Annotated in this window: 51 protein-coding genes and 2 riboswitches (2 of these 53 cut by a window edge); of the genes, 26 read left to right on the top strand and 25 right to left on the bottom strand. The window is 66.8% G+C overall.

The genetic code is table 11. The annotated features are described in order from the left end of the window. From ACJ7Z0_RS06635 to ACJ7Z0_RS06625, 3 genes are all read left to right on the top strand, one after another. Positions 1–641, top strand: the 3' portion of a protein-coding gene (locus ACJ7Z0_RS06635; protein WP_434789198.1) for an alpha/beta hydrolase. It extends 31 nt beyond the left edge of the window; the window shows 641 of its 672 coding nt (coding positions 32–672); its start codon lies off the left edge, out of view; the stop codon is at positions 639–641. Positions 642–768: 127 nt separating this feature from the next. Further along, positions 769–1,716 carry a DUF3014 domain-containing protein gene (locus ACJ7Z0_RS06630; protein ID WP_434789197.1) on the top strand — a complete coding sequence of 316 codons (948 nt, stop codon included), beginning with the start codon at positions 769–771 and terminating at the stop codon, positions 1,714–1,716. A gap of 100 nt (positions 1,717–1,816) precedes the next feature. Beyond that, entirely contained in the window at positions 1,817–2,065 is a 249-nt protein-coding gene (locus ACJ7Z0_RS06625) for a hypothetical protein (RefSeq protein WP_434789196.1), read from the top strand. Between the two features lie 72 nt (positions 2,066–2,137). On the opposite strand, the gene gcvP is transcribed toward ACJ7Z0_RS06625, so the two are convergent. The 8 genes from gcvP to denD all read right to left on the bottom strand — a co-directional run bounded on the left by gcvP (position 2,138) and on the right by denD (position 11,655). Then, positions 2,138–5,044: an aminomethyl-transferring glycine dehydrogenase gene (gene gcvP / locus ACJ7Z0_RS06620; RefSeq protein WP_434789195.1), complete on the bottom strand. Its 2,907-nt coding sequence runs from the start codon at positions 5,042–5,044 to the stop codon at positions 2,138–2,140. Positions 5,045–5,093: 49 nt separating this feature from the next. Then, positions 5,094–5,465 carry a glycine cleavage system protein GcvH gene (gene gcvH, locus ACJ7Z0_RS06615; RefSeq protein ID WP_354400160.1) on the bottom strand — a complete coding sequence of 124 codons (372 nt, stop codon included), beginning with the start codon at positions 5,463–5,465 and terminating at the stop codon, positions 5,094–5,096. Positions 5,466–5,505: 40 nt separating this feature from the next. Further along, complete coding sequence (gene gcvT, locus ACJ7Z0_RS06610) at positions 5,506–6,681, bottom strand: glycine cleavage system aminomethyltransferase GcvT (protein ID WP_434789194.1); 1,176 nt, start codon at positions 6,679–6,681, stop codon at positions 5,506–5,508. Between the two features lie 45 nt (positions 6,682–6,726). Continuing rightward, positions 6,727–6,846, bottom strand: a riboswitch (glycine riboswitch). Between the two features lie 12 nt (positions 6,847–6,858). After that, a riboswitch (glycine riboswitch) is annotated at positions 6,859–6,949 on the bottom strand. A 49-nt stretch (positions 6,950–6,998) separates the two neighbouring features. Further along, positions 6,999–7,550, bottom strand: a complete 552-nt coding sequence (locus ACJ7Z0_RS06605; protein ID WP_434789193.1) for a hypothetical protein — start codon at positions 7,548–7,550, stop codon at positions 6,999–7,001. 155 nt (positions 7,551–7,705) lie between these two features. After that, complete coding sequence (locus tag ACJ7Z0_RS06600) at positions 7,706–8,998, bottom strand: TRAP transporter large permease (RefSeq protein WP_434789192.1); 1,293 nt, start codon at positions 8,996–8,998, stop codon at positions 7,706–7,708. Positions 8,999–9,008: 10 nt separating this feature from the next. After that, positions 9,009–9,521: a TRAP transporter small permease gene (locus ACJ7Z0_RS06595; protein WP_434789191.1), complete on the bottom strand. Its 513-nt coding sequence runs from the start codon at positions 9,519–9,521 to the stop codon at positions 9,009–9,011. Positions 9,522–9,618: 97 nt separating this feature from the next. Then, positions 9,619–10,593 (bottom strand): TRAP transporter substrate-binding protein, encoded by a 975-nt coding sequence (locus ACJ7Z0_RS06590; protein ID WP_434789190.1) that lies wholly within the window; start codon positions 10,591–10,593, stop codon positions 9,619–9,621. A 45-nt stretch (positions 10,594–10,638) separates the two neighbouring features. Then, positions 10,639–11,655 carry a D-erythronate dehydrogenase gene (gene denD / locus ACJ7Z0_RS06585; RefSeq protein WP_434789189.1) on the bottom strand — a complete coding sequence of 339 codons (1,017 nt, stop codon included), beginning with the start codon at positions 11,653–11,655 and terminating at the stop codon, positions 10,639–10,641. A gap of 99 nt (positions 11,656–11,754) precedes the next feature. Between denD and ACJ7Z0_RS06580 the strand changes: the two genes are divergently transcribed. The 7 genes from ACJ7Z0_RS06580 (at position 11,755) to ACJ7Z0_RS06550 (ending at position 21,182) form a co-directional block, all read left to right on the top strand. After that, the gene (locus ACJ7Z0_RS06580; RefSeq protein ID WP_434789188.1) at positions 11,755–12,660 is read left to right on the top strand and encodes a LysR family transcriptional regulator; all 906 of its coding nucleotides are present in this window, start codon (positions 11,755–11,757) and stop codon (positions 12,658–12,660) included. 91 nt (positions 12,661–12,751) lie between these two features. After that, on the top strand, positions 12,752–13,567 hold the full coding sequence (locus ACJ7Z0_RS06575; RefSeq protein WP_434789187.1) for a putative hydro-lyase: 816 nt from the start codon (positions 12,752–12,754) through the stop codon (positions 13,565–13,567). A gap of 14 nt (positions 13,568–13,581) precedes the next feature. Continuing rightward, on the top strand, positions 13,582–14,547 hold the full coding sequence (locus ACJ7Z0_RS06570; protein WP_434789186.1) for a TRAP transporter substrate-binding protein: 966 nt from the start codon (positions 13,582–13,584) through the stop codon (positions 14,545–14,547). 25 nt (positions 14,548–14,572) lie between these two features. Continuing rightward, entirely contained in the window at positions 14,573–15,160 is a 588-nt protein-coding gene (locus ACJ7Z0_RS06565) for a TRAP transporter small permease (RefSeq protein WP_434792621.1), read from the top strand. 12 nt (positions 15,161–15,172) lie between these two features. Then, positions 15,173–16,483, top strand: a complete 1,311-nt coding sequence (locus ACJ7Z0_RS06560; protein ID WP_434789185.1) for a TRAP transporter large permease — start codon at positions 15,173–15,175, stop codon at positions 16,481–16,483. 41 nt (positions 16,484–16,524) lie between these two features. Beyond that, positions 16,525–17,508, top strand: coding sequence for a TRAP transporter substrate-binding protein (locus ACJ7Z0_RS06555; RefSeq protein WP_434789184.1), 984 nt, complete (start codon positions 16,525–16,527; stop codon positions 17,506–17,508). A gap of 14 nt (positions 17,509–17,522) precedes the next feature. Beyond that, positions 17,523–21,182 (top strand): hydantoinase B/oxoprolinase family protein, encoded by a 3,660-nt coding sequence (locus ACJ7Z0_RS06550; RefSeq protein ID WP_434789183.1) that lies wholly within the window; start codon positions 17,523–17,525, stop codon positions 21,180–21,182. A 3-nt stretch (positions 21,183–21,185) separates the two neighbouring features. Here ACJ7Z0_RS06550 and ACJ7Z0_RS06545 read toward each other — a convergent pair whose 3' ends face one another. The 4 genes from ACJ7Z0_RS06545 to ACJ7Z0_RS06530 form a co-directional block, all read right to left on the bottom strand. After that, positions 21,186–21,944, bottom strand: coding sequence for an anti-sigma factor (locus ACJ7Z0_RS06545; protein ID WP_434789182.1), 759 nt, complete (start codon positions 21,942–21,944; stop codon positions 21,186–21,188). After that, entirely contained in the window at positions 21,941–22,555 is a 615-nt protein-coding gene (locus tag ACJ7Z0_RS06540) for an RNA polymerase sigma factor (RefSeq protein WP_434789181.1), read from the bottom strand. The genes ACJ7Z0_RS06545 and ACJ7Z0_RS06540 overlap by 4 nt, the downstream gene beginning before the upstream one ends. 64 nt (positions 22,556–22,619) lie before the next feature. Further along, positions 22,620–23,102 carry a tetratricopeptide repeat protein gene (locus tag ACJ7Z0_RS06535; protein WP_434789180.1) on the bottom strand — a complete coding sequence of 161 codons (483 nt, stop codon included), beginning with the start codon at positions 23,100–23,102 and terminating at the stop codon, positions 22,620–22,622. Between the two features lie 173 nt (positions 23,103–23,275). Further along, positions 23,276–24,973, bottom strand: coding sequence for an electron transfer flavoprotein-ubiquinone oxidoreductase (locus ACJ7Z0_RS06530; RefSeq protein WP_434789179.1), 1,698 nt, complete (start codon positions 24,971–24,973; stop codon positions 23,276–23,278). Between the two features lie 116 nt (positions 24,974–25,089). Here ACJ7Z0_RS06530 and ACJ7Z0_RS06525 point away from each other — a divergent pair, with 116 nt between their 5' ends. The 3 genes from ACJ7Z0_RS06525 (at position 25,090) to ACJ7Z0_RS06515 (ending at position 26,876) form a co-directional block, all read left to right on the top strand. Next, the gene (locus tag ACJ7Z0_RS06525) at positions 25,090–25,872 is read left to right on the top strand and encodes an SDR family oxidoreductase (RefSeq protein WP_434789178.1); all 783 of its coding nucleotides are present in this window, start codon (positions 25,090–25,092) and stop codon (positions 25,870–25,872) included. 24 nt (positions 25,873–25,896) lie between these two features. Further along, the gene (locus tag ACJ7Z0_RS06520) at positions 25,897–26,319 is read left to right on the top strand and encodes an acyl-CoA thioesterase (RefSeq protein WP_434789177.1); all 423 of its coding nucleotides are present in this window, start codon (positions 25,897–25,899) and stop codon (positions 26,317–26,319) included. 68 nt (positions 26,320–26,387) lie between these two features. Beyond that, on the top strand, positions 26,388–26,876 hold the full coding sequence (locus ACJ7Z0_RS06515) for a T6SS immunity protein Tdi1 domain-containing protein (RefSeq protein WP_434789176.1): 489 nt from the start codon (positions 26,388–26,390) through the stop codon (positions 26,874–26,876). 2 nt (positions 26,877–26,878) lie between these two features. Here ACJ7Z0_RS06515 and ACJ7Z0_RS06510 read toward each other — a convergent pair whose 3' ends face one another. Together ACJ7Z0_RS06510 and ACJ7Z0_RS06505 are read right to left on the bottom strand one after the other, a co-directional pair. Continuing rightward, on the bottom strand, positions 26,879–28,144 hold the full coding sequence (locus tag ACJ7Z0_RS06510; protein WP_434792620.1) for a sensor histidine kinase: 1,266 nt from the start codon (positions 28,142–28,144) through the stop codon (positions 26,879–26,881). A gap of 82 nt (positions 28,145–28,226) precedes the next feature. Continuing rightward, on the bottom strand, positions 28,227–28,901 hold the full coding sequence (locus ACJ7Z0_RS06505; RefSeq protein WP_434789175.1) for a response regulator: 675 nt from the start codon (positions 28,899–28,901) through the stop codon (positions 28,227–28,229). A 163-nt stretch (positions 28,902–29,064) separates the two neighbouring features. Here ACJ7Z0_RS06505 and ACJ7Z0_RS06500 point away from each other — a divergent pair, with 163 nt between their 5' ends. The 3 genes from ACJ7Z0_RS06500 to ACJ7Z0_RS06490 are packed head-to-tail and all read left to right on the top strand — an operon-like array spanning position 29,065 to position 32,155. Beyond that, positions 29,065–29,790 (top strand): phosphatase PAP2 family protein, encoded by a 726-nt coding sequence (locus ACJ7Z0_RS06500; protein ID WP_434792619.1) that lies wholly within the window; start codon positions 29,065–29,067, stop codon positions 29,788–29,790. Next, positions 29,777–30,346 (top strand): phosphatase PAP2 family protein, encoded by a 570-nt coding sequence (locus tag ACJ7Z0_RS06495; RefSeq protein ID WP_434789174.1) that lies wholly within the window; start codon positions 29,777–29,779, stop codon positions 30,344–30,346. The genes ACJ7Z0_RS06500 and ACJ7Z0_RS06495 overlap by 14 nt, the downstream gene beginning before the upstream one ends. Positions 30,347–30,403: 57 nt before the next feature. Then, on the top strand, positions 30,404–32,155 hold the full coding sequence (locus tag ACJ7Z0_RS06490; protein ID WP_434789173.1) for a phosphoethanolamine transferase: 1,752 nt from the start codon (positions 30,404–30,406) through the stop codon (positions 32,153–32,155). 29 nt (positions 32,156–32,184) lie between these two features. On the opposite strand, the gene ACJ7Z0_RS06485 is transcribed toward ACJ7Z0_RS06490, so the two are convergent. The 7 genes from ACJ7Z0_RS06485 to eat form a co-directional block, all read right to left on the bottom strand. Continuing rightward, entirely contained in the window at positions 32,185–32,763 is a 579-nt protein-coding gene (locus ACJ7Z0_RS06485; RefSeq protein WP_434789172.1) for a peroxidase-related enzyme, read from the bottom strand. 77 nt (positions 32,764–32,840) lie between these two features. Beyond that, positions 32,841–34,103, bottom strand: a complete 1,263-nt coding sequence (locus ACJ7Z0_RS06480) for an HAD family hydrolase (protein ID WP_434789171.1) — start codon at positions 34,101–34,103, stop codon at positions 32,841–32,843. Positions 34,104–34,208: 105 nt separating this feature from the next. Next, the gene (locus ACJ7Z0_RS06475; protein WP_434789170.1) at positions 34,209–35,462 is read right to left on the bottom strand and encodes a type II toxin-antitoxin system HipA family toxin; all 1,254 of its coding nucleotides are present in this window, start codon (positions 35,460–35,462) and stop codon (positions 34,209–34,211) included. Further along, the gene (locus ACJ7Z0_RS06470; protein WP_434789169.1) at positions 35,452–35,796 is read right to left on the bottom strand and encodes a helix-turn-helix domain-containing protein; all 345 of its coding nucleotides are present in this window, start codon (positions 35,794–35,796) and stop codon (positions 35,452–35,454) included. The genes ACJ7Z0_RS06475 and ACJ7Z0_RS06470 overlap by 11 nt, the downstream gene beginning before the upstream one ends. 48 nt (positions 35,797–35,844) lie before the next feature. Next, positions 35,845–36,657: an ethanolamine ammonia-lyase subunit EutC gene (gene eutC, locus ACJ7Z0_RS06465; protein WP_434789168.1), complete on the bottom strand. Its 813-nt coding sequence runs from the start codon at positions 36,655–36,657 to the stop codon at positions 35,845–35,847. Beyond that, positions 36,654–38,048 carry an ethanolamine ammonia-lyase subunit EutB gene (locus ACJ7Z0_RS06460; protein ID WP_434789167.1) on the bottom strand — a complete coding sequence of 465 codons (1,395 nt, stop codon included), beginning with the start codon at positions 38,046–38,048 and terminating at the stop codon, positions 36,654–36,656. Before ACJ7Z0_RS06460 ends, eutC begins: the two co-directional genes overlap by 4 nt. Before the next feature lie 7 nt (positions 38,049–38,055). Next, positions 38,056–39,477, bottom strand: coding sequence for an ethanolamine permease (gene eat / locus ACJ7Z0_RS06455; RefSeq protein ID WP_434789166.1), 1,422 nt, complete (start codon positions 39,475–39,477; stop codon positions 38,056–38,058). Positions 39,478–39,581: 104 nt separating this feature from the next. Between eat and ACJ7Z0_RS06450 the strand changes: the two genes are divergently transcribed. Further along, positions 39,582–40,007, top strand: coding sequence for an FKBP-type peptidyl-prolyl cis-trans isomerase (locus ACJ7Z0_RS06450; protein ID WP_434789165.1), 426 nt, complete (start codon positions 39,582–39,584; stop codon positions 40,005–40,007). 24 nt (positions 40,008–40,031) lie between these two features. Here ACJ7Z0_RS06450 and ACJ7Z0_RS06445 read toward each other — a convergent pair whose 3' ends face one another. The 3 genes from ACJ7Z0_RS06445 to ACJ7Z0_RS06435 all read right to left on the bottom strand — a co-directional run bounded on the left by ACJ7Z0_RS06445 (position 40,032) and on the right by ACJ7Z0_RS06435 (position 44,366). Then, entirely contained in the window at positions 40,032–41,630 is a 1,599-nt protein-coding gene (locus tag ACJ7Z0_RS06445) for an OpgD/OpgG family glucan biosynthesis protein (protein ID WP_434789164.1), read from the bottom strand. A 252-nt stretch (positions 41,631–41,882) separates the two neighbouring features. After that, the gene (locus ACJ7Z0_RS06440; RefSeq protein WP_434789163.1) at positions 41,883–42,728 is read right to left on the bottom strand and encodes a class I SAM-dependent methyltransferase; all 846 of its coding nucleotides are present in this window, start codon (positions 42,726–42,728) and stop codon (positions 41,883–41,885) included. A 129-nt stretch (positions 42,729–42,857) separates the two neighbouring features. Further along, positions 42,858–44,366: a CoA-acylating methylmalonate-semialdehyde dehydrogenase gene (locus ACJ7Z0_RS06435; protein ID WP_431130440.1), complete on the bottom strand. Its 1,509-nt coding sequence runs from the start codon at positions 44,364–44,366 to the stop codon at positions 42,858–42,860. A gap of 104 nt (positions 44,367–44,470) precedes the next feature. On the opposite strand from ACJ7Z0_RS06435, the gene ACJ7Z0_RS06430 reads away from it, so the two are divergent. Both ACJ7Z0_RS06430 and ACJ7Z0_RS06425 read left to right on the top strand, forming a co-directional pair. Continuing rightward, a complete protein-coding gene (locus ACJ7Z0_RS06430) occupies positions 44,471–45,415 on the top strand; it encodes a LysR family transcriptional regulator (protein ID WP_431130443.1) in 945 nt (314 codons plus the stop codon). A gap of 57 nt (positions 45,416–45,472) precedes the next feature. Further along, the gene (locus ACJ7Z0_RS06425; protein ID WP_434789162.1) at positions 45,473–46,033 is read left to right on the top strand and encodes an NADPH-dependent FMN reductase; all 561 of its coding nucleotides are present in this window, start codon (positions 45,473–45,475) and stop codon (positions 46,031–46,033) included. Positions 46,034–46,046: 13 nt separating this feature from the next. On the opposite strand, the gene ACJ7Z0_RS06420 is transcribed toward ACJ7Z0_RS06425, so the two are convergent. Beyond that, complete coding sequence (locus ACJ7Z0_RS06420) at positions 46,047–46,958, bottom strand: LysR family transcriptional regulator (RefSeq protein WP_434789161.1); 912 nt, start codon at positions 46,956–46,958, stop codon at positions 46,047–46,049. A 141-nt stretch (positions 46,959–47,099) separates the two neighbouring features. Between ACJ7Z0_RS06420 and ACJ7Z0_RS06415 the strand changes: the two genes are divergently transcribed. The 7 genes in view from ACJ7Z0_RS06415 to ACJ7Z0_RS06385 are tightly spaced (at most 53 nt apart) and all read left to right on the top strand, a layout consistent with a single transcriptional unit that may run on beyond the window. After that, positions 47,100–47,516: a YjfI family protein gene (locus ACJ7Z0_RS06415; RefSeq protein ID WP_093017781.1), complete on the top strand. Its 417-nt coding sequence runs from the start codon at positions 47,100–47,102 to the stop codon at positions 47,514–47,516. A 12-nt stretch (positions 47,517–47,528) separates the two neighbouring features. Then, the gene (locus tag ACJ7Z0_RS06410; RefSeq protein WP_434789160.1) at positions 47,529–48,242 is read left to right on the top strand and encodes a PspA/IM30 family protein; all 714 of its coding nucleotides are present in this window, start codon (positions 47,529–47,531) and stop codon (positions 48,240–48,242) included. Further along, positions 48,239–48,601, top strand: a complete 363-nt coding sequence (locus ACJ7Z0_RS06405) for a hypothetical protein (RefSeq protein ID WP_434789159.1) — start codon at positions 48,239–48,241, stop codon at positions 48,599–48,601. The genes ACJ7Z0_RS06410 and ACJ7Z0_RS06405 overlap by 4 nt, the downstream gene beginning before the upstream one ends. A 29-nt stretch (positions 48,602–48,630) precedes the next feature. Next, positions 48,631–49,275: a ubiquinone biosynthesis protein gene (locus ACJ7Z0_RS06400; protein WP_434789158.1), complete on the top strand. Its 645-nt coding sequence runs from the start codon at positions 48,631–48,633 to the stop codon at positions 49,273–49,275. 52 nt (positions 49,276–49,327) lie between these two features. Further along, positions 49,328–51,496, top strand: a complete 2,169-nt coding sequence (locus tag ACJ7Z0_RS06395) for a flotillin family protein (RefSeq protein ID WP_434789157.1) — start codon at positions 49,328–49,330, stop codon at positions 51,494–51,496. A gap of 53 nt (positions 51,497–51,549) precedes the next feature. After that, on the top strand, positions 51,550–52,053 hold the full coding sequence (locus ACJ7Z0_RS06390; RefSeq protein ID WP_431130465.1) for a TFIIB-type zinc ribbon-containing protein: 504 nt from the start codon (positions 51,550–51,552) through the stop codon (positions 52,051–52,053). Between the two features lie 12 nt (positions 52,054–52,065). Next, on the top strand, positions 52,066–55,675 hold the 5' portion of the coding sequence (locus ACJ7Z0_RS06385) for a DNA repair ATPase (RefSeq protein ID WP_434789156.1). 1,640 nt of this gene lie beyond the right edge of the window; only the first 3,610 of its 5,250 coding nucleotides appear in the window; it begins with the start codon at positions 52,066–52,068; the stop codon falls past the right edge of the window.

Here is a 55,675-nt window from a genome sequence, read left to right as displayed (position 1 = left end):
TGGCGCACGGCGCCCAGGCCGATGTCCGCGAGCCGTGGCTGCTGGTGCTCATGCATGGCGTGGGCAGCAACGAGCAGGACCTGTTCGGCCTCGCGCGGCTCATGCCGCCGCAGTTTCACGTGCTGAGCCTGCGCGCGCCGTATGTGCTCTCGCCCGATGCGTATGCGTGGTTCGAGTTCCAGGTGCTGGCCGATGGAGAGCGGCGCATCAACGAGGAGCAGGAGCGCGAAAGCCGCTTCCTGGTCGGCGAGATGATCGCCTCGGCAGCGCAGCAGCTGGGCGTGCCGCCGGAGCGCGTGGTGGTCGGCGGCTTCAGCCAGGGCGGCATCATGGCGCTGTCGCTGCTGCTGACCCAGCCCGGCAAAGTGCGCGCCGCAATGGTGTGGCACAGCCGGCTGCTGCCGCAGGTGGTGCCGCACATTGCACCGCCAGAGGTTTTCGAGGGCAAGGCGCTGTGGGTGAGCCACGGAAGCGCGGACAACGTGATTCCGCCGAGCGCCGCGGCGGCCTCGCGCGAGCTGGCCCGCGGCCTTCCGCTGGCGCTGTCGGGGGGCGATTTTCCGGGCGGGCACGAGATCCGGCCGGCCGAGCTGCAGGGCTCGCTGGCGTGGCTGCAATCGCTTACAGCGAGCGCACCGTAGCGGCTGAACTTTTCGCGCGGTTGGCGCGTCACAGGGCGTTACGAGGACGCGGCCGTGGTGCGGGCTCTGTTGGTGCAACATAGCAGTTCGTCTCCCACTGCAATCCTCTCAAAAGGAAACTGCCCACATGTCCGACAGAGACACACCCGAAATCCGCGAAGTGCCCGAGCTGCGCGACGCACCCACGTACAAGCCGCGCCGCGAATCGTCGACCGGCACCCTCATCGTCATCGTGCTGCTCGCGCTTGCGGCCGCATTCCTCGGCTGGCGCTGGTACCAGCAGCAGCAACCACTGCATGTGGAGCCGGTAGCACCCGTTGCCACCGCGCCGAATGACGGGCCTGCGCCCGCACCGGCGCCTCCGCCACTGCCCGAATCGCTGGAGCCGCAGAACCCGATCGATGCGATCGCGCTGCCCGCCTCGGGGCTGCCCACGGTCGCGGATTCCGATACCCGCGTGATGAAGGCGCTGGTCGACCTGATGGGCAGCAAGAACGTGGCCGACTTCCTGCAGTTCGAGGGCATCGTGCGCCGCACCGTGGCCACGGTCGACAACATGCCGCGAGAGCACTCGCCCGCGAGCACATGGCCCGTGCAGCCCACCCGGCAGCGCTTCACCACCGCCGGCAAGGGCGAAGCGCAGACCATCGCGCCCGCGAATGCCGCGCGCTACACGCCCATCGTGCAGCTTGCCGAGTCGATCAATCCGGCCAAGGCGGCCAAGACTTACGCCCAGCTATATCCGCTGTTTCAGAAATCGTATGAGGAGCTCGGCTTTCCCGGGCGCTATTTCAATGACCGGCTCATCGCCGTGATCGACCATCTGCTGCAGGCGCCGGAGCCCGACGGCCCGGTGCAGGTTCGCCTCGTCGAGGTGAAAGGCAAGGTGTCGTCGCAGCGGCCGTGGGTGCGCTACGAGTACGCCGATCCGCAACTCGAGTCGCTCTCGTCCGGCCAGAAGATCATGGTGCGCATGGGGCTGGAGAACGAGCGCAGGCTGAAGGCCAGCCTGCGCGGCTTCCGCGAGCAGATCGCCACCGGCGAGATGTTGAAGAAGAAGCAGCAGCAGCGCTGACCCGGCGGTGTGCCGCCGTGTAGGCGCGGGCCGATTGCGTGCGGCGCCGATGGCGTGGATGATCTGCCTCGGCGATTTGCAAGATTGCGAGGACACCCGTATGAACCTGATGAGCGTCGACCTCTACCAGAGTGCCACCGATCCAATGAAATTCCTGGCGCTTCCCGCGGGCATCGATCCCGCCGAGCTCATGGGTCCGATGACCTTCGACCAGGACTACGCCCAGGTTGTCAAATACCGCGAGGGATTCGAATTCGACCCGTCCGAAAGTTACGCCGGCGTCAATGCCGCGAAGATCGCGGCGGACATCCTGACCGTGAAATGGGCGATGTATCGCCGCGAGGACTAGGCGTAGAACGGCACCGCAGCACGGCGGCGCCGAGCCGCCGTCCTCCTGCGCCCGGCCGTTCGCGCCCGGCCTTCAGGCCTCTTCGGTTTCCGTGTAGTCGCTTACCGGCACGCAGCTGCAGAACAGGTTGCGGTCGCCGTAGACGTTGTCGACACGGCCGATGGGCGGCCAGTACTTGGCGTGCTTGAGCTCAGCCAGCGGGAAGGCGCCCAGCTCGCGTGAATAGGGATGCGGCCATTCCGTACCAAGCAGGCTGGCGGCGGTGTGCGGCGCGTGCTTCAGCGGGTTGTCGTCCTTCGGCCAGACGCCTTCTTCCACCCGGCGGATCTCGCCGCGGATGGCGATCATCGCGTCGATGAAGCGGTCGAGTTCGGCCAGCGGCTCGCTCTCGGTCGGCTCGACCATCAGCGTGCCGGGCACCGGGAAGCTCAGCGTCGGCGCGTGGAAGCCGTAGTCGATCAGGCGCTTGGCCACGTCTTCGGCGGTGACGCCGCTCGTGTCCTTGAGCGGGCGCAGGTCGAGGATGCACTCGTGCGCGACGTGGCCGTTGGGGCTCGCGTACAGCGTGGGATAGTGGTCCTTGAGGCGCGCGCTGATGTAGTTGGCACTCAGGATCGCGATTTCGGTCGCAGCTTGCAGGCCCTTGGCGCCCATCATGCGGCAGTACATCCAGCTGATCGGCAGCACGGCCGCATTGCCGAGCGGCGCCGCGGAAACCGCGCCCACGCCGTTCGATGCAATGCCGCCCGTCGCATGGCCCGGCAGGTAGGGCACGAGGTCTTCCACCACGCACACCGGGCCCACGCCCGGGCCGCCGCCGCCGTGCGGAATGCAGAAGGTCTTGTGCAGGTTCAGGTGGCTCACGTCGCCACCGAACTCGCCCGGCGCGGCCACGCCGACCAGCGCATTCATGTTGGCACCGTCCACGTACACGCGGCCGCCGTGTTCATGCACGAGTTCGCAGAGCTCCTTCACGCGGGTCTCGAACACGCCGTGCGTGCTCGGGTAGGTGATCATCACCGCCGCCAGCTTGTCGCTGTGCTTCTCGCATGCGAACTTCAGGTCTTCCATGTCGACGTTGCCCTGCGCGTCGCAGGCCGTCACCACCACCTGCAGGCCCACCATCTGCGCGCTTGCGGGGTTGGTGCCGTGCGCCGACGAGGGAATGAGGCAGATGTTGCGGTGCCCCTGGCCATTGGCTTCGTGGAAGGACTTGATGGCCAGCAGGCCCGCGTATTCGCCCTGCGAGCCCGCGTTGGGCTGTAGGCTGATGCCTGCGTAGCCGGTGGCTTCGCACAGCCAGGCGCGCAGCTGCGCATCGAGCTGGGCATAGCCCACCAGCTGCTCGGCCGGCGCAAAGGGATGGATGTTGGCGAACTCCGGCCAGGTGATCGGGATCATCTCGCTGGTCGCGTTGAGCTTCATCGTGCAGCTGCCGAGCGGGATCATGCTGCGGTCAAGGGCCAGGTCCTTGTCCGACAGGCTGCGGATGTAGCGCAGCATCGCGGTTTCGCTCTTGTGGGTGTTGAACACCGGGTGCGTCAGAAAGGCGCTGGTGCGGCGCAGGTCTTCGGGCAGGCGCGGCGCGGTGTTGGCCAGGTCGTCGAAGCGGGGCATCGGCGTACCGGTGGGAACGAACAGCGCCCAGAGCGTCTCGATGTCGGCGCGCGTGGTGGTTTCGTCGAGTGAAATGCCCAGGTGCTGCTGCAGCCGCTGGCGCAGGTTGACGCCCGCGGCCTGCGCGCGCTCGATGATCTTCGGCGTGTCTTCGCCGGTGCGGATGGTCAGCGAATCGAAAGCCGTGGCGTTGACCGGCTCGCGGCCCATCTGCGCCAGGCCCTGCGCGAGGATGGCCGTGAGCGCGGCCACGCGCTGCGCGATGCGCGTGAGGCCGTCGGGGCCGTGGTACACGGCGTACATGCTGGCCACCACGGCCGGCAGCACTTGCGCGGTACAGATGTTGGAGGTGGCCTTCTCGCGGCGGATGTGCTGCTCGCGCGTCTGCAGCGCAAGGCGGTAGGCGGGCTGGCCGTGGGTGTCGACGCTCACGCCGACCAGCCGGCCCGGCAGCGATCGCTTGAACTCGTCGCGGCAGGCCAGGTAGGCGGCGTGCGGGCCGCCGTTGCACAGCGGCATGCCGAAGCGCTGCGTGGTGCCGCAGACGATGTCGGCGTCCCATTCGCCGGGTGGCGCAAGCAGCGTCAGCGCCAGCAGGTCGGCGGCCACGCAGAAGGCCGCGTCGCACTGGTGCGCATGGCCCGCGAGCGGGCGCAGGTCGTGCACGTGGCCGGTGGTGGCGGGGTACTGCGCGAGCACGCCGAAGAACTCACCGCTCACCATCAGGTGTGGCAGCGTCTCGGACACGGTGCTGACCTTGACCTCGATGCCCAGCGGCGCGGCGCGCGTCTTGATGACCTCGATGGTCTGCGGATGGCAGTCGCCCGACACCAGGAACACATTGCTCTTGCTTTTCACGCTGCGCCTGGCGAGCGTCATGGCCTCGGCCGCGGCCGTGGCTTCGTCGAGCATCGAGGCGTTGGCGATGGCCATGCCCGTGAGGTCGCACACCATGGTCTGGAAATTGAGCAAGGCTTCCATGCGGCCCTGCGAAATCTCGGCCTGGTACGGCGTGTAGGCCGTGTACCAGGCGGGGTTCTCGAGCACGTTGCGCAAGATCACGCCCGGCGTGTGCGTGCCGTAGTAGCCCTGGCCGATGAAGCTCTTGAACACCTTGTTCTTTGCCGCGATGGCCTTCAGCTCGGCCAGCGCATCGGCTTCCGTGATGGGGGCCGGCAGGCGCATCGGCTTGGCGCGGCGGATGGCCGCGGGCACGATGCCGTCGATGAGTTCCGCCCGCGTTTCCGAACCGATCACCGGCAGCATGCGCGCCTCGTCCGCTGCATCGATGCCGATGTGGCGGGCGAGGAACTCTTCGGCGTTCTCCAGTTGTTGCAAAGAGGGAAGGGCGGGAATCGGCATGGCGGTGAAGGCTCGGAGATGAGGAAAGGCGGCTTGCGAACTCGGCGGATCAGGATTCGGCGGCAAACTTGTCGTAGCTGGCGGCGTCCAGCAGCGCGTCGAGCTGCGCGGGTTCGCTGAGCTTGACCTTGAAGAACCAGCCGGTGGCCAGCGGATCGGTGTTGGCGAGCGAGGGATCGGCGCGCAGGGCTTCGTTCACTTCGGTGATCTCGCCCGAGACGGGCATGAACACATCGGCCGCGGCCTTGACCGATTCGACGACACCGGCCACTTCACCCTGGGCAAAGGTCTTGCCGACTTCGGGCAGGTCGACGAACACCACGTCGCCCAGCGCATCCTGCGCATGCACGGTGATGCCGACAGTGGCTGCGCCGCCTTCGGCCGAGACCCATTCGTGGTCCTTGGTGTACTTGATGCTCATGAAAAACTCCTCGTGGAAAAAATGATCGGGGATGCCGAGCCTAGCCGCGGTAGTAGCGGGTGGGCACGAAAGGCAGGGTCGAGACTTCCATCGGAACCGGCTTGCCGCGCACGATGGCCTGCACGCGCGTACCGGGTTCCGAAAATGCGGTGGCCACGTAGCCCATGGCGATCGGGCGGTCGGCCGTGGGGCCGAGCAGGCCGCTCGTGACAAAGCCGATGTCGTGGCCTTCGAACGATTGCAGCACCGTACCGTCGCGCACCGGAATGCGCTCCAGTGCCACGAGGCCGACGCGCCGGCGCTTCAGCGTGTCGTGGTCGGTCCGGCCCGCGGCGCCGGCCATGGCGGCGGCGAGCTGGGCCAGGACCTTGGCCGCGCCCGGAAAGCCGCCTTCGCGCACGCCACCCGTGCGGCGTACCTTCTGGATGGCCCAGTTCAGCGAGGCCTCGACCGGCGTGGTGGTGGTGTCGATGTCGTTGCCGTAGAGGCAGAGCCCGGCTTCCAGGCGCAGCGAATTGCGCGCACCCAGGCCGACGGGCTTGACCTCGGGCTGGGCCAGCAGCAGGCGGGCGAGCGCGTCGGCATCCTTGCCGGCCACCGAAATCTCGAAGCCGTCTTCGCCGGTGTAGCCGCTGCGGGTGGCAAAGGCGGGAATGCCGCCGATCTGCACTGCGCCGCCGGTCATGAAGACGAAGCGCTCGACGCCGGGCGACAGCCGCGCCAGCACCGCGGCCGCCTGTGGTCCCTGCAGCGCGAGCAGCGCGTGGTCGGGCATGGGCTGCACATCGCAGCGCGCGCCGATCTTCTGCTGGATGTGGGCCAGGTCGGCCACCTTGCAGGCGCCATTGACGATCACGAAGATCGAGCCGTGCCCTTCGTTGAAGAACATCAGGTCGTCGAGGATGCCGCCTTCGTCGTTCAGCAGCAGGCCATAGCGCTGCTTGCCGGGCGCCAGGTCGATCACGTCGACCGGCATCAGGGTTTCGAAGGCGGCCGCGGCGTCCGGGCCCACCAGGCGCAGCTGGCCCATGTGCGAGATGTCGAACAACCCGGCGGCGTCGCGCGTGTGCTTGTGCTCGGCCATGAGGCCGGCGGGGTACTGCACCGGCATCGAATAGCCGGCAAACGGCACCATGCGTGCGCTCAGCTCCACGTGCAGGTCGTGGAGCGGCGTCTTGAGAAGTTGGGCGTCGGATGATGAAGCGGAAGCGGCCACGGGGCACTCCAAAGGGGCAGTCGAATTCCATGGCGCAAGCCATGGGCCACCCCTGCTGTCCGCTTTACCTGAGAGATTCGCCCCACGATCGAGGTTTGCTCCTTCGGTGGGCTGCCTGCCGCATCGCGTCGATGCAGGCGACAGCCTCTCTCCAGCAAGGAAACGCCGGCATCCGCCAGCGCTGTGTCAGTCCTTTTGCCTGAGCGTTCGGGAAACCCCTGCGCCTTCGGCGGCCTCGCATGGCGAAGCTCTCTCCTGACCATGGCGAGTGTAGTGGATCGCGGCGCCCCGGTCCGGCGGCCGGGGGGTGGACGGGCTCAGTGCACGGTCTCGGAGGAGAGCGGAAGTAACCTCTCGATACGCTCGCGCAGCGATTCAGCGCGTTCCGCCCCGGCGCTTTTCTCGACCTCCGAGAGCATCAGCGCGGCAATCGTCAGCATGGCGTCGCGGTCGCGGGCTTCGCGCAGCGCGTCGCGCATCTGCATCGCAAACCTGGGGTCGCGCCGCACGAACATGCGTTCGCAGATGTCGAACAGGAACATGCGCGTGGTGGCCAGGGAGCGCTTGCCGTCGAAATGGTCGGCGGCGGTCGCGGCCTGGGCCGGCTCGGCCGCGCTGTCCATGGCCGCCGCCGGGGCGGCTGGCGCGGGAGTGGGCGCGGGGGCGGCCTGTGGATAGTGCAGGTAGCCGCGGCTCATCAAGGCCTGCAATGCCTGCTCGGCTTCGCTGCGGTTGGCGAACAGGGGGCTGAAATCGGTCAGCGAACGCCGGCCGTCGGCCATCAGCAGCAATGCGCGTTCGCGCTGGCTGAGCGTGCGTTGGCCGCTTTGGAGTTCGTCGCGTGCCTTGTCGGTCTTGGTGGGAAACATGGCGCAACAGCTTTCGGGGATCGAAGGCTGCAGCATCGTTGCAAGAGGTGACATTTTCGTGAAAACGTTTGCCTTACAGGGGCATCGGTCTCATGACACGTCACTTTTTCCGGACCGGTTTTCGTTGTGGAAATCGATCCAGCCGGCTCCCCCCGCTACTTGAACCCGAGCGCCCGCGGCAGCCAGGTACTGAGCGTCGGCACGAAGGTCAGGATCATCAGCACGGCGCCGTGCGCCCACAGGAAGGGCACCAGCTCCTTCACCAGCGCCGACATAGGCACCTTCGACACGTTGCAGGTCACGAACAGCAGCCCGCCCACCGGCGGCGTGATCATGCCGAGCGTGAGGTTGAAGATCACGATCATCGCGAAGTGCACCGGGTCGACCCCGAGTTTCATTGCCACCGGCGCGAGAATCGGCGCCAGCACCATCACGCCGGGCAGCGGCTCGATGAAGATGCCGAACAGTAGCAGGAACACGTTGACGATGATCAGGAACATCCATGGCGAGAGGTTCATGCTCACGAGCCATTCCGCCATTTGCTGCGGCACGCCCTCGATGGTCAGAATCCAGGCGAACGAGGCCGAGAGCCCGATGATGATCAGCACCGAGGCCGACAGCAGGGCCGAACGCGCGAGGATGTCGGGCAGCATCTTCCATTCGAGCGTGCGGTAGACGAACTTGCCGCACACCAGCGCGTAGAACACCGCCACCACCGAGGCCTCGGTGGGCGTGAACCAGCCGGCGCGCATGCCGCCCAAAATGACCACCGGCAGCAGGATGGCGGGAATCGCCTTCCAGGTCGTGATGAGAATCTCGCGCAGCGGCGGCGTCTCGCCATCGCCCTTGTAGTTGCGCTTCTTCGAGACGTAGAAGTTCACGATGCACATCGCCACCGCGATCAGCAGGCCCGGCAGCAGGCCGGCCACGAACAGCTGGCCGACCGAAACGGTTTCGTCCTGCAGCGCGTAGATGATCATGATGATCGAGGGCGGAATGATCGGCCCGACGATCGCGGTCGAGGCCGTCAACGCTGCCGCGTAGGAGCGGTCATAGCCGGCCTTGTCCATCATCTTGATGAGCATCGACCCCGGTCCCGCCGCATCGGCCAGCGCCGAGCCCGAGATGCCCGAGAAGAAGGTGAGCGACACCACGTTGGTGTAGCCGAGTCCTCCGCGCCGGTGGCCGACGAACTGGCCCGCGAAGCGCAGCAGCACTTCGGTGAGCGAGCCGCCGCTCATCAACTCGGCTGCAAGGATGAAGAATGGCACGGCCATCAGCGGAAAGCTGTCGATGCCGGTGAAGGTTTCCTTCAGCAGCACCATCAGCGGGTAGTTCTCCGCAAGAATGAGTGTGGCGGCAGTCGAAAGGCCTAGCGCAAAGGCCACGGGCACGCCGATGGCCAGGAAAATGCAGGCGGAGACGATCAGAACGATGCTGGCATCCATGGTCGTTTCCTTACAGCGACGCCGAGGCGTTGGCGTCGAAGTGGGCGTCGGAAGCGAACTCCCTGCGCATCACATAACCCCGCACCACCAGCAGCCAGTGCACGATCAACAGCAGGCCGCCGAACAGCATGGCGCTGTAGATATAGGCGAACGGAATCTGCGTCACTGCCGTGAGCTGGAACATCGTGCGTTCCATGTACAGCCAGCCGTACCAGACCATGAAGCCGAAGAAGGCGAACAGCAGCCCGGCAACGACGATGCGCAGCGCAACGGCTGCGCTGCGCGGCAGCGCGTCCTGCAGGTTCTCGACCGCGATATGGCCGCCGTAGCGCAGCACCGGCCCGGCGCCGATGAAGGTGAGCCAGATCATCATGTGCCGCGACACCTCTTCGGCCCATTCGAGCGACTGGTTCGTGAGATAGCGCAGCCCCACGTTGGTGAAGATGATGACCGACATGGCGGCCAGCAAAAGGATCAGCGCCCAGCGGTTGGCGGCAAGAAAGTAGCGCTCGAAGACTTGCACTGTGTTGTTCTCTGTTCTGTCGTCTTGGAAAAAAAAGAAGCGCCCGGCGCACTGAAGCGGGCCGGGCGCGGTCGTCGGAAGAAGCTGGCGCGCAGGCTTACTGGACGTCCGTGATCTTCTTGATGTTATCGGCTCCGAACTCCTTGGCGTAGCCCGCATAGGCCGGCTTCAGGGCTTCGCGGAACGCGGCGCCGTCGACGGTCTTCACGACCTTCATGCCGTCTTTCTCGAGCTGGGCGATGCCGTTGTTCTCGTCGTCGTTGACCTTCTTGCGCTGGGCGATGGAAGCCTTTTTCGCGGCATCGACGAAGACCTTCTTGTCGGCGTCCGAGAGCTTGTTCCACACCTTGGGCGAGAGCAGCAGCAGGGCGGGCGAATACACGTGTCCCGTGAGCGACAGGTGCTTTTGCACCTGCGAGAACTTCGAAGCCAGGATCACCGGGATCGGGTTTTCCTGGCCGTCGACCGTGCCTTGCTGGAGCGCGCCGAAGAGTTCGGGGAAGGCCATGGGCGTCGGCAGGATGCCGAAGGTGCGGTAGCCGTCCATGTGCACCTTGTTTTCCATGGTGCGCATCTTCAGGCCGGCCGCATCGCTGGGCTTGACGATGTCGCGCTTGCTGTTCGTCATGTGGCGGAAGCCGTTCTCGGTCCAGGCCAGCGCGATGATGCCCTTGCTCGGGAACTTGGTCAGGATGTTCTGGCCGATGGGGCCGTCCATCACCTTGCGCGCATGGTCGTAGTCGCGAAACAGGAAGGGGATGTCGACGATCTTGACCTCGGGCACGAAATTGCCCACGGGGCCGGTCGAGGTGTTCACCAGATCCTGCGTGCCGAGCTGGACGGCCTCGATCTGTTCGCGCTCGCCGCCAAGCGCCGAGTTGGCGAAGTGCTGGCATTTGTAGCGGCCTTGCGTGCCCTTCTCGACTTCGTCGCAGAACACCGCGGAGCCCACGCCGTAGTGCGACTCCTTGGAGGTCGCGTAGCCGATCTTCAGCACCGTCGGTTGTTGTGCAAGGGCGGAAGTGCCCAGGGCAAGCGAAAGGCAGGCGGCGGCGATGTGGCCGAGTTTCATGGTGTCTCCGGGGGGTGTGGTCAGGAATGCGTCAGGCGCATGCGACTATGCCGCAATCGGGAGCTTCACCGCGTCGGGATTTTCACGGACGTATTCGCGAATAACCGTCTCGAAATCGGCATCTGCCGAAAGTCCCAGGCGTCTGGCGCGCGCGGTTTCGATGCGGCCGGGCCAGGTTTTCACGATGCGCTGGATGACCGGATCGGGCGTGCGGTCGAGCAGGTCGGTGGCGGCCTTGCCGGCCACGCGCTCGAGCGCGGCGGCCATCTCTCCCACCGTGGTGGAAAGCGAGGGCAGGTTGAGAGCCGTGCGCGGGCCCCATTCGGCGTCGCCGGCTTCCGCCGCGCGGAGGATGCCTTCGACGGTGCGCGCCGGCGACGCGATGGCCACGGGCGTTTCGTCGGGCACCGGGCAGGCGGCGCGAATGCCCGCGAGCGGCTCGCGGACCATGCCGCTGAAAAAGCCCGATGCGGCGCCGTTGGGCCGGCCGGGACGCACGCTCACCGTCATCAGGCGCACGCTGCGGCCGCGGATGAAGCCCTTGCGCGTGTAGTCGGCCACCAGCTGCTCGCCAATGAATTTCTGGATGCCGTAGCTGGTCTGCGGCGTCGGCAGCGTGTGGTCTTCGATCACCGGCGGCAAGGGCTGATCGGGCGAATCGCCGAACACGGCCAGCGAGCTGGCAAACACCACCACCGGCCGAGTGCCCATGGCGCGCGCCTTCTCGAGCAGGGCATGCGTGGCGGCAAAGTTGCTGCGCATGCCCAAGTCGAAGTCGGCCTCGCATTCGCCGCTGACCGCGGCGGCCAGATGGAAGATGGCGTCGGCTTCGCGCCAGAGCGCCGCATCGGGCGATGCCAGTTGTTCGTTCAGGTCGCCGAGCGCGCTGGCAATGCGCGCGTCGGCCGCAAGATCGGCCGGCGGCTGGGCGCGGTCGACCAGCGTGATGCGCGAAATGGCCCGGGCCGGTGCACCCGCGAGCGAAAGCTGCCCCTGCTTCAGCAGCGTGCGGGCAAGGCGTGCGCCCACAAAGCCGGCCCCGCCCGTGATGACGATCTGCATGGTCTTGTCTCCTTCTGCAACGAGCATAGCGCAGCACAAAGCCCGGCAGAGGCGACACTCGCGGCTCGCGCACTCAAGGAGCCGGACGACCGGAAAACGATGAACCTGCGATTCGTTGAAGCCTTTCACTGGGCCGTGGCGCTCAAGAGCGTTACTCGCGCGGCCGAGAAGCTGCACATCACGCAGTCGGCGCTCTCCAGCCGCATTGCCGCGCTCGAGCGCGAGCTGGGCGTGCTGCTGCTCGACCGGCGCGACAAGCAATTCCGCCTCACCGTGGCGGGGCAGCGCTTTCACGCCTTTGCGCAGAAGCTGCTCGAAATGCAGATGCACATCAAGGCCGAGATGGGGTCGGGTGCGGTGCGGGAAGCCGTGCTGCGCGTGGGCGCCATCGAATCGGTGGTGCACAGCTGGCTCACCGGCTGGCTCAAGCACATGCAGGCGACGCATCCGGACTTCGAGCTGGAGCTCACCGTCGAAACCACGCCCGTGCTGGTCGACCAGCTCCAGCGCGGCAAGCAGGACCTGGTCTTTGCCGCACTGCCGGCCATCGGCGACGGCGTGCGCACCCGCGCCGTGCCACCGATGCCTATGTGCTTCGTCGGCCACCGCGACCTGCACCTGAAGCGGCGCTACCGCCTGCCGGACCTGCTCTCGCTCGACCTGCTGACCTTCCAGCGCGGTTCGCAGCCGCACGTGGCGCTGCTCGAGCTGTTTCGCGAAGCCGGCAGCCCGCCGCCGCGCGTGCATGCGATCTCGTCGATCTCGGCGATGGCGCAGCTGGTGGAGGCGGGCTTCGGCGTGGCCACGCTGCCGCGTGCGGTGGTCGAGCCGCTGGCACGGCGCCTGCCGCTGCGCGTGCTGCCCTGCGACGACACGCTGGAGCCCTTGCCCATCTACGCGAGCTACCGCGACGACCCGTCGTCCCCGTTGCCGGAGGCCGCGCTGAGCTCCGCCGTGGTGCATGCGTCGCACCGCCCAGGGTCATCAAAAAAATCGATGAGTTGAGAAAGAAACTTTGCGTTGGCGTTTGTGAGCGCGGATTCCCACAATCCGGCGCATCACATCAAAGCGATGCATCGGGCATCGAGAACGCCAAATGTCGAACTCTCCATCCTTCGAAGAACAGCCTGGCCCCGGCAGTAGTGCGCAGGCCGTGCGCCAGGCGTGCCGCAGCGGTGCGCTCCGCACCCACACCAGCGGGCTCGCGAGTGCCCACGTGCAGGGCAATCTCGTGATCCTGCCGCGGGCGTACGCCGCCGATTTCTTGCGCTTCTGCCAGGCCAACCCCAAGCCGTGTCCGCTGCTCGGCGTGTCGGAGGCCGGTGACCCGGCACTGCCGGCGCTTGGCGAAGACATCGACATCCGCACCGACCTGCCGCGCTACCGCGTGTGGCGTGACGGAGAACTGGTGGACGAGCCCACCGATGTTCGCGTCCTGTGGAACGACGACCTGGTGAGCTTCGTCATCGGCTGCTCCTTCACCTTCGAACATGCGCTGATGGCCGAGGGCATCGCCCTGCGCCATGTGGAGCAAGGCCGCAACGTGGCGATGTACCGCACCTCGGTGGCCACCACGCCCGCCGGTCCTTTCCATGGGCCGATGGTGGTGTCGATGCGCCCGCTGCGCGCGGCCGATGCGATTCGCGCGGTGCAGATCACCTCGCGCTTTCCGGCCGTGCACGGGGCGCCGGTGCACATCGGCGATCCGGCGCTGATCGGCATCCGCTCGCTCGCCGATCCCGACTACGGCGACGCGGTCGAGGTCATGCCCGGCGAGCTGCCCGTGTTCTGGGCCTGCGGCGTCACGCCCCAGGCGGTCATCGCGCAGGCCCGCCCCTCGTTCTGCATCACTCACGCTCCGGGCGCGATGCTCATCACCGATCTTTTCAACCACCAACTCGCCAGCTTCTGAACTAGGAACCCCCAATGAAAAAACTCATGCTCATCCTGGCCGCGGTCGCGGCTGCAGGCACCGCCTCCGCCCAGGTCAAATGGGATCTTCCGTCCGGCTACGGCGTCAACACGTTCCCGGTGCAGAACCTGCAGCAGTTCGCAGAAGGCGTGGAGAAGGCCACCGGCGGAAAGCTCAAGATCGCGGTTCACGCCAATGCCTCGCTCTTCAAGGCGAACGAAATCAAGCGCGCCGTGCAGTCGGCCCAGGTGCCGGCCGGGGAACTCCTCCTGTCGGGCGCCGCGAACGAAGCGCCGGTCTTCGGCGTCGACTCCATTCCGTTCCTGGCCACGAGCTATGCCGAGTCGAAACGGCTGGACGAGGCTTCCCGGCCGCTGCTGGTGAAGACGCTGGCCGCGCAGGGCGTCAAGCTGCTCTACACGGTGCCGTGGCCGCCGCAGAGCCTGTACTCCAGCAAGCCGGTATCGACCCTCAAGGATCTCAACCGCACCAAGATGCGTGCCTACAACCCGGCCACCTCGTACATCGCGACGGCCGTGGGTGCGCAGCCGGTGACGATCCAACTGGCCGAGCTGCCGGCCGCGCTGGCCACCGGCGGGGTGGACAACTTCCTCACGTCCAGCGCGAGCGGCGTGGACAGCAAGTTGTACGAGAGCATCAAGTACTTCTATGGCGTGGCTGCCTGGCTGCCGCGCAATGCCGTGGTGGTCAACCAGAAGGCATTCGAGGCCCTGGACAAGCCGACGCAGGACGCAGTGCTGCAACAGGCCGCGGCTTCCGAGCAGCGCGGCTGGAAGCTCAGCGAGCAGAAGAACGAGGAGTACATCAAGGAGCTTGCCGCCCGGGGCATGACCGTCGACGTCGGCGCCGAAGGCTTGAAGAAGGAGCTCAAGGTCATCGGCGACCGCATGACGGCCGACTGGATCAAGCTGGCCGGTGCCGATGGCCAGGCGGTCATCGACGCCTACTCCCGGAAGTGAGCGCCCCATGTCGCTGACCGCCGATATGGCCACCCCCTTGGACGGCATCGCCACCACCCCGACGGCGACGCCGCATGCGCTGCGGCGCGTGCTCGACCGCACCTACCTGATGGCTGGCGCATTGGGCGCGGGCTGTATTGCGCTCATCTGCATCCTGATGGTTGTCCAGACCCTGGGGCGGCAGTTCGGCTTTCAGACCGGTGCCATCACCGACGTGGTGTCGTGGCTGTGCGCCGCCGCTGCCTTCATGACGATGGCCCATGCCTTCAAGCACGGCGACTTCGTCCGGGTCACGCTGGTGCTGGAAAAGCTCTCCGCGTCCAACCGGCGCCGCTTCGAACTGGTCTGCCTCGCGGTTGCTTGCGTCGCGATGGGATACCTCGCCTGGTGGGCCTGCCGATTCACGTTCGAGAGCTGGCAGTTCAACGAGCTGGCGCAGGGGCTCTGGGCGATACCGATCTGGATTCCCCAGATGAGCTTTGCCATCGGTTCGGTTCTGTTCCTGGTGGCGCTGGTCGACGAACTGCTGATCGTTGTCCGTGGCGGCATTCCGACCTACGTGCGACTGGTGGAAGAACGCCACGCCCAGGGCGACTTCTCTTCGGATCTCTGAAAGGTCAAGATCATGGACATCCTTACCGTCGGCGCCATTCTCCTGCTGCTGATGCTTCTCATGCTGTCCGGCGGTGTCTGGATTGCCATGACGCTGGCGATCTGCGGCTGGGTCGGCCAGGCCTTCTTCACGACCAGCCAGCCCGGCCTGAACCTGTTCTCGGCCTTCTGGGAAAGCAACGCCAGCTGGGAGCTGGCGGCGTTGCCGCTGTTCATCTGGATGGGCGAGATACTGTTTCGCACCAAGCTCAGCCAGGAGATGTTCACCGGCCTGGCACCCTGGCTCGGCCGAATCCCCGGACGGCTGTTCCACACCACGATCCTGGGCTGCGGCATCTTCGGCTCGGTGTCCGGCTCATCCGCCGCGACTTGCGCGACGATCGCCAAAGTTTCCCTGCCCGAGCTGAAGAAGCGCGGCTACGACGAGAACATCGCCATCGGCTCACTGGCCACGGCGGGCACGCTGGGCATTCTGATCCCGCCGTCGATCACCATGGTGGTCTACGCAGTGGCTGCCGATGCATCGATCATCCGCATCTTCCTGGCGGGCTTTCTGCCCGGCCTGGTGCTGATGTTCCTGTTCTGCGCCTACATCGCCTGGTGGGCGCTGCGCAACAAGGCACTGATGCCCGCGGAAGAGCCGCCGACCAGCCTGCGTGAAAAGCTGCGCCTCTCCAAGAACCTGATCCCCTGCGCATTGCTGATCGTTTTCATCTGCTGGTCGCTGGTGGCGGGCTGGGCCACGGCCACCGAGTGTGCTGCCTACGGCGTGGTCGGCGCACTGGCCCTGGCAGCCTGGAGCCGCTCGCTCACATGGACCAACTTCAAGGAAGGCCTCTTCGGATCGGCACGCACGAGCTGCATGATCATGTTCATCCTCGCGGGTGCGGCCTTCCTGACCAAGACCATGGCCTTCACCGGCATCCCGCGCGAGCTGGCCGAGTGGGTCAATTCGATGCACCTGTCGCCCTACGCGTTGATTGCCTGCCTGGTGCTGGTGTACCTGGTGCTCGGCACGGCGCTGGATGGCATCAGCATGATCGTGCTGACCGCCGCCGTGGTGCTGCCCATGATCCAGAAGGCCGGCTTCGATCTCATCTGGTTCGGCATCTTCGTGATCCTGCTGGTGGAGATTGCCGAAGTCACGCCACCCGTGGGCTTCAATCTCTTCGTGCTGCAGAACATGACCGGCAAGGACAGCAACCGCATCGCACGGGCCGCGATCCCGTTCTTCCTTTGCCTGGTGGTCTGCATCGGGTTGATCACCGTGTTCCCGCAGATCGTGACGATCGTGCCCGACCTGGTGATGGGGCCGGCGAAGTGACGCACCTGCAACGCCACCCGCTGCGCTTTTAGGGGAACCGCATGAAGCACATCTGGATCGCGGCTGCGTTCGCAGCCGCGTCGGGACAGCCTTGCCTGGCGCAAACCGCCGTCCAATGGCAGCTGGCCACCGGCTACCGCGCCGAATCGTTCCACACGCAGAACATCGAGCGCATGGCGGCCGACCTGGCGCGTGCCAGCGCAGGCCGCCTGCGCATCGAAGTGAAGCCGAACAACGCGCTGGTGAAGCTGGCGGACATCCGGCAGGCGGTGCAGGACGGCAAGGTGCAGGCCGGCGAGACCATCATGACCAGCATGGTGAAGGAGATCCCGATCGCCGGGGCCGACGCCATTCCGTTCGTGGTGGGCAGCTACGCCGACGCACGGCGCATGTGGACGCTGCAGCGGCCGCTGATCGACCAGCACTTCGCGGCGCGTGGCCTCCAGGCGCTCTATGCCGTTCCGTGGCCGCCGCAGGGGCTCTACACCGACACGCCGGTGCGTACGGCGGCCGACTTTCGCGGCGCGCGCATGCGCACCTACAACCAGACCACCGAACGCATTGCCGAGCTGCTCGGCGCAACGCCGGTCGACGTGCCGATGGTCGAGGTCAACCAGGCGCTCGCCACCGGCCGCATCACCAGCATGATCACCTCGGCGGTCACCGGCGTGGAGAACCAGGTGTGGGGCCGCGCGAAGTACTACTACGAGATCAATGCCTGGTATCCGAAGAACATCGTTTTCGTCAACCGGAAGGCCTTCGAGGCGCTTGCACCCGATCTGCAGCAGATGCTGCTGGCCGCCGGGCAGGAAGCCGAGACGCGCGGATGGGCCCTGAGCCAGGCTGCCGCCGCCGACGCCACCAACGAATTGCGCAGCCGAGGCCTCCAGGTCGGTCGCGTTCCGCCGGATTTCGAGGCCGACCTCAAGCGCATGGGCGAGAAGTTCTCGCTCGAATGGGTGCGCTCGGTCGGCAACGAGGCCAACCGCATCTTTGTTCCCTACTACGTCGACAGCAAACGCTGAGCGACCACCTCATCATGCAAGACCAACCCACCCCCCTCGGCAACCGCTGGCAATTCTGGATCGACCGCGGAGGCACCTTCACCGACCTGGTCGGCCGCGACCCCGAGGGCGAGCTGCACACGCTCAAGCTGCTGTCCGAGAACCCCGAGCAATACAAGGATGCCGCCGTCGAAGGCATCCGCCGCCTGCTGAAGCTCAAGCCGGGCGAGCCCGTCACTCCCGAGCGTGTCGAGTGCGTGAAGATGGGCACCACGGTGGCCACAAACGCGCTGCTGGAGCGCAAGGGCGAGCCCACGGTGCTGGTCACAACAGCGGGATTTCGCGATGCGCTGCGCATCGCCACGCAGGCGCGGCCGCGGCTGTTCGACCGCCGCATCGTGCTGCCCGAGCTGCTCTACGAACGCGTGATCGAGGCCGGCGAGCGCATGGACGCGCAAGGCGGCGTCGTGCAGCCGCTGGACGAGGGCGCCTTGCGCACTGCGCTGCAAGAGGCCTTCGATGCCGGCCTGCGCGCCTGCGCGATCGTCTTCATGCATGGCTGGCGCTACACCGCGCACGAGCTCGCGGCCGAGCGCATCGCACGGGCCGTCGGCTTCACGCAGGTGTCTGTGTCGCACAAGACCAGTCCGCTCATGAAGCTGGTGCCGCGCGGCGACACCACGGTGGTCGATGCCTACCTGAGCCCGATCCTGCGGCGCTACGTGGAACAGGTGTCGCGGCAGATGCCGGGCGTGCCGCTGTTCTTCATGCAGAGTTCGGGCGGGCTCACGCAGGCCGACCGCTTCCAGGGCAAGGACGCGATTCTTTCCGGCCCGGCGGGCGGCATCGTCGGCATGGTGCGCACCGCGCTGGACGCCGGGCATGCGCGCGTGATCGGCTTCGACATGGGCGGCACCTCCACCGACGTGTCGCACTATGCCGGCGAGTTCGAGCGCTCCTTCGAGACCCAGGTGGCCGGCGTGCGCATGCGCGCGCCGATGATGAGCATCCACACGGTGGCCGCGGGCGGCGGCTCGGTCATCGCCTTCGACGGCGCGCGGCTGCGCGTGGGGCCGGAGTCGGCCGGGGCCAACCCGGGGCCGGCCAGCTACCGGCGCGGCGGTCCGCTCACCACCACCGATGCGAACGTGCTGCTCGGCAAGATCCAGCCTTCGCACTTTCCACGTGTGTTCGGTCCGAGCGCCGATGAGCCGCTCGACCTGGCAGCGGCACGAAGCGGCTTCGACGCCATGGCGCGCCGCATGTCGGAAGCGACCGGCCGCCGCGTGAGCGCGGAAGAAGTGGCGAGCGGCGCGCTGCGCATCGCAGTCGCCAGCATGGCCAACGCCATCAAGCGCATTTCGGTGGCGCGCGGCTACGACGTCACGCAGTACACGCTGCAGTGCTTCGGCGGCGCGGGCGGCCAGCACGCCTGCCTGGTGGCCGATGCGCTGGGCATGGGCAGCATCTACCTGCATCCGCTGGCGGGCGTACTCTCGGCCTTCGGCATGGGGCTGGCCGATCAGCTGGCGATGCGCGAGCTGGCGCTGGAGCGCAGGCTCGATGCAGAAGGGCTGGCCGCGGCGCGCGATGCCGCGGGCACCCTTGCCGCGCAGGCGAAGGGCGAGCTGCGCGAGCAGGGCGTGGCGGATGCGGTCATCGCCTTGGTGCACCGCGTGCAGCTTCGCTACGAAGGCACCGACACCGCGCTGGCCTGCACGCTGCCCATGGCGGGCACGGTCAACGAGGCCATCGCCGCGATGCGCGACGAATTCGAAACCGGCTACCGGCGCCGCTTCGCCTTCCTGATGGCCGAGCGCGCACTCGTGATCGAAGCGGTGACGGTGGAGGCCGTGGGGGCCGGCGAACGTGGCGCGCCACCGGCCGTGCAGGCCGAGGTTGCCTTCAATTCACCCGAACCGCTGGCGGCCGTACGGATGTATTGCGAGGCCGACGAAAAAGCCGCCGGCTGGCGCGACGCCGCGCTGTTCGACGAGGCGGCCCTCAAGCCCGGTGCAACCATCGACGGCCCCGCCATCCTCGCGGGCCGCAATGCGACCACGGTGATCGAGCCCGGCTGGCAGGCGCGCGCCACCGCTGCCGGCATCGAGCTGCACCGGGTGCGCCCGCGCGTGGCCACGCAGGCCATGGGCACCAGCGCCGATCCGGTGATGCTCGAGGTGTTCAACAACCTCTTCATGAACATCGCCGAGCAGATGGGCCTGCGGCTGCAGAACACGGCCTACTCGGTCAACATCAAGGAGCGGCTCGACTTTTCTTGCGCGCTGTTCGACGTGCAGGGCAACCTGATTGCCAATGCGCCGCACATGCCGGTGCACCTGGGCTCGATGAGCGAGTCGATCAAGACCGTGATCGACGGCAACCCCGGCATGAAGCCCGGCGACGTCTTCGTGCTGAACGACCCCTACCACGGCGGCACGCACCTGCCCGACATCACGGTGGTGACGCCGGTGTACCTGGAAGCGGGCGATGCGCGGCCGTCGTTCTACGTGGCCTCACGCGGCCACCATGCCGACGTGGGCGGCATCACGCCGGGCTCGATGCCGCCGTTTTCGGCCACCATCGGCGATGAAGGCGTGCTGATCGACAACTTCAAGCTGGTCGAGGGCGGCCGCCTGCGCGAGGCCGAACTGCGCGCACTGCTGGGGAGCGGCGCGCATCCGTCGCGCAACATCGAGCAGAACCTGGCCGACCTGCGTGCGCAGATCGCCGCCAACGAGAAGGGCGTGCAGGAGCTGCAGGCCATGGTGGCGCAGTTCGGCCGCGAGACCGTCGCCGCCTACATGGGCCACGTGCAGGACAACGCCGAGGAGTCGGTGCGCCGCGTCATCACGGCGCTGAAGAATGGCGAGTTCACGCTGCCGCTGGACAACGGCGCGCAGATCCGCGTGCGGGTCACGGTCGATGCAGTCGCGCGCTCGGCCACGGTGGATTTCACGGGCACCAGCGCGCAACTGGCCAACAACTTCAATGCGCCGCGCGCCATCACCATGGCGGCCGTGCTGTACGTGTTCCGCACGCTGGTGGACGACGACATTCCGCTCAACGCGGGCTGCCTGAAACCCATCGAGGTGATCGTGCCGAATGGCTGCATGCTCAATCCGCTGCCGCCGGCCGCGGTGGTGGCGGGCAACGTCGAAACCTCGAGCTGCGTGACCAATGCGCTCTACGGCGCGCTGGGCGTCATGGCCGCGAGCCAGTGCACCATGAACAACTTCACCTTCGGCGACGGCGAGCACCAGTACTACGAGACCATCTCGGGCGGCTCGGGCGCGGGCCCGGACTTCGACGGCACGAGCGTGGTGCAGACCCACATGACCAATTCGCGTCTGACCGACCCCGAGGTGCTCGAATTCCGCTACCCGGTGCGGCTCGACAGCTACCGCTTGCGCGCAGGCTCGGGCGGGGCAGGGCGCTGGCGTGGCGGCGACGGCGGCGTACGGCGCGTGCGCTTCCTGGCGCCGATGACGGCATCCATCCTCAGCAATGGCCGGCTCTATGGTGCGTTCGGCGGAGCGGGCGGCGACGCCGGCGCGGTGGGTATCAACCGCGTGGAGCGGGCCGGCGGCACGGTCGAGACGCTGGACCACATCGGGCAGGTGCAGATGCACCCTGGCGATGTGTTCGTGATCGAGACGCCTGGTGGCGGCGGGTGGGGCGAGGCGGTGCGCTGAGCCTCACCAGAGCTTGGCGCAGCTCCCGCTCAACACCACATCGGCGCTCGGCGCCGAGGGCGTGGCCGTGCGCTCGCGCGTGACGACGAGGCGCGAAACCTTCAACAGAAGCTTCTCGGACGTGTCGGGGAGCGTCGACACCTGCGTGCCGCCCGCCGGAACCGTGCCGATGGCGAAGGGCGCCCCGTCGGCGGGCAAGGCCCACAACACCAGCCGCTCGTCGGCAGCCAGCGCGGGCGCAAGGCCCGTAAGAGGCGCGGTGCCCAGCACCTTGAGCGTGAGCGTCTTGCCGTGCCGCAGCGAACTCACGAGCAGCCGGCCCTGGCCCTGCGCGTCGTTCAGCACGCCCACATAGCTTTGCGGCAACCGCTCGCCCGAGCGCATCGCGAGCTGGTCGCTCGACAGGAAGAGGCCGGGCGCCGAGAGAAACAGCGCGCTCGCGGCGATCACGCCGGCTGCGAGGCCGCCGAACCCGAAGCCTGCGGGACGAAGCCAGGCGGGCCAGCGCGAGCTTGCGGTTTCGCGTGCTCCGACGGGCCGCGTGCGCGCGGCGATCGCCCGCCAGAGCTCGGCCGACGGCTGGCGCGCCGGCACCGGCAGGGCCAGCTGGCCCAGCCGTTGCTCCCACTGCGCCACGTGCGCACGCACGTCGGCGCGGTCGCGCTGCAGGCGCTCGAAGCGCCGCCGCGCGCCCCCGGCCAGCGTGCCCAGCACATAGGCCGATGCCAGCGCATCGAGCAATCGGGTGTCGGTGTACCTCATGGCGCCACCCCCTGCGCGATCAGGCAGGTGCGCAGCTTGTCGAGGCCGCGGCGTATCCAGGCCTTGACCGATCCCAGCGGCGCATTCATCTGCGCGGCCACCTCGGTGTGCGAGAGGCCCTGGTAGTAGGCGAGCGCGAGGCTCTGGCGAAAGCTGCCGTCGAGCGCCGCCATGCAGCCTTCGATGCGCAGCGCGTGCATGGCCTGCTCGAAGAGCTGCAGCGCGCCGGGGGCGGTGTCTGTGCCCTGCGGCGTTGCGGCGGCATCGTCCTCGTCATCGTCGATGTGCTGTTGCAGTTGCTCGTGAGCGCCGCGGCGGGTGCGGGCGCGCAGCGCATCGAGCGCCTTGTTGCGCACGATCGCGATCAGCCAGGTGATCGGCTGGATCTCCTGCCCGTCGACGGTGGCGCGGTAGCTGCCCGCGTTCTTCCAGATGCTCACGTAGGCCTCTTGCAGTACGTCTTCGGCGGACTGTTCATGGCCCAGCATGCGCACCGCGATGCCGAACAGGTGCCGGTGCGTGCGCTCGTAGACCTGCGCGAAGCAGGCATGGTCGCCGCGCGCCGCGCCGGCGAGCAGCGCCTGCAGGCTGTCCGGAAGATGTCCATTCATGCGCGCGAGTATTGCACCCGTAGCGGCGTTTGCGGCACTGCGGTCGAGCGGCCGCTGCCGGGCTTCAGCTCTTCTTGCCGCCGTTGGCCTTGAAGCCCTCGACCGATGCCTTCAGGTCCTTGTACTCGGGGCAGCTCATGTTGCAGGCCTGGCCCAGCGCGGCGAGTCGCTGCTCGGCCTTGGTCAGGTCGCCCATCGAGAGGTACAGCTCGCCCGAGTATTCGAGCGCGCCGCGGTGGCTGGGGTCGATCTTGAGCGCGGTGTCGTAGTACTTCTCCGAAGCCGTCCACTTGCCCGCGCCCGACTTGCGCAGCGTGTAGCCCATGAGGTTGTTCCAGTCGGCGTTGCCGCTGTCGTTGACGCGCTCCAGCTCGGTGATGGCGGCCGGCCACTTGCTGTCGGCGATGAGCGCGCGGGCGACGCCCAGGTTGCTGGCCGGCGCGGCCTTGGCGGCCGGCGCGGCGGGCACAGGGTCCGCGGCAAGGGCGTGGGCGGCGGCCAGCGCCAGGGTGGCGGCGATGGCGATGCGGTGGAGCATGGTGTTCATGGCTGAATATCCTCTCGAAGGGTCGTTGAATGGGTTGGCGGATGGCGACATGCATCGCCGTCCTGCTCACACTTACGCCGTGGGGTTCGGATCGGATGCATCGGCGCGAAAAAAATCTGCTCCAGAAACGAAAAAGCCCTCCGAAGAGGGCTTCATCCATCGCGCTGGCCTTCTCACATCCCCACGTAATTCGGCCCGCCGCCGCCTTCGGGCGTGACCCAGACGATATTCTGGGTCGGGTCCTTGATGTCGCAGGTCTTGCAATGCACGCAGTTCTGCGCATTGATCTGCAGGCGCTGCTTGCCGTCTTCGGTGCCGACGAACTCGTAGACGCCGGCCGGGCAGTAGCGGCTTTCAGGGCCGGCAAACTTCGACAGGTTGATGTTCACCGGAACCGACGCATCCTTGAGCGTCAGGTGGGCCGGCTGCTGTTCCTCGTGGTTGGTGTTGCTGATGAACACGCTCGACAGCCGGTCGAAGGTGAGCTTGCCGTCCGGCTTTGGATAGACGATGGGCTTGCACTCCGCCGCGGGCTTGAGGTACAGGTGGTCGGGCTTGTGGCGGTGCAGGGTCCATGGAATGTGGCCCTTGAGCAGCCACTGCTCGATGCCGTTCATGAAGGTGGCAACGCCCAGGCCCTTCTTGAACCAGGCCTTGAAGTTGCGTGCCTTGTTCAGCTCGGTGTAGAGCCAGCTCTTCTCGAAGGCGGCCGGGTAGGCCGTGAGTTCGTCGTGCTGGCGTCCGGCCTGAACGGCGTCGTAGGCGGCTTCGGCGGCCAGCATGCCGGTCTTGATGGCGGCGTGGCTGCCCTTGATGCGGCTCACGTTGAGGTAGCCGGCCTCGCAGCCGACCAGCGCGCCGCCCGGGAACACCGTCTTGGGCAGTGACATCAGGCCGCCGGCCGTGATGGCGCGCGCGCCGTAGCCAATGCGCTTGGCGGGCTTGATGCCCTTGGCTTCGTCGCCTTCCAGGTACCAGCGGATGTTGGGATGCAGCTTCCAGCGCTGCATTTCCTCGAACGGGCTCAGGTACGGGTTGCTGTAGTCCAGGCCGGTGATGAAGCCCATGGAGATCTTGTTGTCTTCCATGTGATAGAGGAAGGCGCCGCCGTAGGTGTCGCTCTTCATCGGCCAGCCCGCGGTGTGCAGCACGAAGCCGGGCTGGTGGCGCTTGGGGTCGATTTCCCACACTTCCTTCACGCCGAGGCCGTAGGTCTGCGGGTCCTTGCCTTCGTCCAGCTTGAACCTGGCGATCAGCTGGCGGCCCAGGTGGCCGCGCGCGCCTTCGGCAAACACGGTGTACTTGCCCAGGAGCTCCATGCCGAGCTGGAAGTTCTCGGTGGGTTCGCCGTCCTTGCCCACGCCCAGGTTGCCGGTCGCAACGCCGCGCACCGAGCCGTTCTCGTTGTAGAGCACTTCGGCAGCCGGGAAGCCCGGGAAGATCTCCACGCCCAGGTTCTCGGCCTGCTGCGCCAGCCACTTGGTGAAGTCGCTCAGGCTGATGATGTAGTTGCCGTGGTTCTGGAAGCAGGCCGGCAAAAAGGCATTGGGCGTGCGCAGGCCCGACTTTTCGCCGAGGAACACCATCGCGTCGTCGGTGACGGGCTGGTTGAGCGGGGCGCCCTGTTCCTTCCAGTCGGGCAGCAGCTCGTTGAGGGCGCGCGGGTCCATGATGGCGCCCGAGAGAATGTGCGCGCCGGGCTCGGAGCCTTTCTCGAGCACCACGACCGAGATTTCCTTTTCGTGGTGGGCGGCCAGCTGCTTGAGCCGGATGGCGGTCGAGAGGCCGGCCGGGCCGCCGCCGACGACCACCACGTCGTATTCCATGGATTCGCGGGGGCCGAACTGGGCGAGGATTTCGTCGTGGGTCATGTGGGTCTCGTCGATAATGATTTGAGGCTCGGACGCTTCGAGGGCGCGAAACATTTTATGTGGAGTGCGGGGCGTCGCCTCGGCGACTCGGCAACGATTCAACAGGACCCTCTTCCATGGCTTACAGCATCGACCTTTCAGGCCGCGTGGCCTTTGTCACCGGCGCTTCCAGCGGCCTGGGCGCGCAGTTTGCCAAGACGCTGGCGCGCGCCGGTGCGGCGGTGGTGCTGGCAAGCCGCCGGGTCGAGAAGCTCAAGGAGCTGCGCGCACGCATCGAGGGCGAGGGCGGAGACGCCCATGTGGTCGAGCTCGACGTGACCGACATCGGCAGCATCAAGGCCGCCGTGGCGCGCGCCGAGACCGAGGTGGGCCCCATTGATGTCCTGGTCAACAACTCGGGCGTGAGCACCACCCAGCGCCTGCAGGACGTGGCGCCCGGCGACTACGACTACATCTTCGACACCAACGTGAAGGGTTCGTTCTTCGTCGCGCAGGAGGTGTGCAAGCGCATGCTGGCGCGCGCCGACGGTTCGGCGCCGGGCACCTACATCGGCGGGCGCATCATCAACATCGCCTCGGTGGCGGCGCTCAAGGTGCTGCCGCAGCTCGGCACCTACTGCATGAGCAAGGCCGCCGTGGTGCAGATGACCAAGGCCATGGCGCTCGAATGGGGCCGCTTCGGCATCAACGTGAACGCGCTGTGCCCGGGCTACATCACGACCGAACTCAACGAGGACCACTGGCTTTCCGAGGGCGGCGCCAAGCTGGTGAACATGCTGCCGCGCAAGCGCGTGGGCAAGCCCGAAGACCTCGACGGCCTGATCGTGCTGCTGGCCAGCGGGCAGAGCCACTTCGTGAACGGCGCGGTGATTGCCGCGGACGACGGGTTCGCGCTCTGAGCTTTCCTCACGCAAGATCCACCGATGAGAATCGAAATCCCCGAAAAGAAGAAGCTCGTGTACGAGATGTTCATCCCCATCCGCTGGGGCGACATGGACGCCATGGGCCACCTCAACAACGGCACCTACTTTCGCTACCTGGAAACCGCGCGAATCGACTGGATGCACTCCATAGGCTTCGAGCCCGAGCCGGGCGGCGAAGGCATGGTGATCGTCAATGCCTTCTGCAATTTCTATCGCCAGATCGAATATCCGGGTGACGTGCTGCTCAAGATGTACGTGAGCGACCCGGGCCGAACCACCTTCGAGAGCTGGGCCACCATGGCGCGCGCCGATGCGCCCGACGTGGTCTGCGCGGCGGGTGGAGCGACCACGATCTGGGTCGATTTTCCGAAGCAGAAGGCGCTGGCCTTGCCTGACTGGCTGCGCGCGCTGGTGAGCGAATAGGGCGAGATGCCGAGAAGACTGCTGGTGCTTGCTCGCCACTGCAAACCTCAGTTTCACTTGGAGAACCCATGCTGCGAAAGCTGCTGACACTCGTATTTTCATTGGGCGCCGCTTCAGCGGTAACCGCGGATACGCTGTACACGCTGACGGCACCGCTGCCTGCGACAAAGCTCGAGTGCTGGTCCCGGCATTTCAAGAAATACGACGAGATCGTCGGGTACTCGAAGCTGGGCCATTTCTTTCTTCGCGCGCGTGCGAGTGATGAGTACATCGTCCTTCATCCCTTCTCGAAGGGCGCAAAGTCCTATGGCGTATTTCCGAGCGTCGCCCGGTTCGAGGAAAAGGTGCTCAAGGACCCCGGCTTCGCTGGCTACGTGCTGCGTGCCGATCACGTGGCACAGGTCCGCAAGCGAGCGGGTCCGTTGAAGACCGAGGAGATCTATGTCCCAGAGCCTTACCCGTTCCTGGGTGGCTCCGGCGAGCCTTCGACCTACGGCAAGGGAAATGTCTGGGTCTTCATGCACATCGTTGCCCAGATGCAAGGGCTCTGCGATTAGCCTCAGGCCGGCCGCAGCACGATGCGCGCCTCGAACCCGCTGGCGGCGCCTGCCGGCGGCGAAGCCAGTTCGAGCTTCGCGTTGTGCTTCTCGACGATGGTGCCCACGATCGACAGGCCCAGCCCGTAACCCGCGCGGTCGGAGCTGTGCCGCACGTGGCGCTGCTGCAGCGTGGCGAGCTGCTCTGCGCTGACGCCCGGGCCGAAGTCGCGCACCGCGAGCGTGCAGGGTGCCATCACCTCGATCACCACGCGGCCGCTGCCGCTGTAGCGCAGCGCGTTTTCCACCAGGTTGCGCAGCGCGATGGCCAGTGCGTCGACGTCGCCCGAGGTAACGGGCGCGATGGCGTCGGGCACCTTGAGCGCCAGGCGTTCGCTGAGCTGCGGGTCGTTCCAGAATTCCTGCACCACCGCGCCCGCAAGCTGGACCAGGTCGACCCGTGAGCGCGCAAGCGACGCGCCGGATTCGGCGCGCGAGAGCTGGAGCAGCTTCTCGGTGCGGTGGCTGAGGATTTGCAGCGCGTCGAGCGCGGCCTGGACATCGTTGCGCCGCAGGTCGTGCTCGAGCGCGGTCTGCAGGCGTAGCCGCGCCGCGGCCAGGGGCGTTCGCAGCTCGTGGGCCGCATTGGCAGCCAGCGCGCGCTCCACGTCGAGCGACTGCGACAGGCGCTCCAGCAGGCTGTTGACGTGGTCGCCCACCGAACGCAGCTCCCTCGGCAGGCCGGGCAGGGTGATGGGCCGCAGGTCGGAGCCGCTGCGCTTCTCGATCTCGCCCGCAAGCTGCTGCAGCACGCGCAGCTCGGTGCGCGCCACGCTGCGCAGCACCAGCGCCAGCAGCGGCAGCACGGCGCCCAGGGGAATGATCAGGCCGTAGAGCGTGCGGTTCAGCGCCGTGCGGCGCTCGTCGAGCGGATCGGCCACCTGGAAGTAGAGGCCTCGCGTGGGATGCCGCACGGTGTAGATGCGCCAGGTCTGGCTGTTCGCGAAGCCGGCGGCCAGCGGAACGTCGAAGGCATCATTCGGCGCTTCGGCCGAGCGCAGCAGCACATGCTCGTGGATGTCCACGACCTGGTAGTTCACGGCGTCTTCCGAGAACAGCTGCTTGGGCGCGACCAGCGGCATGGTGGCCGGGGTGCCGCCTTGCTGCCGCTTGTCGAGTTCCTGCACCGCCATGTCGAACATGCGGTGCGACACCTCCACCAGCTCATTGTCGAAGTTGTGGTTGATCTCGCGGTCCACATACCAGACCACGGCCAGCACGCACAGCATCCACACGCCGCCCACCCAGACGATCAGCGTGCGAGTCAGGCGGCCGGCCAGCGTGTCGGGGCCGGTGGGGGGAGAACTGCGTTCATTCGTCGTCGTCTGCCGAAGTCGACAGGCGATAGCCGAGGCCGCGCAGTGTCTGGATATGGCTCTTGCCGAGCTTGCGCCGCAGCCGGCTGATGAACACCTCGAGCGTGTTGCTGTCGGCCTCGTCGCCGAAGCCGTAGAGCGCATCGGCCAGGTTCTCGCGGGTGTGGATGCGTTCGGGCCGCGTCGCCATGACGCGCAGCAGCGCCCATTCCTTCTGGGTCAGGACGACGGGATTCCCGTCCTTGCGGACCCGGTCCTGCGCCAGGTCGATCTCCAGCGTGCCGAGGTGGAGCACCGGCGCAGAGCCGGCGCTGCGCCGCCGCTCGACCGCGCGCAGCCGCGCCAGCAGCTCGGCCGGGTCGTAAGGCTTGATGAGGTAGTCGTCGGCGCCGGCATCGAGCCCGCGGATGCGGTCAGTGACCTGGTCGCGCGCGGTCAGCACGATGACGATGGGCGGCTCGCGCAGCGCGCGCACCTGCGGCAGCAGCGAAAGGCCGTCGCCGTCGCCCAGGTGCAGGTCGAGCAGCACAGCGGCGTATTGCACCGAATGCAGGGCGCCCCGGGCCTCGGCAAGGCTGGACGCCACGTCGACCACGAAAGCCTTCGCAATCAGGTAGCTGCAAACGGCGTCTGCCAACGCACTGTCATCTTCGACGAGCAATATGCGCACGCGAGGTCACTCTTTCTTTCAAAAAACCGAGTCTAGCGCCGACCGCCGCGTGGTCGGGGAGTGCGTCAGCTTTCGTTCAGGCCGCTTCAGGATCGGTTCAGACCAGGAACGTAGGCTCATGGGGTTTCCCGGACTTGTTTTTCTGCTGCTTGTTTCCCTGCTCATGACGCGTGTGCTGAATCTGCCGACTGTTTCGAATCTTCGTCCGGGGGCCATGACCCTTCTGGCGCTGGTACTCCTGCTGGGCTGGGACGCCACCGGGGGCGACCTCGTCCTGGCGAGGCTCGCGGGCACGCCCATGGGGTTTCCGCTGCGCGACAACGCCTTTCTGGTCCATGTCATGCACGAAAGCGCCAAGAACCTGAGCTGGCTGTTCGTGATTGCGCTGTTTGCCGGCATCCGCTGGCCGCTGGGCATCCTGCGGCGGCTGCCGGTTCGCGCCCGGGCGCAGCTGGCTTTCACCGTGCTGCTTTCGGTGGTTGCTGTCAGCGTGCTCAAGCGAGCAAGCCACACGAGCTGCCCCTGGGACCTGAAGGAATTCGGCGGCGTCGCAAGCCACGTGTCGCATTGGGCATGGAGGGTCTATGACGGCGGCCCGGGCGGGTGTTTTCCGGCCGGCCATGCCTCTGCGGCCTTCGCCTACCTGGGCGGCTATTTCGTGCTGCGCAGGGTGTCGCCGCGCGCCGCGCTCGTGTGGCTCGGCGTGTCGCTGGCCGCGGGTCTTGCGCTGGGGCTGTCGCAGCAGCTGCGGGGCGCGCACTACATGAGCCACACGCTGTGGACGGCGTGGATCTGCTGGGTGGTGGGCTTTGCCATCGACCTGGCCGCCGCACCCCGCACTTCCCGACTGTCCGCCGCCGAACCTGCGGTCCTGCATGCAGGCTCTTGATGTCTCCCTGTTCGCGCTGATCAACGCTGGCGCCGCGGCACCGGCGTGGAGCATCTATTTCGCGCGCTTTGCCTCCGATGTGCTGCCGGCTTTACTGGCCGTCGCGATCGTCGGCGGTGCGGCGCTCGACCGGCGCCTGCGCTATGCCTGCTTCACCGCGCTGGTCAGCGTGCTGGCGGTCTGGCTCATCGTGAACGTGTTTCGTTCGGCCATGCCGTTCCAGCGGCCCGCTTTCTACGGCCTGGGCATCCAGTGGGCGCCGCAGGGCGCACGGCCGGGGTTCCCCAGCCTGCATGCGGCGTGCACCTTCGCTGCGGCGTTTTCGCTCTGGTGCCTGCCCTGGCGCGCGCCCATGTGCGCGGCGCTGGCAGTGGCCGCGGTGGTCGGATGGAGCCGGGTGTTCCTGGGGCTGCACTTTCCGTTCGACGTGGTGGTCGGCGCCATCCTGGCCGCCCTGGTGTCGATCGTGGTGGAGCGCGGCGTCAGCCGGCCGCTGAACCTGGCGCTCAGGGCCTACATGCGGCCCAGGTTGAGAGCAAGAAGGGCTCGAGTCTGAACGCCGGCTGAACGCGCAATTCAGGCTTCCTTCAGTTGCGCTTTCTACAGTCGGCGCATGTCTATTTCGCGAATCGAACCCGCGCCCGCGCGCGGCATGGAACTGCCCGCAGCCAGTGCGCCGTACCTGGCGTTTGCACACGCGCTTTGGGCGCGCATCGACCTGTGGCTCACACGGCCGCGCTCGGCGCAGCGGGTGGTGGTGTGGCTCGCGATCTATCTCGCGGCGGCCGCCAACTGGCCGCTGTGGAACGAACTGGCGCGCATCGGCGGTGCACCCAGCGCCTACCTGCCAACGACCGCCGCCATGGCAGTGCTCGTGGTGTGCGCCACCGTGGCACTGCTGTCCTTCACCGCGTGGTCGCGCTGGATGAAGCCGCTGTGGTTCGCGGTGGTGCTGCTGGCCGCGTTCGTCCAGCACTACATGATCGAGTACCGCGTGGTGATGGATCCGACCATGATCGCCAACGTGCTGCAGACCGACCCGAACGAAGCGCGCGACCTCATGAGCTGGCGCATGGCTTTCCATGTTCTGGTGGTCGTCCTGCTCCCGGGCCTCGCCCTCTGGCGGGCGCGCATCGTGCCGATGCGCTTCGTCTCCAGGCTCTGGCGCAATGCGGCGCTGCTGCTGCTGGCGGTGGCGGTGGCGCTGGTCGCCGCCGTGTCGATGAACCGGCAGCTTGCCCCGCTGATGCGCAACAACATCCACCTGCGCTACATGATGAATCCGGTGGCCAGCCTGTATTCGGCCGGCTCGGTGCTCCTCAAGCCGATGTTCAAGCGCAGCCGCAAGCTGATTCCGATCACCGCCGGCACGGCCCTGGGTGCGAGCTATGCGGGCCAGGCGCGTCCGCCGATGTTCGTGATGGTGGTGGGCGAGACGGCCCGGGCCGACCACTTCGGCCTCAACGGCTATGCGCGCGACACCACGCCCGAACTGGCCGCGCGCGGCGTGCTGAGCTATCGGGATGTGCATTCATGTGGCACCAATACGCTGGCCTCCGTGCCGTGCATGTTCTCGCCGCTGGGCAAGCAGGGCTATGAATCGCGCAAGGACGACTACGAGAACCTTGTCGACGTGCTCCAGGCCGCGGGGCTGGCGGTGCTGTGGCTCGACAACCAGGCCGGCTGCAAGGATGTCTGCACCCGCATTCCGAACGCATCTGCGTTCGACAGTCTTTCATCGGCGCAGAAGAGCGCGCTGTGCGATGGTGAGGAATGCCTGGACGACGTGATGCTCAAGGGGCTCGATGCGCGCATTGCGGCGCTGCCGGCCGAGCGCCGCGCCAAGGGCGTGGTGCTGGTCATGCACCAGATGGGCAGCCACGGGCCGGCCTACTACAAGCGCTCGGCGCCGGACATGAAGCGCTTCCTGCCCGAGTGCAAGACCAATGCGCTGGCCGAGTGCGGACATGCGGAGCTGCAGAACGTGTATGACAACTCGATTGCCCAGACCGACCGCTTCCTCGGCCGGACCATCGACTGGCTCAAGGCGCAGTCGAACCAGTACGACCCGGCCTTGCTCTACGTGAGCGACCATGGCGAATCGCTTGGCGAGTACGGCCTGTTCCTGCACGGCGTGCCCTACAGCTTTGCTCCGGAGGCCCAGAAGCACGTGCCCATGGTCACCTGGTTCAGCGACGGCATGAGCCAGCGCCGCAAGCTCTCGCGCCCGTGCATGGAAGCGGGGCTCGATGCGCCGCTCACGCACGACAACCTCTTTCACACCGTGCTGGGACTGATGGACGTGGGCAACTCCACCTACAAGCCCGCATTGGACGCACTCGCGTCCTGCAGAAACAAGGCTTGAGTTCCTGGGTTCCTGGGTTAGCGAGCGCGCTATTTCTTCTCCCGGGGCAGTCGCCCCATCAAGAAGAACTCGGGGTTCGGCTGCATGCCGCTGAAGCTCGCAAGCCGGTTACTGAGGCCGAAGAAGGCGGTGATCGAGGCAATGTCCCAGATGTCTTCATCGTCGAAGCCGTGGGCATGCAATGCGGTGAAGTCGGCATCGTCGATCTCGTGCGAGCGTTCGCAGACCTTCATCGCAAAGTCGAGCATCGCGCGCTGGCGCGGCGTGATGTCGGCCTTGCGGTAGTTCACCGCCACCTGGTCGGCCACCAGCGGCTTCTTCTCGTAGATGCGCAGCAGCGCCCCATGCGCCACCACGCAGTAAAGGCACTGGTTGGCCGCGCTGGTGGTGGTGACGATCATCTCGCGGTCGCCCTTGGTGAGCGAACCTTCCTCCTTCAGCATCAGCGCGTCGTGGTACGCGAAGAAGGCCCGCCACTCGGCCGGGCGGCGCGCGAGCGCGAGGAAAACGTTGGGCACGAAGCCGGCTTTTTCCTGCACCGCAAGAATCGCGGTGCGGATGTCTTCGGGCAGGTTTTTCAGCTCGGCAAGAGGGTAGCGGTCGGCCATTTTTCGTCTCCTGGGTGGAATGCCAGGATCGATCATAGGCAACCGCGGCCCCTTGCCCCGCCCCAGGGCTTCTGCGCCTACTTGAGCGCCTTGCCCTGTGCAGCGCCCAGCGGCGTGTGCAGCTGCGAAGTCACCCACTGGCCGAGGTTGTCGTCGCGGCCCTGCAGCAGGTAGCGCGTGTCGGGCTTGCCGTAGTTCTGCACCGCCATGGCCGAGAACTTGCCGATGGCGGTCTTCGGGTCGCGCAGGCGATTCACGATCAGCACTTTCTTCGTGTCGGCGAAGTCGGCCATCATGTTCTGGTCGCCCTCGCTGTCGCCGGCAATGAAGCATGGGCCATAGCCGTATTTGCTGACCAGGAAGCGCTGGATGTTCTTGGTCTTGCCCGGGCCCTGGGTCTGGTCGTAGCCACGGCGGAACTCGGGCTGGATCACGCCGTTGGCGTCGCGCTCCAGTTCCATGGCCAGCACGCGCTCGGGCGGGTTGTTGTAGCCGAAGGCGGGGTTCGACGAGATCTCCTTGATCACATCGACGAAGGACGCCGAGCACACCCACACATCGAAGCCCGCGTTGCGAAAGACGGCGTACAGCTCCTGCATCTCGGGCTGCAGCCGCAAACCGTTCTTCCAGCTGACCGAGACCACGCCCGCCTGGCCCGGCAGCGCGGCCGGCGAGGTCCACTTGACCTTGGCCACGGGCTCCTTCAATTGCCACGCCACTGTCTCGGCCGTGAGCTTGCGCACCTGCGCTTCGGTCATGCCGACGAAGAGGTAGGTCACCCAGGGGTAGGCCGTGTCGTGGTCGAAGGTGTCGCCAATCGCTTCATACAGGTAGCGCACCTTGGTGGTGAAGGCGATGTAGTGCGGGCTCAGCTTCACCGCGGCCAGCGGCTGGCTGCCCTTGAGGCCGTTGTAGTTCTGGTAGAGCCAGGTGTAGCTGGCCACGATGTCGGGCACCAGCAGATCGATGTTGACGGGCTTGCCGGCTGCGTTGTTGTGCGCCGGCACGAAGTCCTTCTTCGGGATGTTCTTGCGCAGCGCCACTTCGAGCTGCGCGGGCGTGGCGCCGAACGCCAGGTTTTCGAGCTGGTAGATCAGCGAGGCTTCCTCGATGTCGAGAAACACGCTGGTGTTGTCCCAGTCGAAGACGACGTAAGGCGGCCTGGCGGCGCTGTAGCCCGGGCTTCCTTTGCCGAGGCTGGCGATCAGTCCTTCGATCTGGGCGCGGTTGAAGGCGTCCCAGTGGGCGGGCGAAAGGCCCTTGGCGGGCGAGAGGCTGGCGCAGCCGGTGGCGACGAGCGCAGTGGCGAGCGGGGTGAGGAGGACGAGGCGGCGTTGCATGCGATCCCTGTTGTTGTGCGTTTGTCGATGAGAAGCAGCGAGCGCATTCAGCGCCCGAGACACTTCCCGCCTCGACCTACGCATCAGCCATGCCAGCCATGCCAGCTATGTGCGGATGCGTGCGTGCTGCTGTTCGATGAACGCCGCCACCCGGCGCACGAGTTCGCGGTTTCCCCCTGCTGCCTCGACGCTCGCGGCGGCCTGCACGGCGACGGTTTCTTCGGTGGTGCGGATGATCTCGTCCGCCTGCGCTGCCGACAGTCCGAAATGGGGAGAGGCGGCGCGCGCCAGTTCGAGGCTCGATGCGTGCTGCCCCGGAAGAATGGCCAGTTCCTGGTAGCCCGTGTGACCGCCCAACTGCATGACGAGGTCGAAGGCCGGGGCCAGGCGCCAGAGGCCGTCTTCGTGCCGCAAGGCACCATGGTTCTTGACGTGGTCGTCGCTGTTGCCCACGGTCAGGTTGAAAACCAGGCGGCGGAACAGCTCGGCCAGGTCTTCCTGCGGCTGCCGGGAAATGCGCCGCAGCAGCTGCGCCAGTTCGACATAGCTGCCGCGGCTGGAGTCATAGGGCACATCGAGCAGCGCCGAGGCCGACAGGTAGTGATGGCGCTGCTCGTCTTTCACGGGGCCGGTTCGATCGAAACGCTCCACCAGCAAGGCGTGGCCGGATGCCAGGGGCTGCAACAGGAACGCAGGCACGTGGATGCCGCAGGCGCTGGCCAGCCAGAGAGTCGCCGCCTCGATCACCTCCACGTCGTGGTCGTCGCCGCGCGACGAAAATTTGGCGATGTAGCGCTGGCCCTCGTGCACAAAGGCGGCCTTGGGGCGCGCGCCGCCCAGGCTGCCGCCGCGCAGCAGCCGGTGCATGTCGGGCCCGATCTCCATGCCGGCTTCGACACGGTGGGACGCTTCGGCGAGCTCCTCCAGCGACCAGAGCATGGAGGGCGGTTCCTCGCTCCGGATCGGCAGCGATTCGGCGAACACCATCGCGCCGATGCGGTCCTCGTTGGTCAGCAGCAATGCATCGATGTCGGACAGCGGCTTGCCATGGCGGATCTCGAGCACCTTGCGCCCCCAGCTGTCGGGCAGGGCATCGCGCAGCGTGAGCGGCATGGCGCCGCCCTCGCGGATGCGCCGCTCCGCAAGCGCGAAAGCGGCATCGCGCAGCGGCAAGTGCTCAGGGTTGAGCGGTGTGGCCGCGGAATCTTCGAGGTAGCGTCGGCCGTAGGCGAATTCGCCCGACTCCACGACGCCGCGGCGAACGAGCTTCATCAGCCCTGCGGGCTGCACCTCGTCGTCCGTGCGGCTCGCGAGCCCGACGTAGATGCGCCGTTCGTCCGGGGCCTCGTCAGAAATCACGTTCGTCCTCCGCGATCACCCCTGCAGGCCCGTGCGCAGCGGACCTGCGGACACGGCGCCTGGCCGTGAGGCCCGCGGGTGCGGGAGCCAATGCTTCGAGCGAATCGATCTCGCCGAAGAGCCACAGTGCGTGGGCCAGCAAGCCGATGCTGGTGCCCGGCCTGCCCGATTCGAGCGCGCGCAACGTGGTGGGCGAGCACAGCAGGCGTTCGGCCATTTCTGCGATCGTCCAGCCGCGATGAACCCGGTGAGCACGAAGGCGCAGACCGAGGTTTTTCAATGGCGGAGCGGTCTGCTGGGGCAGGGCAGAAAGGCTGTTGCTGCTTCTTGGCATCAATAAAATGGTTATTAAGTGGCTTAACAACCATTCTATTGACTATTCTTATGAAGGCAAAGACCCCTGTCCGGGCAAGGAGGGCGCCGGGCGGCCCGGCTCGAGCACCGCGAGATCGCTCTCGTCCTTGAGCCCGACGCCGGTCAGCCCTTTTTGCAGCGCCTCCCGCATCAGCCAGGCCAGCTTGAACGCGGCGGCTTCGCAGGGCAGGCCTTCGGGCCGTACGTTGGAGATGCAGTTGCGCTCGGCGTCGTGCCGGCCGCGTTTTGGCGAATGGGTCAGGTAGATGCCGAGGCTGTCGGGCGAGCTGAGCCCCGGGCGCTCGCCGATCAGCATGACCGACAAGGTCGCCCCGAACAGTTCGCCCACCTCGTCGGCCAACGCGACGCGCGCCTGCGTGGCGATGACGACGGGGGCAAAGCGCGTCTCGGCCGGCAGCTGCGAGCGCAGCGCGGCCAAGAGCGGTGCGGCGTGGCGTGCCACGGCGAGCGAGGAAAGGCCGTCGCCGATGACCAGGCAGACGTCGCAACCGCGGCTCGCACCCGCGCGCAGGCGCTCCGCGTCGGCGGGGTCGAGCTGGCGGCCGAGGTCGGGGCGGCGCAGGTAGGTGGTGCGGTCTTCCGCGCGGCTGCGTGCCCGCATCACCTGCCAATGCTGTTCTTGCAGCGCGGCCTCGAGCGCGTCGACGTCGAGCGCCGCATGAATGGCGTCGCGCGCCATGGCATGGGCCCAGCCGAAGCGCAGTGTCTCGTCGGTCGGCATGCCGGCGCCGGCGCGGCCCAGCGCCAGGCGCGCGGGCGTGGCCGAACGCCACTGCGCCCAGGGGTTCGGCGTGACGCTGTCTTTGTTGCCGCTGCTCATTGCCCGAGTGCGGTCAGCCCGCTCATGTCCGCCAGCAAGCGGTTGGCCGAGGGCGGCGCAAGCTGCCCGGCTGCATCGGTGATCTGCATGCGCTGCAGCCAGGCTTCGAATTCGGGTGCGCGCTTCAGGCCCAGCGTCTGGCGCAGGAACAGCGCGTCGTGGAACGAGGTGCTCTGGTAGTTGAGCATCACGTCGTCGGCGCCCGGAACGCCCATGATGAAGTTGATGCCCGCGGTGCCGAGCAGCACCAGCAGGTTGTCCATGTCGTCCTGGTCGGCCTCGGCATGGTTGGTGTAGCAGATGTCGCAACCGAGGGGCAGGCCCAGCAGCTTGCCGCAGCAGTGGTCTTCGAGCCCGGCGCGGATGATCTGCTTGCCGTCGAAAAGATATTCGGGCCCGATGAAGCCGACCACCGTGTTGATGAGCAGCGGCTTGTAGCGGCGGGCCAATGCATAGGCGCGCACTTCGCAGGTCTGCTGATCGACACCGAAGTTGGCATTGGCCGAGAGCGCGCTGCCCTGGCCCGTCTCGAAGTACATCACGTTGTTGCCGACGGTGCCCCGATTCAGCGCCAGCGCCGCGGCATAGGCTTCGTCGAGCAGCTCGGGCGTGATGCCGAAAGAGACGTTCGCCTTTTCGGTGCCCGCGATCGACTGGAACACCAGGTCGACCGGCGCGCCCGCTTCGGCGAGCTTGAGCGTGTTGGTGACGTGCGTGAGCACGCAGCTTTGCGTGGGAATCTCGAAGCGCTGGATCACTTCGTCGAGCATGTGCAGCAGCCGGCCCAGCACCTGCATGCTGTCGGACACCGGGTTGAGGCCGATCACCGCGTCGCCCGCCCCATAGAGCAGCCCGTCGAGCGTGGAGGCCGCCACGCCGCGCAGGTCGTCGGTTGGGTGGTTGGGCTGCAGGCGCACGGCCAGATGGCCCGGCAGGCCGATGGTGTCTCGAAACCGCGTGACCACGCTGCATTTTTTGGCGACGGACACCAGGTCCTGGTTGCGCATGAGCTTGGAGACGGCGGCCACCATCTCGGGCGTGAGGCCCGGCGCCAGCGTTGTCAGCGCTTCGGTGGTGGCCTGCTCCGACAGCAGCCAGTTGCGGAAGTCGCCCACCGTGAGGTGCGACACCGGCGCGAAGGCCTTGGCGTCATGGCTGTCGATGATGAGGCGAGTGATGTTGTCGCTCTCGTAGGGAATCAGCGCTTCGGTCAGGAACCGCTTGAGCGGCGTCTCGGCCAGCACGTGGCGCGCCGCCATGCGCTGTTGCGCGGTGGCAGCGCCGACGCCGGCCAGGTAGTCGCCCGAGCGCGCCGGGCTGGCCACGGCCATGACCTGCTTCAGGTCGTCGAAGGCGAAGACCTGGCCGGCGATGGTGGTGCGATAGCGCATCTTTCGTTCACGCGATGGTGCTCGAAGAAAGCATCTCGTCGGGCGCCGCCGCCTTGCGCTGTGCGGAGGTCAGCAGGAAATAGCCATAGGCCGCCGCCATCAGCGCCAGGAACAGCAGCGTGAGCATGGCGTTGAACCACACCATGGCGCCGAGGCAGACCACGCCGAGCCCGAGCGCGATGGCTGGAAACACCGGATAGAAGGGCGCGCGGTAGGTGCGCAGCAGGTCGGGCTCGCTCTTGCGCAGCTTGAAGAGCGCGGCCATTGAGACCAGGTACATCACGATGGCGCCGAGCACGGCCATGGTCACGATGTTGGCGGTGAGCGTCTGGCCGCCGAACTGCACCCACTCGTCGCTGAAGATGGCGACCACGCCGATCACGCCGCCGGCCAGCAGCGCGCGGTGCGGCGTGTCGAAGCGCGGGCTCAGGCCGGCGAAGTAGCGCGGCAGGTAGCCCGCGCGCGCCAGCGCGAAGATCTGCCGCGAGTAGCCCATGATGATGCCGTGGAACGAGGCAATCAGCCCGAAGAGGCCGATCCACACCAGCATGTGCAGCCAGCCGCTGTTGTCGCCCACCACCGCCTTCATGGCCTGCGGCAGCGGGTCGTTGATGTTGGCGAGCTTGCGCCAGTCGCCCACGCCGCCCGCGAAGATCATCACGCCGAAGGCCAGCACCACCAGCGTGATGATGCCCGTGGTGTAGGCGATGGGAATGGTGCGGTGCGGATCGCGCGCTTCCTCGGCCGCCATGGCCGCGCCCTCGATGGCCAGGAAGAACCAGATCGCGAAAGGTATCGACGCGAAGATGCCGGAGATGGCCGCGCCGTTGAGCACGCTGCCCCCGGCCCAGCCGTTGGCGACGAAGTTGGCCATCGACCAGCCCGGCGTGACCACGCCCATGAAAACGAACAGCTCGAAGATTGCGAGCACCGTCACGAAGAGTTCGAATGCCGCCGCAATGCCGACGCCGATCCAGTTGAGCCCGATGAAGATCACATAGGCGCCCAGCGCGAACCACTTCGGATTGATGCCCGGAAACTGAACGTTGAGGTACGCGCCGATGGCCAGCGCGATGGCCGGCGGTGCAAAGACGAATTCGATCAGCGTGGCAAAGCCCGCCACGAAGCCGCCGGTCGGACCGAAGGCGCGACGCGCATAGGCGAAGGGGCCGCCCGCATGCGGAATGGCGGTGGAGAGCTCGGTGAAGCTGAAGATGAAGGTGGTGTACATCGTGGCCACCAGCACCGTGGCCACCAGGAAGCCGAGCGTGCCGGCCGTGTTCCACCCATAGCTCCATCCAAAGTATTCACCCGATATGACCAGGCCCACCGCGATGCCCCAGAGCTGGATGGGGCCGAGCACCTTCTTCAGGTGGCCGGTGCCGGCCGGAACGGCGATTGCGGCCGGTGTGGCGTCGATGGACTGCATGGGGCTTCCTCTCTGTGCGGATGTTGACAGTGCATATGCAGCAAAGCAAGGGCTGTTCCAACGCTGGCCATAATCATGCTTTCCCCATTCTTCTGAGGTATCCAGTGAAGTCCAGTTCTTCTTCGTCGATCTTCTGCGCTGCTTTCTTGTCCGTGTGCGCCGTGTCCACCGCGTGGGCGCAATCCGCGCCCGTCACCACGCCAAGCGGCCTGGTCTACCAGTCGCTGAAAGAAGGCACCGGCGCATCGCCTGCGGCGACCGACGTGGTCAAGGTGCACTACCGCGGCACCTTCCCCGACAGCGGCAAGGAATTCGACAGCTCCTACAGCCGCGGCGAGCCCACCGAGTTTCCGCTCAACGGCGTGATCCCTTGCTGGACCGAGGGCGTGCAGAAGATGAAGCCGGGCGGCAAGGCCAAGCTGACCTGCCCGCCGGCCATTGCCTACGGTTCGCGCGGCGCGGGCGGCGTGATTCCGCCGAACGCCACGCTCAACTTCGAAGTCGAGCTGGTGTCGGTGAAGAAGCGCTGATCGGGCCGGGCTCGTTGATGACGATCAACCGGGTTGGTACTGGTACAGCCAGGTCTCGGTGAGCGTCTTGTCGCCGGTCTTCAGGTAGAGCCGCATGTCGATGGGCTCGTTGCCTTCAGGCGTGAAGTCGAACTGCGCGCGCCAGTGGCCGGGCACGCCGTTGGGCACGGCTTCGGCAAAGACATAGGAGAACTTGCCGCGCGGCGCGGTCAGCACCAGTTCGGGCTTCACGCCGAAGGGCACGGTGGTGAGCGGCTGGCCGATGAATTCGACCATGAACTTGCGCACGCCCGGGGGGCGCGGCTGGCCCGGCTGTCCGCCGCGGCCGATGCGCGTGGCCACGCAGCGCGCGAGCGGCGACGGAAAGGGCTCCTGGTCGGTCCAGTGCAGGCGGTACTGCAGGCTGTAGCTCGCGCCCGCCTTCGCATCGGCCTTGGGCACCCAGAAGGCCACGATGTTGTCGTGGATCTCGTCGTCGGTCGGGATCTCGATCAGCTGCACCGAGCCTTCGCCCCAGTCGCCCAGCGGCTCGATCCACAGGCTCGGGCGCTTCTCGTAGTTGACGCCGTCCTGGTAGTGGTCGAACGATCGGTCGCGCTGTAGCAGGCCGAAGCCGCGCGGCTTCGTGTCTGCGAACGCGGAGGCGCGGGTCTGCGTCGGGTTGTTGAGCGGGCGCCAGATGCGCTCGCCCGCGCCGTTCCAGATGGCCAGCCCGTCGGAGTCGTGCACTTCGGGCCGCCAGTCGATGGCGGTGGGCTTGATGGTTTCCGAATACCAGTACATCGAGGTGAGCGGCACCAGCCCGAGGCGCGACACGTCGCGGCGCAGGAACAGGCGCGCGTCGATGTCCATGATGACCGCCTTGCCACGCTGCATCACGAACTTGAACACGCCCGTGACGCTCGCTCCTTCGAGCAGCGCGTAGACCGTCATCGAGGTGGTGTTGTTGGCGGCCGGCGTTTCGAAGTAGTAGCGCGTGAAGGTCGGAAACTCTTCGGGCTTGTCGGGCACCGCCACGTCGAGCGCGAGGCCGCGCGCCGACAGGCCGTACTGGTACAGCTCGCCGATGGCGCGGAAGTACGAAGCGCCGAGGAACGCGACCCAGTCGTTCTTCTGCCAGTCCAGCTTGCCCTGGTCGCCCAGGCGGCTCTCCTGCAGGCGGAAGCCCGCAAAGCCCGCGCCGGGCGGCAGCGCGCGCGCAGGGCTGTCGGGCGGCATCGAGAAGTAGGAGGGGCTGTAGAGCACCTCGCGCGCAAAGGCATCGCCGTCGGAATTCTCGAGCACGTGCATGCGCACCGGCGTCTGGAAGAAGCGGCCGAGGTGAAAGAAGGTGACGGGAAAGGCGCCGGGGCCGTCGCGGAAGAGCGCGTTGGCGGGGTCGAACTTGATCTTGCCGTGCGCGTCGTAGTCGATGCGCTCCAGCACGTCGGGCGCGAGCGGCGCGGCGGCGGCATAGGGCTGCGACGCCAGGCGCTTGGCCTGTGCCACGAGGCGGTCGAACGAGAAGGGCGAAGGCTGGCTCAGCTGCAGGCCATTGGCGGCCAGCGCCTCTTCAGGCAGTCCAAGGGCGGCGAGTGCGGCGGCGGCACCACCTGCGGCAAGGAAGGATCGGCGATCAGGCATGTGTTTCTTGAGGGTTGCGAGTCTTGGAAATACGTTGGGAAAGACGCAAGGGATGCAAGGGACGGCGCGGCATCGTCGGCGGGTGCCGGCCGGTTGCTTCGGAAGAAAACCATCCTAGCGCAGCCCGCGCCGGGATTTCGCGGCGAAGAGCGCCGAGCATGCCTGGGCGGCGGCCCATTCCGCGTCAGCCAACCTGCGCACTCCGGGCCGGACAAGGCCGGGATTTGAGCATTCGAGGAGAAATTTGTGCGTTTATGTATCGGCGTTGTCCGCCGCGCTCAGCGCATAGACGGCATAGATCGACACGCCAAGCAGCATCAGGAGCAGCGGCGCGAACAAGGTGTAGGGCAGGCCGAAGCCTTCCAGCACCCGGTAGGTCGAGTCCAGGCGCAGGCGTGGATGGCCTTGCGTCAACTCAGCGGCCCTGCGCAGCCCCCATCGAAACTCGGCGCCGGTGGGCCGCACCGATGGATGCTGCGCTGCGCGGCCCACCCCGAGCCAGCACATCGCATCGAAGGCCAGCACCGAGCCTGCGGGCGCGCGCTCGTCGAAGGTCGCGAACACGGCCTGCACCTGCTGCGGCTCGAGGTACATCAGCACGCCTTCGGCGAACAGGAACACCGGTTGCCCGTGACGCTTGCGCGGCAGGTCGAGCTGCTCCCACCAGCGGGGCGATGTCAGGTCGAGCGCGCGCACATCGTGGCGCGTATTGGTTTCCGGAATGAGCTCGCGGCGCAGCGCGAGCACCTCGGGCAGGTCGGCGTCGGTCATGCGGCACTTGTCGTCGTCCAGCCATTGAAAGTAGTGGCTGAGGCCGCAGCCCATGTTCACCACACGCGAGCCCGGGTGCTGCTTGAGGAACTCCTGCGCAAGGCTGCGAAAGCGCCGCGTGCGGCTCAGGATGCCGTAGATGGTCGTCCGATCTTCGGGAAGGGCCTGCCCGTCATCGCGGATCTTCTCGAGGATGGATGCGGCGTAGGCGTCCCGCACCGCCATCTGGGGAAACATCGCATCGCCCGAGGCGCGCGCGGCGAGGGGAATCCGCAGGGTGGAGGGCACGGCCGACAGGCTTCGCGCGGGCTTCTTGTTTGTTGTCATGGGCGCTGGCACAGGGTCATGCGCAAGTCTGGCCGCTCCCCGGGCGGGGGGCAAGTCAGCTTTTCGTTAACCCTGGGCGCGCCCATGCCGCTTCGGCGGCGCCCGTTGTCGCCACCCGGCAATCGCCGCCTACTTGGCGGTCGGCATCACGAACTCGGCACCCTTGCCGATGCTCTCGGGCCAGCGCTGCATGATCGACTTCTGCTTGGTGTAGAAGCGCACGCCTTCCTCGCCGTAGGCATGCATGTCGCCGAAGAGCGAGCGCTTCCAACCGCCGAAGCCGTGCCATGCCATCGGCACCGGGATCGGCACGTTGATGCCGACCATGCCCACCTGGATGCGGCGGCTGAACTCGCGCGCCACGTTGCCGTCGCGCGTGAAGCAGCTCACGCCGTTGCCGAACTCATGGTCGTTGACCAGGTCGACCGCGTCCTTGAAGTTGGCCACTCGCACGCAAGAGAGCACCGGCCCGAAGATCTCCTCCTTGTAGATGCGCATCTCGGGCGTGACATGGTCGAACAGCGTGCCGCCCATCCAGAAGCCGTCGCCGCAACCCGCGCCGGCCTTGCTGGCGTCGAACTGGCGGCCATCGACCAGCAGCTTCGCGCCTTCCTTCTCGCCCTGGGCGATGTAGCCCGTGATGCGCTCGTGCGCTGCGCGCGTGACGATCGGGCCCATCTCGGCCGCCAGGTTCTCGCCGTCGAGCACCTGGAGCGTCTTCGTGCGTTCGACGAGCTTGGGAATGATCTTGTCGGCCACGTCGCCCACCAGCACCGCCACGCTGATCGCCATGCAGCGCTCGCCGGCCGAGCCGTAGCCGGCGCCGATCAGCGCATCCACCGTCTGGTCGATGTCGGCGTCGGGCATGACCACCATGTGGTTCTTCGCGCCGCCGAGCGCCTGCACGCGCTTGCCGTTGCGGGCGCCGGTTTCATAGATGTAGTTGGCAATGGGCGTGGAGCCGACGAAGCTCACGGCCTTGACGTCGGGGTGCTCGAGCAGCGCGTCGACCGCGGCCTTGTCGCCTTGCACCACGTTGAACACGCCGTCGGGCAGGCCCGCTTCCTTCAGCAGCTCGGCCATGCGCAGCGAGGGGGTGGGGTCGGTCGGGCTGGGCTTGAGAATGAAGGTGTTGCCCGCGGCAATGGCCACCGGGAACATCCACATCGGCACCATCACCGGGAAGTTGAAGGGCGTGATGCCCGCCACCACGCCGAGCGGCTGGCGCAGCGTCCAGTTGTCGATGCCGGTGGAAACCTGGTCGGTGAAGTCGCCCTTGAGCAGCTGCGGAATGCCGCAGGCGAACTCGACGATGTCGATGCCGCGCGAGACCTCGCCCTGCGCGTCGGTGAACACCTTGCCGTGCTCGGCGGTGATCATGTGGGCCAACTCATCCTTGTGCAGGTTGAGCAGCTCCAGAAACTTGAACATCACGCGAGCGCGGCGGATCGGCGGCGTGTCGGCCCACTTGGGGAAGGCGGCTTGCGCGGCGGCTACCGCGGCATCGACGTCGGCCTGGACGGCGAGCGCCACTTTGCCCGTGACCTTGCCGGTCGCCGGGTTGGTGACGTCCTGCGTGCGGGTGGAGCTGCCGGCGGCGTGCTGGCCGCCGATGAAATGGGCAATCTGCTGGGTCATTGGGTACCGCCAAGAATGAAGTGAGGCGTAGTCTAGAAAAGGGAAGGGCACCTGCCTAGACCTGGAAGTTGAACTGTTTGTTCGCTATGGTGAACAATGCGGCCATGGATCTGCAAAAAGCCGAATCTCTCTGGGCACACCTGCACTGGCTGATCGTGCTCGGCCAGCAGGGCAGCTACACCGCCGCCGCGGCGCGTCTGGGCGTGAGCAAGGCGGCCATGAGTCAGCGCATTGCCGAGCTGGAGCGGGCCGTGGGCGTCACTCTCGTGCGCCGCACCACCCGCAGCATGCGGCTGACCGAGGCCGGGCAACAGCTGGTCGACCAGACCCGCGAACCCTTCGAGCAGATTGCCCACAGCTTCCTGCAGGCCCAAGACCATGCCGGCGAACCGCGCGGCCTGATCCGGGTGACCGCGCCGGTGGCGCTGGGGCGGCAGCAGTTGCTGCCGCGGCTGGCCGACTTTCTGCTGGCGCATCCGTCGATCCGCGTCGAGATGGAGCTCTCCGACCGGCTGAGTTCGCTCGCGACCGAAGGCTTCGACCTGGCGGTGCGGCACGCGGCATCGCCACCCGACACGCACGTGGCCTGGCGGCTGTGCGACACGCGATCGGTGCTGGTGGCCAGCCGCGCTTATCTGCGCCGCAAGGGCACGCCGCTGGCGCCGCCCATGCTGGCCGACCACGACTGCCTGCACTATCCGCGCGGGCAGGAAACCAACGTCTGGTCGTTCGAGCGCCGCACGGGCCGCACGCGCCTTGGGGAGCGGGTCACCGTGCCCATTGCCGGTCCGCTGGCAGCCAACAACAGCGAAGCATTGCGCGATGCCGCCCAGGCCGGGCTGGGCATTGCGCTGCTGCCCGATTTCAGCGCCCAGTCGGCGTTGCAGGCGGGCAAGCTGGTCGAGGTGCTGCCCGACTGGCAGCCCACGGGCGCCTTCGCGGACCAGATCTACGCCATACGCCCGTACTCGCTGCACATACCGCGCGCGGTGAATCTGTTCGTGAGCCACTTGAGGGAAACTCTCAAGGCCGGATTCCAGCTGCCGTGACGCCACGCGCCCGGCCCCACTTCTTCACATTCGAATGACCCAGGAAAAAGGAAAGCAATGAGCACACTCGACATCGTCGGCCTCTGCGGCAGCCTTCGCAGCGGTTCCATCAACCGCGCGGCACTGAACCTCGCCGGTTCGCTGATGCCTGATTCCATGCGCATGGAGGTCGTCGAATGGCGCGAGGTGCCGCCGTTCGACGCCGACCTTCTGGCCCACGGATATCCCGCGCCCGTGCAGGCGCTGCGCGAGCGGATCCGCCGCGCCGACGGGTTGCTGATTGCCACGCCTGAATACAACTTCTCGATTCCGGGCGTGTTCAAGAATGTGATCGACTGGGTCAGCCGCGGCGAAGACCAGCCTTTCGCGAACAAGCCCGTGGCCATTCTCTCGGCCGCTCCCGGCCCGCTGGGCGGCGCGCGCGTTCAGTACGACCTGCGCCGCGTGATGCTGTTCGTGAATGCGATGGTGCTGGTCAAGCCCGAGATCTTCATCGGCGGTGCGGGCGGCAAGTTCGATGCGGAAGGAAACTGCACCGACGAAACCACCCGCAAGTTCGTCGGCGACCAGATGAAGTCGTTCGAGAAGTGGATCGGCATGGTGAAGCGGATGGCCTGAACCAGGCTTCGCTTCAGGTCGACGACGCGAGCAGCTGCGCAACCAGCAGCTGCGCCGCCGGCGACAAGGTTTCGCCGGTCTTGGTGGCCATCAGCAGCCGGCGAACGGCCCAGGCGTCCTTGAGCCGCACCACCTTCAGGCCGAGCGCGCTCACCTGCGCCTTGCAGGCTGCGAGCGGCACCACGCCAATGCCGAGGTTGGCCGCGATCATGTGGCACATCGCATCGAAGCTGCGCACCTGCACGCGCAGGCGCATCGGAATGCCCGCCTGCTCGGCCGCGCGCGAGGTGAGTTCGAGCAGCGAGCTGCTGCGGTTCAGGCCCACGAACTCGTGCGCGAGGCAGGTCTTGAAATCCGTCCGGCGTGTGCGCGCAAGCGGATGCTGCCTGGCGCACAGCACCACCAGCTCGTCGGTCTGGAACGGCGCCACGTCGAGCCCGTAGGCCGGCGTGTTCTCGGCGAACACGCCGACGTCGGCCAGGCCGTCGACCAGCGCGCGCACGATGTCCCCGCTCAGTTGCTCCTCGACCTCGACGCGGATGTCCGGGTGCTGGCCCAGAAAGGCGGCCAGCGTGGCCGGCAGGAATTCGGTGAGCGCCGACATGTTGGCCCACAGCCGCACGTGGCCGCGCACGCCGCTCGAGTAGTCGCCAAGCTCGTTGCTGAACTGCTCGAAGCCCTGGAAGAGCCGCATCGCATGCTGCATGGCCACGTGGCCGGCGGGCGTGAGAGCGATGCCTTGCGAGCTGCGCTCGAGCAGCTTCGACCCGGTCGCCGCCTCGAAGTCCGACAGCCGCCGGCTGGCCGCCGAGAGCGCCAGGTGGCAGGCCTCCGCGCCCTTGGTGATGCTGCCCGACTGGGCCACGGCGCAGAACAGGCGCAGCGTCACGAAATCGACACGTGCGGGGTTGATAAGGCTGGCCATCGCCGGATTCTAGAGATCGTGCCGGCGCCGACAGCCATGGGACATAGGCCAAAAGATTCTTTGACATGTTATGTCGGCAGACCTATAGTGGGCTCATCGAAGCACCGTTCGCTTCCGTCGGTATCAACTCCAAGGAGAGGTATGCAATCACTGCTCGATCAACTGAAGGGGCTGGACGTCCTGGCCGGTGCCGCGATGGGTGGGCTGGCCGTGCAACTGCAGCCGATTCCGGGCCAGACGCCCGTGATCCAGGTGAGCATCGAAGGCCGTGACGAGCTGCCCATCTTCATCACCAGTTCGGACATGCAGGTCATCTGCATCTGCTATCTATGGACCGAGGAAGAAGTGAAGGCCGAGCGCCGCACCGAACTGCTCGAATCGCTGCTCGACCTGAACCCTTCGGTGCCGCTGTCTTCCTTCGGGCGGGTCGATGGCCGCTACGTTCTCACCGGCGCGCTCGGGCGCAATGCGGGCGTGGAAGACGTGGCCCGCGAAGTGGCGGTGCTCAGCGACAACGCGCTCGATGCGCTGGACGCCCTGTCCGAATTCCTGAACTAAGCGGAGATCATCATGACAGTCATCAAGAAGCTGGTCACCTTGCTGCGCGGCAGTGCCCGCGAAATCGGCGAGAGCGTGGTCGACAGCAACGCCACGCGCATCTACGAGCAGGAAATCATCGACGCCAAGCACAGCATCGAGAAGGCCAAGGGCGATCTCACCGGTGTGATGGCCAAGGAGATGCAGTCGGCCCGCGAGATCGAACGCCTGAAGAACGAAGTGTCCCGCTACGAAGGGCTCGCGCTCGAGGCGCTCAACAAGACCCAGGAAGGCCTGGCGCTCGACGTGGCGGCCAAGGTCGGCACGCTCGAAAGCGAACTGGAGGAGCAGGCCAAGGCGCATGCCTCCTATTCGCTGCAGGTGTCCAAGCTCAAGGACCTCATCAAGACGGCCGAAGCGCGCATTCGCGAGCATGAACGCGAGATCGGCATCGCCAAGACCACCGAGAGCGTCTACCGCGCCACGCAGTCGATCTCCGAGAACATCGGCGCGGGTGGTTCGCGCCTGTCCAACGCGCGTGAATCGCTGGAGCGCATCCGCAAGCGGCACGAAGACCTGGCCGACCGGATGGCCGCGGGCCAGGCGCTCGAAAACGAACTCGGCCACAGCGCGCTCGAGAAGAAACTGGCGGCGGCGGGCATCGGCAGCGATGTCGACCGCACCGGCAAGGTGATGGAACGCATCCGCGCCCGCCAGGCCAACCCGGCGGCGCCCGATTCAAAATGACCGTGCGGGTCAAGCCGGTTCGCTGGCAAGGCTCGGACGAGGCGATACGCGCCGTCCAGGTGGCGTTCGACGTGGAAGAGGCCGTGCTGGAGGCGGTGCGCACGGCGGCTTTCGAGCAGCACGTGTCCACCTCCGACCAGATCCGGCAGGTGCTGGGCCTCGCGACAACGGCCAAGCCCAAGCGGCCGCGGCTGACCGTGTCGCTGAATGCGGCAGACTACGAGTTTCTTGCGGCGAGATATGGGCTCGCCCCGGACGACCGGCTGGCCATCAAGGAGAGGGCCACGCGAGATCTGATTGCTTTTGCAAGTGGTGGAAAGAAGAAGGGCACCGGCGCAGGGAAGCCGGGCCGCAGATAAAAAAACACAACCCGCACGCGGGAGGGTCAATGGGAAATTTCATGGATGCGGTGACGGGGTACCCCACCGCGATCTACACGGTGCTGCTGGGCGTCGTGGTGATCTATTGGGTGCTTGCCGTGGCCGGCATGGTCGACATCGAGCACAGCGGCATCGATGTCGATGTGCAGACCCATGCCGATGGCGACACCAGCGACGTGGGGCAGCTCGCGAGCTACGTGGTTGCGTTCGGCCTCAACGGCGTGCCGTTCTCGGTGGCGGTGAGCCTGCTGGTGCTGGTGTCGTGGACGCTGTCCTGCCTTGGCGGGGAGTGGCTGCTGCCGCTGGTGCCCACGCTGCCGCTCAAGCTCCTGGCCGGCACGGTGCTGCTGTTGGCGAGCGCCGCCATCGCCATACCCGTGACGGCCGTGGCCATCCGGCCCCTTCGCGGCTTGTTCGTGAGCCACACGGCCGTGAGCAATGCGGCACTGGTCGGGCAGGCCTGCCGCGTCGTCACCGGCGTGGTGAACGAGAAAGACGGCCGTGCCGAAGTGGCCCGCCGCGGTGCCAGCCTGAACATCCGCGTCTGGGCGCCAACGCCCAACAGCCTGACGCGCGGATCGCAGGCGCTGATTCTCGAATACGACGAGGTGGCCGGCCGCTACCTCATCGCGGCGCACGACGACGCCGTCTGAGCGCGGCCCACCCGATCAACTGTTTCGCTCTCAAAGCATCTCTGGAGAAAAAATGGAGCCCATCCTCTTTGCCGTGGCCATCCTGGCCGTGGTCATCCTCGGCCTGTTCGCGATGTTCGCGAAGTTCTATCGCAAGATCGAACAGGGCCACGCGCTCATCGTGAACACGCTGCGCGCCGAGCCCGACGTCACCTTCACGGGGCGGATGGTCTATCCGATCATCCACAAGGCCGAACTGATGGACATTTCGGTCAAGACCATCGAGATCGACCGCTCCGGCAACGAGGGCCTCATCTGCCGCGACAACATCCGCGCCGACATCAAGGTGAAGTTCTTCGTGCGCGTCAACAAGACCGCGGACGACGTGCTCAAGGTGGCGCAGGGCATCGGCTGCGCGCGGGCGTCGAACCATGAAACGCTCGAGGAGCTGTTCTCGGCCAAGTTCTCCGAAGCGCTCAAGACCGTCGGCAAGTCGATGGATTTTGTCGACCTGTACCAGGCGCGCGACGGCTTTCGCGACCAGATCATCAGCCAGATCGGCAACGACCTCTCGGGCTACGTGCTCGAAGACGCGGCCATCGACTACCTCGAGCAAACGCCGCTGTCGGAGCTCGACGCCAACAACATCCTCGATGCGCAGGGCATCAAGAAGATCACCGAACTCACGGCGGTCGAGCATGTGCGCACCAACGAGCTGCGCCGCAACGAGGAAATGCAGATCAAGAAGAAGAACGTCGAGACGCAGGAAGCGATGCTCGAGCTCGAGCGCCAGCAGGCCGACGCCACCGCGCGCCAGCAGCGCGAAATTGCCAGCGTGCGCGCCCGCGAAGAAGCCGAAACCTCCAAGATCCAGTCCGAAGAGCGCACCAAGTCCGAAACCGCCCGGCTGATGGCCGAGCAATCCGTCTCGGTGCAGCAGGAGAACGTGCAGCGCGAGAAGGAAGTGGCCGAGAACAACCGCAAGCGCGCGGTGGCCATCGAGGAAGAAAAAGTCACGCGCGCCCGCGACCTCGAAATTGTCGACCGCGAGAAGGAAGTGACGCTGCAGCGCATCGAGAAGGACAAGGCGGTCGAAATACAGAAGAAGGCCATTGCCGACGTGATCCGCGAACGCATCGTGGTCGAGCGCACCGTCGCCGAGCAGGAAGAAGCCATCAAGGAACTGCGCGTGGTGGCCGAGGCGGAGCGCACCAAGAAGTCGGTGGTGATCATGGCCGAGGGCCAGGCCGACGAGAAGATGGTGATCGACGTGAAAGCGGCCGAAACGCAGGAAAAGCGCGCGCGCCACAAGGCAGCCGAAGAACTCACGCTGGCCGATGCCAAGCTGAAGGTGGCCGAGCGCGATGCCGAGTCGAAGAAGCGCGAGGCCGAGGGCATGGAGGCCATCTCCGCCGCACCGGGCCTGGCCGCCGCCAAGGTCGAGATCGCCACCGCGCAAGCCCGGCTCGCCACTTTCGAGGCCGAAGCCTCCGGCAAGGAAAAGCTGGGTCTTGCGGATGTGCATGTGCGTCAGGCCGATGCGGACGCCATCCTCAAGGCCGGGCAGGCCGATGCGCAGGTGATCGAAGCGCGTTCGCAGGCCGAAGCCGCCGGCATGCGCGCCAAGTTCGACGCCGAGGCCTCGGGCAAGGAAAAGCTCGGCTTGGCCGAAGTGAACGTGCGCACAGCCGATGCCGAAGCCACCCTGAAGTCCGGCCAGGCCGATGCGCAGGTGATCGAAGCCCGCTTCAGCGCCGAGGCCAAGGGCCTGCATGAAAAGTTCGAAGCCATGAAGGCGATGAGCCCGGACACCCGCGACCACGAGGAATTCCGCATGCGCCTCGAAAAGTCGCACGCCGAAACCATGAAGGGCATCGACGCGCAGACCTCCATCGCGAAAGAGCAGGCCGAGGTGCTGGGCACCGCGCTGGCCAATGCCAAGATCGACATCGTGGGCGGGCAGGGCGACTACTTCGACAGCTTCGTGCGCTCGCTTTCCGTGGGCAAGGGCATCGATGGCGTCATCTCCAAGAGCAACACGCTGAAGGTCGCCTTCAAGGACCAGCTCTCCGGTGACCGCGACGTGGTGAAGGACCTGCGCGAGCTTGTCGGCGCACTTGGCACCTCGTCTGGCGAGATGCAGAACCTCAGCGTTGCCGCGCTGATGAGCCGCATCAGCAGCGACGGCAGCGAAAGCCAGAAGACCGCGCTCCACAACCTGATCTCCACCTTCCGCAACTGAGTGGGCGCGCGATGAATCCGAACCTGAAATGCGGTTGCTCCGCACACGCCCCCATGCAAGCCGTGGCACTGGCCGAAGCGCTGCTGGCGGTGCACTGCACCGACTGCGGCGGCATGGTCATGGACATGGACGACTGGCGCGCCTGGAAGGCGGCCGATCCCGCGCGAAATCCCCATCCGGTCGACGATGAAGTCATCGAGGTGTTCGACGCCGCCGCCGTGCGACCCTGTCCGGAATGCGACCGGCTCATGCAGCGCCTGCGCGTGAGCGCCGGGCCCGACTTTCGCATCGACCGTTGCATCGCTTGCCAGAACCTCTGGTTCGACGCGGGCGAGTGGCGTGCCCTGGTGAGCCGCGGCTTGGCCGGCCGGCTCGATGAATTGCTGTCAGACGGATGGCAGCGGCGCCTCCAGACCGAAGAAGTGCGCGAGGTGCGACTTGCCGCACTGCGCCGCCGCTACGGCAATGACTGCATCGACGAGCTGGACCGCATCCGCGCCTGGCTCGACACCCAGCCCCACCGCGACGAATTGCTCGCATTGCTGCGCGCGGACTGACCGCGCCGATCTATGCAACTCACGGAAGAATCGGGAGCGCCGGCCGGCGCCCAGGCCCAGACCGACCCGACCGAGGCCCTGGTGTCCGGCAGCGGCAGCTACGACCTGCTGAAGAAGCGGCTTGAAACCCAGGGCGAGGGCTTGCTGAAAAAGACGCAGGCGCTCAACGAGCGGCGCCTCACCGAGTTCGGCCGCTCCGAGCAGACCCTGGTGCTGCGCACCCGCGCGCGCACCGAGAACAATGCCGTGGCACGCGACATCGTGCGCATTGGCGACCTGCTGCTGTTCGGCTACAACGTCTTCATCGGCCTGCGCAAGGAAACGGCGGTGGGCGACGTGTTCGGCCTGTACCGCCTGGCGGTGCCGGGAGAGGCCGCCACCGAGAACGACGAGCTGCAGGCGGTGCCCCTGGCCGGCACCTTTCTCGAAGACACGCGCTTCGCCTCCGACTTTCGCGAGCTTTACGCCTACTACAAGCAGGCCACGCTGCTGCAGCTGCGTGTCACGCAAGACAAGCTGCTGGCGTCCTTCAAGATCGGACAGCAGCCGCACGACGTGCGCGTGTTCCGCTGGGCCATCGAGCGCAATGGCGGCATCCACTACATCGACAACCGCGGCGAGCGCGACATCGCGCTGCCCGCGAGCCACGACTTCGAATGGACCGTCGCCACGCGCGAAGACCATGTGGGAGGCAAGCATCCCCATGTGAACGTGCTCGACACGGTGTTCGTCGAAACGCTGGGCGGCGACCTGACCGTCAAGATCGAGAACAACACGGAAACCGGCCTGGGCATCTACAGCGAGCCGGTGGAAGACAAGAACCAGTCGCTTGCCGACGCCGAGGTTGCCTGGGCCAAGCTCGGCATGCTGATCCTGCTGCGCGTGAAGCCCTACCGCGAGCAGGTCACGCGCTACCTGGTGTTCAACATCCGCACGCAGCAGGTCGAGCGCATCGACGCCATCGGCGGCTCCTGCGTGCAGCTGCCCGAAGACCACGGCATCATTTTTCCGGGTGGCTACTATCTGCAGTCGGGCGAATACAAGCGCTTCGACCTGCCGGGCGAGGTGGTGGAAAGCCTGCGCTTCAAGCGCATGCTGCGCTCGCCCAACGGCGAAGACGTGGCCTATGTCTTCTACGACCCGAAGCCGGGGCGCTATGCCTTCTTCAACTACAACCTGATCGACAAGAAGCTCGCAACGCCGATCATCGCCAACGGGTATGCGCGCTTTGCCGACGGCCGCATGCTGGTGTTTCACGGCGACCAGGGCGAGCCTGCGCGCGTTCACCAGATGCAGCTGTGGCAGACGCCGTTTGCCAGCGAAGAGCATGTGAGCGCGCAGCCACCGGCCACCGGTTTCTTCGGCAAGATCGGCAATGCAGAGCTGGTGCGCGGCGTGTCCGACCTGATGGGCATTGCCCGCGCGGTGCGCGAGCAGGCGCCCACGCGGGCCGCCTACGACGACCTGATTCGCCAGTGCTCCCGCGTAAGCGACGCCTACTTCTGGCTCGACGCGCCCGACGCCGCCGGGCTCATGGCCGAGCTGCGCAGCATTGCCGACGTGGCGCGCAGCACGCTGGCCGAGTTCGAGAAGGTGGATACCATCCGCCGCGAAACCGCGCGCGCGCTGGCCCGGGCCGAGGACGAGCAGCACGCGCTGCTGGTCGACATTGCCAGCACCCTCTGGCGCGCACCCGACGATTTCGTGAAGGCGCTGGGCCGGCTGCGCGAACGGCGCGGCGCGCTGCAGATGCTCAAGGAGCTGCGCTACGCCCACCTGCCGCGCATCGCCGCCATGGACGCTGCGCTGGAGACCGAGCAGCAGCGCATCGGCGAGCGCGCGATGCAGTTCCTGGCGGCCGACACGGCCTTCAACGGCCAGCGCCAGGCGCTCGACAAGCTGGCGCTCGACCTGCCGAACCTTTCCACCTCGCCCGCGCTCGGCCAGATGCTGGCGACGCTCGACGAGCAGGCCGCCGGCCTCGACCTGCTGACCGAGCAGCTCGGCAGCCTGCCGGGCGGCGATGCGGTGATCCGCACCTCGATTCTCGACCGCATCTCGCTGATCTACGCCGACATCAACCGCATGCGCGCCGATGCGCGCGCACGGCGCAAGTCGCTGGGCGCGACCGAGGCGCGCGCCGAGTTCGGGGCCCAGTTCAAGCTCTTCAGCCAGGCGGTGGAAAACGCGCTGGAGTTCGCGGACACGCCCGAGAAGTGCGACGACGCGCTCACGCGCCTGCTCGCCCAGCTCGAAGAAGTCGAAGGCCGATTCGCCGAACAGGAAGACTTCCTGGCCGACATCGCCGAAAAGCGCGAGACCGTCTACGAGGCGCTGTCTGCCCGCCGCCAGAGCCTGGTGGAAGCCCGCCAGCGCCGCGCCCAGGGGCTGATCGATGCGGCGGGCCGCATCCTGGACGGCATTCCACGCCGCATCGCCCAGTTCGGCGACCTCACGCAGGTCCACAGCTACTTCGCGGCCGACCCGATGCTCGGCAAGCTGCATGCATTGATTGCCGATTTGCGCACGCTGGGCGCCGCGGTGCCTGCCGACGAACTCGACACGCGCCTGAAGACCGCGCGCGACCAGGCCCTGCGTTCGATCCGCGACAAGCGGGAGCTCGTGAGCGAGGGCGGAGACACGCTTCGCCTGGGCCGCCATGCCTTCACCGTGCACCGCCAGCCGGTCGACCTGACGCTGGTGGCCCGCGACGAAGGCATGGCCTACCAGGTGACGGGCACCGACTACCAGAGCCCTGTCGACGAACCCCGGCTGCTGCCGTTGCAGCGCTACTGGAACCAGTCGCTGGTGTCGGAAACGTCCGAACTGTCGCGCGCCGAATACCTTGCGGGCCGCGTGCTGGAGGCATTGCTCGACGGCAAGTCCGAGCGCAGCTGGGTCGACGTGCTCACGCTGCTGGCCGAGGACCCGCTGCATCCGCAGCTGCTCGACATGGTTCGCCGCTTTGCTGCCGCGCGCTACCAGGAGGGCTACCAGAAGGGTATTCACGACGACGATGCGCTGCGCCTGTTGGGTGCGCTCGTCGCCATGCAGGACCAGGCCGGGCTGCTGGCCTGGGGGCCGACCGAACGCGCGCTGGCCTTGCTCTACTGGCAGCACGGCCACCTCATTGCGCACCGCGAATCGCTGCTGCGGCGCGCGCGGGCCGCACTGCAGATGCAAGCCCTGTTCGGCCGGCGCGATGCGCTGGAGCAGCTCGAAGCCGATACGGCGCGCGCGCTGAAGCACTTCGCGCGCGACGTCGTGCCCGACCTGCTGCCGCTCGCGGAGAGTGCCAGCGAGGAAGAGCGAGACGCTCATGAGGGCCGCGTGGCCACGCTGTGCGACCAGGCCGCCGCATACCTCGTGCGCGAACTGGCCGGCGACCACGGCGGGGAGACCTGGGCCGTTTCGGGTGCGGGCGAAGACCTTGCGGCCGCATTGCTGCGCGAACTCGAGCGCGGCGGCCGGCGCGACGCCTGGCAGCACGACCTCGACGCCGCACCGCCCGCGGAGCGCTGGCGCCTGGCGCGCGACTGGGTGCGCGCCTACGCCACCCACCAGGCATCGCAGTCGGTCGACTGGGTGGACGACGCTGCCAGCGTGCTGGCCATGCCGTTGC

Origin of the sequence: Variovorax palleresanus, from assembly GCF_051144945.1 — a bacterium.
Classification (GTDB): domain Bacteria; phylum Pseudomonadota; class Gammaproteobacteria; order Burkholderiales; family Burkholderiaceae_C; genus Variovorax; species Variovorax paradoxus_S.
This window is presented reverse-complemented; position numbering and strand designations above follow the sequence as displayed.

Coding starts and splice junctions, on each gene's coding strand:
- ACJ7Z0_RS06425 (WP_434789162.1), top strand. CDS start 45,473: ATGAGCACACTCGACATCGTCGGCCTCTGCGGCAGCCTTCGCAGCGGT.
- ACJ7Z0_RS06550 (WP_434789183.1), top strand. CDS start 17,523: ATGCAAGACCAACCCACCCCCCTCGGCAACCGCTGGCAATTCTGGATC.
- gcvH (WP_354400160.1), bottom strand. CDS start 5,465: ATGAGCATCAAGTACACCAAGGACCACGAATGGGTCTCGGCCGAAGGC.
- ACJ7Z0_RS06600 (WP_434789192.1), bottom strand. CDS start 8,998: ATGGATGCCAGCATCGTTCTGATCGTCTCCGCCTGCATTTTCCTGGCC.
- gcvP (WP_434789195.1), bottom strand. CDS start 5,044: ATGCCGATTCCCGCCCTTCCCTCTTTGCAACAACTGGAGAACGCCGAA.
- ACJ7Z0_RS06540 (WP_434789181.1), bottom strand. CDS start 22,555: ATGAATGGACATCTTCCGGACAGCCTGCAGGCGCTGCTCGCCGGCGCG.
- ACJ7Z0_RS06565 (WP_434792621.1), top strand. CDS start 14,573: ATGGCCACCCCCTTGGACGGCATCGCCACCACCCCGACGGCGACGCCG.
- ACJ7Z0_RS06415 (WP_093017781.1), top strand. CDS start 47,100: ATGCAATCACTGCTCGATCAACTGAAGGGGCTGGACGTCCTGGCCGGT.
- ACJ7Z0_RS06630 (WP_434789197.1), top strand. CDS start 769: ATGTCCGACAGAGACACACCCGAAATCCGCGAAGTGCCCGAGCTGCGC.
- ACJ7Z0_RS06430 (WP_431130443.1), top strand. CDS start 44,471: ATGGATCTGCAAAAAGCCGAATCTCTCTGGGCACACCTGCACTGGCTG.
- ACJ7Z0_RS06525 (WP_434789178.1), top strand. CDS start 25,090: ATGGCTTACAGCATCGACCTTTCAGGCCGCGTGGCCTTTGTCACCGGC.
- ACJ7Z0_RS06570 (WP_434789186.1), top strand. CDS start 13,582: ATGAAAAAACTCATGCTCATCCTGGCCGCGGTCGCGGCTGCAGGCACC.
- ACJ7Z0_RS06460 (WP_434789167.1), bottom strand. CDS start 38,048: ATGCGCTATCGCACCACCATCGCCGGCCAGGTCTTCGCCTTCGACGAC.
- ACJ7Z0_RS06410 (WP_434789160.1), top strand. CDS start 47,529: ATGACAGTCATCAAGAAGCTGGTCACCTTGCTGCGCGGCAGTGCCCGC.
- ACJ7Z0_RS06605 (WP_434789193.1), bottom strand. CDS start 7,550: ATGTTTCCCACCAAGACCGACAAGGCACGCGACGAACTCCAAAGCGGC.
- ACJ7Z0_RS06580 (WP_434789188.1), top strand. CDS start 11,755: ATGAACCTGCGATTCGTTGAAGCCTTTCACTGGGCCGTGGCGCTCAAG.
- ACJ7Z0_RS06520 (WP_434789177.1), top strand. CDS start 25,897: ATGAGAATCGAAATCCCCGAAAAGAAGAAGCTCGTGTACGAGATGTTC.
- ACJ7Z0_RS06500 (WP_434792619.1), top strand. CDS start 29,065: ATGACGCGTGTGCTGAATCTGCCGACTGTTTCGAATCTTCGTCCGGGG.
- ACJ7Z0_RS06495 (WP_434789174.1), top strand. CDS start 29,777: ATGCAGGCTCTTGATGTCTCCCTGTTCGCGCTGATCAACGCTGGCGCC.
- ACJ7Z0_RS06510 (WP_434792620.1), bottom strand. CDS start 28,144: ATGCTGTGCGTGCTGGCCGTGGTCTGGTATGTGGACCGCGAGATCAAC.
- ACJ7Z0_RS06545 (WP_434789182.1), bottom strand. CDS start 21,944: ATGAGGTACACCGACACCCGATTGCTCGATGCGCTGGCATCGGCCTAT.
- eutC (WP_434789168.1), bottom strand. CDS start 36,657: ATGAGCAGCGGCAACAAAGACAGCGTCACGCCGAACCCCTGGGCGCAG.
- ACJ7Z0_RS06590 (WP_434789190.1), bottom strand. CDS start 10,593: ATGAAACTCGGCCACATCGCCGCCGCCTGCCTTTCGCTTGCCCTGGGC.
- ACJ7Z0_RS06435 (WP_431130440.1), bottom strand. CDS start 44,366: ATGACCCAGCAGATTGCCCATTTCATCGGCGGCCAGCACGCCGCCGGC.
- ACJ7Z0_RS06440 (WP_434789163.1), bottom strand. CDS start 42,728: ATGACAACAAACAAGAAGCCCGCGCGAAGCCTGTCGGCCGTGCCCTCC.
- ACJ7Z0_RS06400 (WP_434789158.1), top strand. CDS start 48,631: ATGGGAAATTTCATGGATGCGGTGACGGGGTACCCCACCGCGATCTAC.
- ACJ7Z0_RS06390 (WP_431130465.1), top strand. CDS start 51,550: ATGCAAGCCGTGGCACTGGCCGAAGCGCTGCTGGCGGTGCACTGCACC.
- ACJ7Z0_RS06420 (WP_434789161.1), bottom strand. CDS start 46,958: ATGGCCAGCCTTATCAACCCCGCACGTGTCGATTTCGTGACGCTGCGC.
- ACJ7Z0_RS06485 (WP_434789172.1), bottom strand. CDS start 32,763: ATGGCCGACCGCTACCCTCTTGCCGAGCTGAAAAACCTGCCCGAAGAC.
- ACJ7Z0_RS06515 (WP_434789176.1), top strand. CDS start 26,388: ATGCTGCGAAAGCTGCTGACACTCGTATTTTCATTGGGCGCCGCTTCA.
- ACJ7Z0_RS06535 (WP_434789180.1), bottom strand. CDS start 23,102: ATGAACACCATGCTCCACCGCATCGCCATCGCCGCCACCCTGGCGCTG.
- ACJ7Z0_RS06470 (WP_434789169.1), bottom strand. CDS start 35,796: ATGCCAAGAAGCAGCAACAGCCTTTCTGCCCTGCCCCAGCAGACCGCT.
- ACJ7Z0_RS06490 (WP_434789173.1), top strand. CDS start 30,404: ATGTCTATTTCGCGAATCGAACCCGCGCCCGCGCGCGGCATGGAACTG.
- ACJ7Z0_RS06575 (WP_434789187.1), top strand. CDS start 12,752: ATGTCGAACTCTCCATCCTTCGAAGAACAGCCTGGCCCCGGCAGTAGT.
- ACJ7Z0_RS06395 (WP_434789157.1), top strand. CDS start 49,328: ATGGAGCCCATCCTCTTTGCCGTGGCCATCCTGGCCGTGGTCATCCTC.
- ACJ7Z0_RS06405 (WP_434789159.1), top strand. CDS start 48,239: ATGACCGTGCGGGTCAAGCCGGTTCGCTGGCAAGGCTCGGACGAGGCG.
- ACJ7Z0_RS06625 (WP_434789196.1), top strand. CDS start 1,817: ATGAACCTGATGAGCGTCGACCTCTACCAGAGTGCCACCGATCCAATG.
- eat (WP_434789166.1), bottom strand. CDS start 39,477: ATGCAGTCCATCGACGCCACACCGGCCGCAATCGCCGTTCCGGCCGGC.
- ACJ7Z0_RS06560 (WP_434789185.1), top strand. CDS start 15,173: ATGGACATCCTTACCGTCGGCGCCATTCTCCTGCTGCTGATGCTTCTC.
- ACJ7Z0_RS06480 (WP_434789171.1), bottom strand. CDS start 34,103: ATGCAACGCCGCCTCGTCCTCCTCACCCCGCTCGCCACTGCGCTCGTC.
- ACJ7Z0_RS06445 (WP_434789164.1), bottom strand. CDS start 41,630: ATGCCTGATCGCCGATCCTTCCTTGCCGCAGGTGGTGCCGCCGCCGCA.
- ACJ7Z0_RS06530 (WP_434789179.1), bottom strand. CDS start 24,973: ATGACCCACGACGAAATCCTCGCCCAGTTCGGCCCCCGCGAATCCATG.
- denD (WP_434789189.1), bottom strand. CDS start 11,655: ATGCAGATCGTCATCACGGGCGGGGCCGGCTTTGTGGGCGCACGCCTT.
- ACJ7Z0_RS06555 (WP_434789184.1), top strand. CDS start 16,525: ATGAAGCACATCTGGATCGCGGCTGCGTTCGCAGCCGCGTCGGGACAG.